General features: G+C 34.6%; 69 protein-coding genes, 3 tRNA genes and 1 pseudogene (2 of these 73 cut by a window edge). 65 read left to right on the forward strand and 8 right to left on the reverse strand.

Annotated elements, in window-relative coordinates:
* From rsmD to holA, 6 genes are all read left to right on the forward strand, one after another.
* Positions 1-159, forward strand: partial view of a 16S rRNA (guanine(966)-N(2))-methyltransferase RsmD gene (gene rsmD, locus HDR40_RS05825; RefSeq protein WP_290627454.1) — the 3' end only. 390 nt of this gene lie to the left of the window's left edge; 159 of the gene's 549 nt are visible here — the last part of the coding sequence; the start codon falls outside the window, past its left edge; its stop codon occupies positions 157-159.
* A 2-nt stretch (positions 160-161) separates the two neighbouring features.
* Positions 162-665 carry a pantetheine-phosphate adenylyltransferase gene (gene coaD / locus HDR40_RS05830; RefSeq protein WP_290627456.1) on the forward strand — a complete coding sequence of 168 codons (504 nt, stop codon included), beginning with the start codon at positions 162-164 and terminating at the stop codon, positions 663-665.
* A complete protein-coding gene (locus tag HDR40_RS05835) occupies positions 649-1680 on the forward strand; it encodes a SepM family pheromone-processing serine protease (RefSeq protein WP_290627458.1) in 1032 nt (343 codons plus the stop codon). Before coaD ends, HDR40_RS05835 begins: the two co-directional genes overlap by 17 nt.
* Positions 1681-1745: 65 nt before the next feature.
* Positions 1746-2441, forward strand: coding sequence for a helix-hairpin-helix domain-containing protein (locus HDR40_RS05840; RefSeq protein ID WP_290627460.1), 696 nt, complete (start codon positions 1746-1748; stop codon positions 2439-2441).
* 238 nt (positions 2442-2679) lie between these two features.
* Entirely contained in the window at positions 2680-4686 is a 2007-nt protein-coding gene (locus HDR40_RS05845) for a DNA internalization-related competence protein ComEC/Rec2 (protein ID WP_290627462.1), read from the forward strand.
* Entirely contained in the window at positions 4686-5675 is a 990-nt protein-coding gene (gene holA, locus HDR40_RS05850) for a DNA polymerase III subunit delta (protein ID WP_290627464.1), read from the forward strand. Before HDR40_RS05845 ends, holA begins: the two co-directional genes overlap by 1 nt.
* A gap of 61 nt (positions 5676-5736) precedes the next feature.
* Here holA and rpsT read toward each other — a convergent pair whose 3' ends face one another.
* Positions 5737-6000, reverse strand: a complete 264-nt coding sequence (gene rpsT / locus HDR40_RS05855; protein WP_290627466.1) for a 30S ribosomal protein S20 — start codon at positions 5998-6000, stop codon at positions 5737-5739.
* A 196-nt stretch (positions 6001-6196) separates the two neighbouring features.
* Here rpsT and rpsO point away from each other — a divergent pair, with 196 nt between their 5' ends.
* From rpsO to HDR40_RS05905, 10 genes are all read left to right on the forward strand, one after another.
* A complete protein-coding gene (gene rpsO, locus HDR40_RS05860) occupies positions 6197-6466 on the forward strand; it encodes a 30S ribosomal protein S15 (protein WP_209686512.1) in 270 nt (89 codons plus the stop codon).
* A 161-nt stretch (positions 6467-6627) separates the two neighbouring features.
* Positions 6628-8424, forward strand: a complete 1797-nt coding sequence (locus HDR40_RS05865) for a ribonuclease J (protein ID WP_290627470.1) — start codon at positions 6628-6630, stop codon at positions 8422-8424.
* On the forward strand, positions 8424-9272 hold the full coding sequence (locus HDR40_RS05870; RefSeq protein ID WP_290627472.1) for a hypothetical protein: 849 nt from the start codon (positions 8424-8426) through the stop codon (positions 9270-9272). The genes HDR40_RS05865 and HDR40_RS05870 overlap by 1 nt, the downstream gene beginning before the upstream one ends.
* A 188-nt stretch (positions 9273-9460) precedes the next feature.
* Positions 9461-10651 carry an elongation factor Tu gene (tuf, locus tag HDR40_RS05875; RefSeq protein WP_290627475.1) on the forward strand — a complete coding sequence of 397 codons (1191 nt, stop codon included), beginning with the start codon at positions 9461-9463 and terminating at the stop codon, positions 10649-10651.
* Positions 10652-10819: 168 nt separating this feature from the next.
* Positions 10820-12154, forward strand: a complete 1335-nt coding sequence (tig, locus tag HDR40_RS05880) for a trigger factor (protein ID WP_290627477.1) — start codon at positions 10820-10822, stop codon at positions 12152-12154.
* Positions 12155-12309: 155 nt separating this feature from the next.
* Entirely contained in the window at positions 12310-13563 is a 1254-nt protein-coding gene (clpX, locus tag HDR40_RS05885) for an ATP-dependent Clp protease ATP-binding subunit ClpX (RefSeq protein ID WP_290627479.1), read from the forward strand.
* Positions 13563-14153, forward strand: coding sequence for a ribosome biogenesis GTP-binding protein YihA/YsxC (gene yihA, locus HDR40_RS05890; RefSeq protein ID WP_290627481.1), 591 nt, complete (start codon positions 13563-13565; stop codon positions 14151-14153). Before clpX ends, yihA begins: the two co-directional genes overlap by 1 nt.
* A gap of 121 nt (positions 14154-14274) precedes the next feature.
* Entirely contained in the window at positions 14275-14793 is a 519-nt protein-coding gene (locus HDR40_RS05895; RefSeq protein WP_290627483.1) for a hypothetical protein, read from the forward strand.
* A 15-nt stretch (positions 14794-14808) separates the two neighbouring features.
* Entirely contained in the window at positions 14809-15567 is a 759-nt protein-coding gene (locus HDR40_RS05900; protein WP_290627485.1) for a hypothetical protein, read from the forward strand.
* 38 nt (positions 15568-15605) lie between these two features.
* A complete protein-coding gene (locus HDR40_RS05905; RefSeq protein WP_290627486.1) occupies positions 15606-16064 on the forward strand; it encodes a low molecular weight protein-tyrosine-phosphatase in 459 nt (152 codons plus the stop codon).
* A gap of 43 nt (positions 16065-16107) precedes the next feature.
* On the opposite strand, the gene HDR40_RS05910 is transcribed toward HDR40_RS05905, so the two are convergent.
* Complete coding sequence (locus HDR40_RS05910; protein WP_290627488.1) at positions 16108-16818, reverse strand: C39 family peptidase; 711 nt, start codon at positions 16816-16818, stop codon at positions 16108-16110.
* Between the two features lie 59 nt (positions 16819-16877).
* Here HDR40_RS05910 and HDR40_RS05915 point away from each other — a divergent pair, with 59 nt between their 5' ends.
* Positions 16878-17879, forward strand: a complete 1002-nt coding sequence (locus HDR40_RS05915; RefSeq protein WP_290627490.1) for an asparaginase — start codon at positions 16878-16880, stop codon at positions 17877-17879.
* A 31-nt stretch (positions 17880-17910) separates the two neighbouring features.
* On the opposite strand, the gene HDR40_RS05920 is transcribed toward HDR40_RS05915, so the two are convergent.
* Together HDR40_RS05920 and HDR40_RS05925 are read right to left on the reverse strand one after the other, a co-directional pair.
* The gene (locus tag HDR40_RS05920) at positions 17911-18393 is read right to left on the reverse strand and encodes a hypothetical protein (protein ID WP_290627492.1); all 483 of its coding nucleotides are present in this window, start codon (positions 18391-18393) and stop codon (positions 17911-17913) included.
* 153 nt (positions 18394-18546) lie between these two features.
* Positions 18547-19425, reverse strand: coding sequence for a LysR family transcriptional regulator (locus HDR40_RS05925; protein WP_290627494.1), 879 nt, complete (start codon positions 19423-19425; stop codon positions 18547-18549).
* A gap of 328 nt (positions 19426-19753) precedes the next feature.
* Between HDR40_RS05925 and cas3 the strand changes: the two genes are divergently transcribed.
* The 8 genes from cas3 (at position 19754) to cas2e (ending at position 29450) form a co-directional block, all read left to right on the forward strand.
* Positions 19754-22507, forward strand: coding sequence for a CRISPR-associated helicase Cas3' (gene cas3 / locus HDR40_RS05930; protein ID WP_290627496.1), 2754 nt, complete (start codon positions 19754-19756; stop codon positions 22505-22507).
* Between the two features lie 202 nt (positions 22508-22709).
* Entirely contained in the window at positions 22710-24401 is a 1692-nt protein-coding gene (locus HDR40_RS05935; protein ID WP_290627498.1) for a type I-E CRISPR-associated protein Cse1/CasA, read from the forward strand.
* Between the two features lie 9 nt (positions 24402-24410).
* Complete coding sequence (gene casB / locus HDR40_RS05940; protein WP_290627500.1) at positions 24411-25064, forward strand: type I-E CRISPR-associated protein Cse2/CasB; 654 nt, start codon at positions 24411-24413, stop codon at positions 25062-25064.
* Positions 25065-25089: 25 nt separating this feature from the next.
* Positions 25090-26199 (forward strand): type I-E CRISPR-associated protein Cas7/Cse4/CasC, encoded by a 1110-nt coding sequence (cas7e, locus tag HDR40_RS05945; RefSeq protein ID WP_290627502.1) that lies wholly within the window; start codon positions 25090-25092, stop codon positions 26197-26199.
* On the forward strand, positions 26180-26902 hold the full coding sequence (gene cas5e / locus HDR40_RS05950) for a type I-E CRISPR-associated protein Cas5/CasD (RefSeq protein WP_290627504.1): 723 nt from the start codon (positions 26180-26182) through the stop codon (positions 26900-26902). Before cas7e ends, cas5e begins: the two co-directional genes overlap by 20 nt.
* 10 nt (positions 26903-26912) lie before the next feature.
* Positions 26913-27620 (forward strand): type I-E CRISPR-associated protein Cas6/Cse3/CasE, encoded by a 708-nt coding sequence (cas6e, locus tag HDR40_RS05955; RefSeq protein ID WP_290627506.1) that lies wholly within the window; start codon positions 26913-26915, stop codon positions 27618-27620.
* A 1-nt stretch (position 27621) separates the two neighbouring features.
* Positions 27622-28569, forward strand: coding sequence for a type I-E CRISPR-associated endonuclease Cas1e (gene cas1e, locus HDR40_RS05960; protein ID WP_290627508.1), 948 nt, complete (start codon positions 27622-27624; stop codon positions 28567-28569).
* Positions 28566-29450, forward strand: coding sequence for a type I-E CRISPR-associated endoribonuclease Cas2e (cas2e, locus tag HDR40_RS05965; RefSeq protein WP_290627509.1), 885 nt, complete (start codon positions 28566-28568; stop codon positions 29448-29450). The genes cas1e and cas2e overlap by 4 nt, the downstream gene beginning before the upstream one ends.
* Before the next feature lie 163 nt (positions 29451-29613).
* On the opposite strand, the gene HDR40_RS05970 is transcribed toward cas2e, so the two are convergent.
* The 4 genes from HDR40_RS05970 to HDR40_RS05985 form a co-directional block, all read right to left on the reverse strand.
* Positions 29614-30777: a tyrosine-type recombinase/integrase gene (locus HDR40_RS05970; protein ID WP_290627511.1), complete on the reverse strand. Its 1164-nt coding sequence runs from the start codon at positions 30775-30777 to the stop codon at positions 29614-29616.
* A gap of 94 nt (positions 30778-30871) precedes the next feature.
* Positions 30872-31582, reverse strand: a complete 711-nt coding sequence (locus HDR40_RS05975; protein ID WP_290627513.1) for a hypothetical protein — start codon at positions 31580-31582, stop codon at positions 30872-30874.
* Between the two features lie 100 nt (positions 31583-31682).
* Entirely contained in the window at positions 31683-31988 is a 306-nt protein-coding gene (locus HDR40_RS05980; protein WP_290627515.1) for a hypothetical protein, read from the reverse strand.
* Between the two features lie 127 nt (positions 31989-32115).
* A complete protein-coding gene (locus HDR40_RS05985; RefSeq protein WP_290627517.1) occupies positions 32116-32496 on the reverse strand; it encodes a helix-turn-helix transcriptional regulator in 381 nt (126 codons plus the stop codon).
* A 172-nt stretch (positions 32497-32668) separates the two neighbouring features.
* Here HDR40_RS05985 and HDR40_RS05990 point away from each other — a divergent pair, with 172 nt between their 5' ends.
* The 40 genes and pseudogenes from HDR40_RS05990 to HDR40_RS06185 all read left to right on the forward strand — a co-directional run.
* Entirely contained in the window at positions 32669-32902 is a 234-nt protein-coding gene (locus HDR40_RS05990; RefSeq protein WP_290627519.1) for a helix-turn-helix domain-containing protein, read from the forward strand.
* A 13-nt stretch (positions 32903-32915) separates the two neighbouring features.
* A complete protein-coding gene (locus tag HDR40_RS05995) occupies positions 32916-33650 on the forward strand; it encodes an ORF6C domain-containing protein (RefSeq protein ID WP_290627521.1) in 735 nt (244 codons plus the stop codon).
* Positions 33650-33799: a hypothetical protein gene (locus tag HDR40_RS06000; protein ID WP_290627523.1), complete on the forward strand. Its 150-nt coding sequence runs from the start codon at positions 33650-33652 to the stop codon at positions 33797-33799. The genes HDR40_RS05995 and HDR40_RS06000 overlap by 1 nt, the downstream gene beginning before the upstream one ends.
* 5 nt (positions 33800-33804) lie before the next feature.
* Positions 33805-34254, forward strand: coding sequence for a hypothetical protein (locus HDR40_RS06005; RefSeq protein WP_290627525.1), 450 nt, complete (start codon positions 33805-33807; stop codon positions 34252-34254).
* Between the two features lie 25 nt (positions 34255-34279).
* The gene (locus tag HDR40_RS06010) at positions 34280-34600 is read left to right on the forward strand and encodes a DUF771 domain-containing protein (RefSeq protein ID WP_290627527.1); all 321 of its coding nucleotides are present in this window, start codon (positions 34280-34282) and stop codon (positions 34598-34600) included.
* 11 nt (positions 34601-34611) lie between these two features.
* Positions 34612-34821, forward strand: coding sequence for a hypothetical protein (locus HDR40_RS06015; protein WP_290627529.1), 210 nt, complete (start codon positions 34612-34614; stop codon positions 34819-34821).
* 13 nt (positions 34822-34834) lie between these two features.
* The gene (locus HDR40_RS06020; protein ID WP_290627530.1) at positions 34835-34978 is read left to right on the forward strand and encodes a hypothetical protein; all 144 of its coding nucleotides are present in this window, start codon (positions 34835-34837) and stop codon (positions 34976-34978) included.
* 65 nt (positions 34979-35043) lie between these two features.
* A complete protein-coding gene (locus HDR40_RS06025; RefSeq protein WP_290627532.1) occupies positions 35044-35922 on the forward strand; it encodes a DUF1351 domain-containing protein in 879 nt (292 codons plus the stop codon).
* Complete coding sequence (locus tag HDR40_RS06030) at positions 35922-36791, forward strand: ERF family protein (protein WP_290627534.1); 870 nt, start codon at positions 35922-35924, stop codon at positions 36789-36791. Before HDR40_RS06025 ends, HDR40_RS06030 begins: the two co-directional genes overlap by 1 nt.
* A gap of 2 nt (positions 36792-36793) precedes the next feature.
* Positions 36794-37693: a hypothetical protein gene (locus tag HDR40_RS06035; RefSeq protein ID WP_290627536.1), complete on the forward strand. Its 900-nt coding sequence runs from the start codon at positions 36794-36796 to the stop codon at positions 37691-37693.
* Between the two features lie 32 nt (positions 37694-37725).
* Positions 37726-38049, forward strand: coding sequence for a hypothetical protein (locus tag HDR40_RS06040; RefSeq protein ID WP_290627538.1), 324 nt, complete (start codon positions 37726-37728; stop codon positions 38047-38049).
* Positions 38050-38161: 112 nt separating this feature from the next.
* Positions 38162-38491 (forward strand): hypothetical protein, encoded by a 330-nt coding sequence (locus HDR40_RS06045; protein ID WP_290627540.1) that lies wholly within the window; start codon positions 38162-38164, stop codon positions 38489-38491.
* A gap of 51 nt (positions 38492-38542) precedes the next feature.
* On the forward strand, positions 38543-38656 hold the full coding sequence (locus HDR40_RS06050; protein ID WP_290627542.1) for a RusA family crossover junction endodeoxyribonuclease: 114 nt from the start codon (positions 38543-38545) through the stop codon (positions 38654-38656).
* Between the two features lie 76 nt (positions 38657-38732).
* Positions 38733-39245, forward strand: coding sequence for a hypothetical protein (locus HDR40_RS06055; protein WP_290627544.1), 513 nt, complete (start codon positions 38733-38735; stop codon positions 39243-39245).
* Positions 39245-39778, forward strand: a complete 534-nt coding sequence (locus HDR40_RS06060; protein WP_290627546.1) for a class I SAM-dependent methyltransferase — start codon at positions 39245-39247, stop codon at positions 39776-39778. Before HDR40_RS06055 ends, HDR40_RS06060 begins: the two co-directional genes overlap by 1 nt.
* Positions 39765-40340, forward strand: coding sequence for a helix-turn-helix transcriptional regulator (locus HDR40_RS06065; protein WP_290627548.1), 576 nt, complete (start codon positions 39765-39767; stop codon positions 40338-40340). Before HDR40_RS06060 ends, HDR40_RS06065 begins: the two co-directional genes overlap by 14 nt.
* Positions 40341-40356: 16 nt before the next feature.
* Positions 40357-40737, forward strand: a complete 381-nt coding sequence (locus HDR40_RS06070) for a hypothetical protein (RefSeq protein WP_290627550.1) — start codon at positions 40357-40359, stop codon at positions 40735-40737.
* 146 nt (positions 40738-40883) lie between these two features.
* Positions 40884-41123 (forward strand): hypothetical protein, encoded by a 240-nt coding sequence (locus tag HDR40_RS06075; RefSeq protein WP_290627552.1) that lies wholly within the window; start codon positions 40884-40886, stop codon positions 41121-41123.
* Entirely contained in the window at positions 41123-41308 is a 186-nt protein-coding gene (locus HDR40_RS06080; RefSeq protein WP_290627554.1) for a hypothetical protein, read from the forward strand. The genes HDR40_RS06075 and HDR40_RS06080 overlap by 1 nt, the downstream gene beginning before the upstream one ends.
* 26 nt (positions 41309-41334) lie before the next feature.
* Positions 41335-41808 (forward strand): ArpU family phage packaging/lysis transcriptional regulator, encoded by a 474-nt coding sequence (locus HDR40_RS06085; RefSeq protein WP_290627621.1) that lies wholly within the window; start codon positions 41335-41337, stop codon positions 41806-41808.
* A gap of 492 nt (positions 41809-42300) precedes the next feature.
* Positions 42301-42396: transfer RNA gene (locus HDR40_RS06090), tRNA-Ser, on the forward strand.
* A gap of 75 nt (positions 42397-42471) precedes the next feature.
* Positions 42472-42540: transfer RNA gene (locus HDR40_RS06095), tRNA-OTHER, on the forward strand.
* A gap of 78 nt (positions 42541-42618) precedes the next feature.
* Positions 42619-42699 (forward strand) — tRNA-Tyr (locus HDR40_RS06100).
* Positions 42700-42758: 59 nt separating this feature from the next.
* A pseudogene (locus HDR40_RS06105) lies at positions 42759-43082 on the forward strand (DNA methyltransferase); the annotation flags it as partial.
* Between the two features lie 47 nt (positions 43083-43129).
* Positions 43130-43624 (forward strand): hypothetical protein, encoded by a 495-nt coding sequence (locus HDR40_RS06110; protein ID WP_290627556.1) that lies wholly within the window; start codon positions 43130-43132, stop codon positions 43622-43624.
* The gene (terL, locus tag HDR40_RS06115) at positions 43605-45074 is read left to right on the forward strand and encodes a phage terminase large subunit (RefSeq protein WP_290627558.1); all 1470 of its coding nucleotides are present in this window, start codon (positions 43605-43607) and stop codon (positions 45072-45074) included. The genes HDR40_RS06110 and terL overlap by 20 nt, the downstream gene beginning before the upstream one ends.
* 8 nt (positions 45075-45082) lie before the next feature.
* Positions 45083-46477: a phage portal protein gene (locus HDR40_RS06120; RefSeq protein ID WP_290627560.1), complete on the forward strand. Its 1395-nt coding sequence runs from the start codon at positions 45083-45085 to the stop codon at positions 46475-46477.
* On the forward strand, positions 46470-47252 hold the full coding sequence (locus tag HDR40_RS06125; RefSeq protein ID WP_290627562.1) for a minor capsid protein: 783 nt from the start codon (positions 46470-46472) through the stop codon (positions 47250-47252). The genes HDR40_RS06120 and HDR40_RS06125 overlap by 8 nt, the downstream gene beginning before the upstream one ends.
* 53 nt (positions 47253-47305) lie before the next feature.
* Positions 47306-47719, forward strand: a complete 414-nt coding sequence (locus HDR40_RS06130; RefSeq protein WP_290627564.1) for a LysM domain-containing protein — start codon at positions 47306-47308, stop codon at positions 47717-47719.
* Positions 47720-47721: 2 nt separating this feature from the next.
* Positions 47722-48849, forward strand: coding sequence for a DUF2213 domain-containing protein (locus HDR40_RS06135; protein WP_290627566.1), 1128 nt, complete (start codon positions 47722-47724; stop codon positions 48847-48849).
* A gap of 15 nt (positions 48850-48864) precedes the next feature.
* The gene (locus HDR40_RS06140) at positions 48865-49401 is read left to right on the forward strand and encodes a hypothetical protein (protein WP_290627568.1); all 537 of its coding nucleotides are present in this window, start codon (positions 48865-48867) and stop codon (positions 49399-49401) included.
* 4 nt (positions 49402-49405) lie between these two features.
* Positions 49406-50332, forward strand: coding sequence for a major capsid family protein (locus HDR40_RS06145; protein ID WP_290627570.1), 927 nt, complete (start codon positions 49406-49408; stop codon positions 50330-50332).
* Positions 50322-50705, forward strand: a complete 384-nt coding sequence (locus HDR40_RS06150) for a DUF4054 domain-containing protein (RefSeq protein WP_290627572.1) — start codon at positions 50322-50324, stop codon at positions 50703-50705. The genes HDR40_RS06145 and HDR40_RS06150 overlap by 11 nt, the downstream gene beginning before the upstream one ends.
* A complete protein-coding gene (locus HDR40_RS06155) occupies positions 50698-51318 on the forward strand; it encodes a hypothetical protein (protein ID WP_290627574.1) in 621 nt (206 codons plus the stop codon). Before HDR40_RS06150 ends, HDR40_RS06155 begins: the two co-directional genes overlap by 8 nt.
* Entirely contained in the window at positions 51315-51671 is a 357-nt protein-coding gene (locus HDR40_RS06160; protein WP_290627576.1) for a hypothetical protein, read from the forward strand. The genes HDR40_RS06155 and HDR40_RS06160 overlap by 4 nt, the downstream gene beginning before the upstream one ends.
* Positions 51661-52164, forward strand: coding sequence for a hypothetical protein (locus HDR40_RS06165; RefSeq protein ID WP_290627578.1), 504 nt, complete (start codon positions 51661-51663; stop codon positions 52162-52164). The genes HDR40_RS06160 and HDR40_RS06165 overlap by 11 nt, the downstream gene beginning before the upstream one ends.
* Entirely contained in the window at positions 52165-53325 is a 1161-nt protein-coding gene (locus tag HDR40_RS06170) for a DUF3383 family protein (RefSeq protein WP_290627580.1), read from the forward strand. It abuts the gene before it with no gap.
* Between the two features lie 17 nt (positions 53326-53342).
* On the forward strand, positions 53343-53783 hold the full coding sequence (locus HDR40_RS06175) for a hypothetical protein (protein WP_290627582.1): 441 nt from the start codon (positions 53343-53345) through the stop codon (positions 53781-53783).
* 80 nt (positions 53784-53863) lie between these two features.
* Positions 53864-54247: a hypothetical protein gene (locus HDR40_RS06180; protein WP_290627584.1), complete on the forward strand. Its 384-nt coding sequence runs from the start codon at positions 53864-53866 to the stop codon at positions 54245-54247.
* Between the two features lie 221 nt (positions 54248-54468).
* Positions 54469-57671 carry the 5' portion of a phage tail tape measure protein gene (locus HDR40_RS06185; RefSeq protein ID WP_290627586.1) on the forward strand. It continues 3148 nt past the right edge of the window, so only the first 3203 of its 6351 coding nucleotides appear in the window; the start codon lies at positions 54469-54471; the stop codon falls past the right edge of the window.

Below are 57671 nucleotides of genomic sequence, written 5' to 3' on the forward strand. Positions count from 1 at the left end.
ATTATGCTCCTTTTACTGAAATATAATTTACTTAATCAGAATGCATGGGTGGTAGCAGAAACTGATGAGCATACTGAATTACCAGATGTAGATGGCTTTACTATAATTAAAGACCATCATTTGGGAAGAACTAAAGTTAAAATTTATGAAAGGAATTAAATATGGTTAAAGCCATCTTTCCAGGGAGCTTTGATCCAATTACTAATGGCCATTTAGAGACAGTAAAAATTGCTACTCAAATGTTTGAAAAAGTATATTTTGTAGTAATGACCAATACTAATAAAAAATACTTATTTTCTGAACATGAACGTTTAACACTGGCAAATGATGTTTTAAAAGATGACTCTAATGTAGAAGTTATTTCCGAACCAGCAGATTTGACCGTTAATGTTGCTCGTAAATTAGGGGCTAGTGCAATTGTACGTGGATTACGTAATGATGCAGATTTTAACTATGAAAGAGAAATTGCTGCAATAAATAAAACATTGGCTCCAGAATTAAATACGGTGTTACTTTTAACAAGCCCTGAAAATAGTTTTATTTCATCTAGTATGATTAAAGAAACTGCTGTGTTTGGGGGAGATATCTCAAAATTGGTGCCAGATGCAGTTGCGAAGGCTTTAAAAGAAAAAATGAAAGAAATAACTAATGAAGAAAAAGAATAATTCGAGATTACAAAAATGGTTGCTTGGTTTAGCAGCTTTTTTTGTAGTAATAGTAATCTGTTTGTGGCCGACTAATTATTATATTGAAGCGCCAGGAAGCGCAGATCAAATAAGCCAATATATTAAATCGCCAGCTAAGAAGGCTAATCGTAACTTTTACTTAGTCACAGTAAGTGAACGGCGAGCGGTAGTAATAGATTACTTGTTAAGTTTTTTTAATAAAAATGAAAGTCGTTACTCTAAAGATGAATTAATGGGTAATCAAACTAACGCTGCTTATAATCAAATGCAGCAGTATTATATGGAAAATAGTCAAAATAATGCTAAGTATTATGCTGCTAAAAAGGCTGGTATCTATCATAAACGAAAGTATTTAGGCGTTTATGTAATGGATATAATGACTAACTCAACTTTTAAAAATAAGCTTAAAATTGGAGATACAGTCACTAAAGTTAATGGCAACAAGTTTGAATCGACTAAGAAGTTAATTTCTTATATTCAAAAACAAAAAGTTAAAAGTAAAATTACTGTTGAAGTTTTACGAAATGGTAAATACTATACTTATAGTGGTAAAGTAGTTAGATTAAAATCAACCAAGAAAAATGGTATAGGAATTCAATTGGTGGATCATACCCAAGTTGTAACTAAACCAAAGATTAAAATTGACGTCGCTGGTATCGGTGGTCCATCAGCTGGATTAATGTTCACTCTTGAAATGTATCAGATTTTTACTAATAAAAATCTAAGTAATAATCAAAAAATTGCTGGTACGGGAACGATTGATGAAAATGGTAAAGTTGGAATGATTGGTGGAGTAGATAAAAAAGTTATAGCCGCAAGTAAACAGGGAATAAAAATTTTCTTTGCACCAACAGATCAACCTGCTGGTGTCAAAAAAAGTGAAACAAACTATGCCGAAGCGGTTAAAACTGCTAAGAGGATTCACACTAAAATGAAGATAGTACCTGTTGCTACTTTTGATGATGCATTGAGATATTTAGAAAATTTAAAATAAGAAAAAACACGATGATTAAAAAATATCATCGTGTTTTTACGTATAAAGAATGTGAGGTGATTAATATGGATTTTAAAAAATTAAAAGAATTTTTAATTGAGAAAAAATTATACATAGGCGTAGCTATTTTACTATGCATTGGTGGAGTTATGTATTTTCAAAACAAAACAGAAAGTAGGGTTGACAATTCAGACTTAGTAACTGAACAAGTTGATCAAAAATACGAAAGTCAAACTTCTAGTAGTGAAAAAAGTAGCACCGCTCATTCTCGTAGTATGCAACAATCTCAACAAGATACAGTAACATGTGATATTTCTGGGGCTGTAAAACATCCTGGTGTATATACCTTAAAAAATGGTGCAAGATTAAATGATTTATTATCAGCAGCTGGAGGAATAATTAAGCAGGCAAATTTGAAAAATATCAATCGAGCATTGTTGCTAAAAGATCAAGATCAAATATACGTCCCTCATAAGGGAGAAAAGGTTCCTGCTATTACAAGCTCATCGACTGGATCTTCAGTTGATTCACCTACTGCATCATCCTCATCAGCTACAAGTTCTTCTGAAGAAAAAGTAAATATTAATACTGCATCAGTTCAAGATTTACAAAAACTTTCTGGAATTGGAGAAAAGCGTGCTGAACAGATTATTAGTTATCGAGAACAAAATGGAAATTTTAAATCTATTGAAGATTTAACTAAGATATCTGGAATTGGGGAAAAAACTCTTGAAAAGCTTAAAGATCAATTGGAATTATAATTATGTTCAACCGGGTTTTATTTTTTTACTTGCTATTGCTTGTACAGTATTATCTTTTTTGCTTTTTCAAGCACAAGAATTTGGACATTACATAATTGGAATAACAATTTTTATTTATTTAGTAAGTTTACTTTTTTATAAATTTTCTAAATTGAGGCTAGAAATACTTGTAGTAATAGCTTTATTTGGACTTATTTCCTATCACCATAAAAATACAGTACTAAAAATCAATTTAAATATGCCATTAAAAATAAATTGTGATCAAGTAAAAATAAATAATTCTTTTTTATCAGGAGAAGCTACTTTAGGAAAACAAAAAGTATTACTTTCAATGAAGGCTGACAAAAGAATTGAAGATTTAATTCAAAATGGTAGAAGTTTTTATCTAATTAAAATAAAAACTGAGGCCGAGGAAATTGAAAGAGCTACTAACCCAGGCCAATTTGATTTTGCCAATTACTATAGGGGTCGGAGAATAAAGTACCGTTTGAAGATTAGTGAATATCAAGTATTTTTAAAAAAGCAGACTATTTTAGATAAGCTTCATTTTTGGCGATTTCAAATTCAAAAATATTTAAGGTCAATGCCGAAGTTAACTTCATTTTTAGCAAGTGAAATGATTTTGGCAGAAAATCCTGATCAAGAGAATAAAACAATTATAAATAATTATCGAGATTTAGGAGTTATTCATTTATTAAGTATTTCAGGATTACACGTATCATTGTACACAACTGCAATTGGGTTAATGGCTACTTATTGTAAGCGTACTCAAAAAGAGATTATTATATATTGTTTAATATTCTTAATATTAGAGATATTTCTTTCAAAATTTCAGCCTGGGTTTGTGAGGGCTAGTTTAAGTTATGCTTATGGTAAATTTTTTAATCAGAAAAAAATTCCGATTACTAATGCCGATAAATTAGGAATGGTAGGATTGACTCATTTATTTATTAATCCTACTTTATTTTTATCACCTGGAGCTATTTTAAGCTATTTATTAGTAACTGGATTAGAGTTAACAAAAAATACTTCGCGATTAAAGCAGGGGTTGCTTTTAAATTTACTAATTCTACCTCTGCTGTTACATTATTTCTATAAAGTAAATATTTTAACTCCATTTTTTAATTTCGTGATTGTACCGATTTTTAATTTTGTTTTATTACCATGTACCTTTTTTGCAGTAATTATTTTTCCATTTTTACCTAAAATAGTAGATGTGATTGAAGTTATTTTTCAAATTATTATGAATTTTATTGATTGGTTAGCTCAAACTGGCTTAGGAAAAATTATTTTTGGGCAAATAAATTGGTGGCAAACTTTATTAGGTATTGTGGTTACTTGTGTTTTTTTAATATATATAAAAAATAAGAAAATTAAGCGTTGGACATTTGGTATATTAGGCTTTTCTTATGTAATATTTTTTGTTTTAATTCATTTTCCTTTATACGGGCAAGTTTCGTTTATTGATGTGGGACAAGGGGATAGTATTTTAATTACAACACCCATAAATCGCAAAGTATATTTAATTGATACAGGTGGAAAATTGAAATTTGGAAATTATAAGCATAGTGAGCCACAACTTAACCAAATTACTATTCCTTTTTTACAAGCACAAGGAATAGAAAAAATTGATGGTGTCTTTTTGTCACATCAAGATGCTGATCATATTGGTGATTTAGCCCCGTTACTAGAACAAATTAAAGTAGATAAGTTATATTTTGCGGAGGGGTTAACAAATAATATTAGTTTTCAAAAACGAATTAAAGATAAAGTAAACTGTACAAAGTTAATACCTCTATTGGCAGGAGATAAAGTTAAAGCTTCAGGAATAACTTTTCATGTGGTATATCCATTTGAACGAGGATTAGGTAAAAATGAAGATTCATTATCCTTATTTTTTGAATTAGCTCATCAAAAATGGTTGATGACTGGTGACTTAGATCAAGCAGGTGAACAAAAAATTTTTGAACACTACCCTTCTTTAAAAGTTGATTATTTTAAGTTAGGACATCATGGGAGTAGAACATCTTCGAATATAGATTTTTTACATGCTATTGAACCTAAAATGGTATTTATTTCTTCTGGTCGCCAAAATAGATTTGGACATCCTCATATTGAAACTTTAACTACTTTAAAAAAGTTGCATCTTCCATATTTAAACACGCAAGATAGTGGTACAATAACTTGGACTTATTCCATTTTTGGCAATCAAAGGATTTATACTTTTTTAAAAAAGGAAAAATAATGACTCTTTTAAAGCTTTTTAAACAAACTCATCCTCAAACAAAAAATATCTTAATTGAGGGTGGGGATGCATTTTTTAATAATTATTTAGCACAAAATTATGCTCAGCAACTACAGTTTAAGGATTTTGAATTTATTACAGTAGATTGTAATGAAGACGGAATTGATGAATTAATAGCTACCTTGACAGAATCTTCATTGTTTGGTGAACGTAAGTTAGTAGTGGTAAAAAATCCTTTTTTTCTAACTCCGAAGGTTGCAGCTAAGTTTAAGAAAAAAATTAAACAGTTAGAAAAAATTATTGATCATTTAAATGAATTAGATGACATTATAATATTTGTTGCTAATTATGATAAATTAGATCGACGCAAAAAAATTACTAAGTGTCTTATTAATCAGGTTAATGTAATAAATACAGCACTAAAACCTTACGAAATAAGTGGGGTGATAAAGGCTATTTCGAAAGAAGAGGGTTTTCAATTCACTAATCGGGCTCTACAAATTTTATTGCAACGTAGTGATCAAGTATTAGACTCGGTTTTAAGTAATTATATTAAATTAAAAAATATTTGTGATACTGATCATCGTATTACTGAAACTTTAGTTGAGCAAAATATTGATCGGTCTTTATCAGAAAATATTTTTGAAATTTTATCGACGGCGTTTAAAGGAAATATTGCTCAAGCAATCCAACGCTTAAATGATCACTTACTTGAGGGAAATAACGTAGTACAATTAATAGCAATTTTTGAAAGTCAAATAGAATTTTTACTATGTGTAAAAACTCTGGAAAATAGAAAATGGAGTAAGGATCAAATTACAAAAGAATTAGGTGCTAATCCTTATCGGGTAAAATTTGCTATGCAAAATAGGGTATCGTTAAGCAAGCTTAAAAAATTGATGACGCAAATTATTGAGTTGGATTTTAACTATAAAATGGGAAATTATCATGGTGATGAATTTTTAAAATTATTTTTATTAAATATATAAGTAGCAAAAAAGACAAGAAACTAAACTGTTTCTTGTCTTTTTAGGTTAATATTTTGCTGAATTAGTTCTTTTTAGCAGCAGTTTTCTTAGCCATACGTGACTTGTCGCGATTAGCCTTGTTCTTAGAAATAAGGTGCTTACTTGCAGCCTTATCTAAAGCACGAGCAGCTTTAACTTCTAAATCGAGGACATCTTTTGCGTCAGCTTCAACAGCTTCGTTGAACTTTCTTACAGCGGTTCTCAATTTACTTAATTCGGAAGCATTACGCTTGTTAGCAACTGCATTGGTCTTAACACGCTTAATTGCTTGTTTAATTTGTGGCATCAAAATTCACCTCGATAAAATCAGATTTACCTGTTAATTATACTTAATAGAAGGTAAAGGTGCAAGTGAAATTACGCTTGCTTTTTCAAAAAAATCCAGGTAATATATATTCTTGTCAGAACCATTAACGCTGTTTCCTCGCTGCCGACGGTTAACGTTGTTAATGGCAATTTAAAGAAAGAAAGGTTTTTTTCGAATGGCTATTACAAAAGAAAAGAAAGATGAATTAATTAAGAAGTTTGCACGCCACGATGGCGATACTGGTTCACCAGAAGTACAAATTGCTTTGCTTACTGATGATATTAACAACTTGAACGCCCACTTAAAGGCTCACAAGCAAGACCACCACTCATACGTTGGTTTGCTTAAGAAGATTGGTCACCGTCGTAACTTACTTCGTTACTTAAAGAACAAGGATATTACTCGTTACCGTGAACTAATCAAGGAATTAGGTTTACGTCGTTAATATTATTACTTTTGCACACACTAAGTCAGTTCAGTTGAACTGGCTTTTTTTGTTTATTTCAAATGTTTTACGTAATATGATAAAATTAATTAGATAAACTTCCGTTTTGATCATTCTGATCCTAATAAAAATGAATATTTAATTTAGAAAGAAGAAAATTTATGTCACAAAAAATAAAATTAATGATTTTGAGCGGAGTACGTGAAAATGGAAAGAATATGTACGCCGTTCAAGTTGATGATGAAATTTTTATCATGGATGCCGGATTAAAGTATCCTGATAGTTCCTTGCTTGGAATCGATGTAGTTATTCCTGATTTAGAGTTCTTTAAAGAATATGGTGATCGTATTGCAGGTATTTTTTTAACGCATGGTCATGCTGATTCTATTGGTGCATTGCCATATATTCTGCGCGATTATGATATTCCAGTATTTGGTTCAAAGTTAACTATTGAATTAGCTAAAATTGCCGTTCAACGTGAAAATAAGCACCGTAAAAATAATTTATTTCATGTAATTGATGCTGATACAGAAATTGACTTTAAAAATGCGACAGTATCATTTTTCCCTACTACTCACTCAGTTCCTGATTCTTTGGGAATTGATATTTCTACTCAAGAAGGAGAAATTGTTTATACTGGTGATTTTAAATTTGATCCTTCAGCTAAAGAGGGTTATCAGACTGACTTTGTGAGGTTATCTGAGATTTCAAAAAAGGGTGTATTAGCTTTATTAGCAGATTCGACTAATGCTGAGGCAGTATTTCCGAATGATCAACAAACATCCATTGAAAAGTACATTTTAGAAACCTTTCAAAATCATGATGGGCGAATTATTGTTGCCTCGAAAGCATCTAATATTAATCGTGTGCAAGAAATTTTTACAGCTGCTCATAAAACTGGTCGTAAAGTATTCTTAACTGGTCGTGATGTAGGTAAAATTGTTTACACCGCTATGAAATTAGGATATTTAGATGTTCCTAAAAATTTATTAGTTCATGGTAAGGATTTGAAGAAGATACCTGCTAATGAATTAGTAATTCTAGAAACTGGTAGAATGGGTGAACCTCTTAAATCACTCCAAAAAATGTCAACTAACCGTCATCGTATGGTTAAAATTAAAAAAGGTGACTTAGTCTTTATAGCTACAACTCCATCGCACTCTGTTGAAACAATGGTTGCTCAAACTAGTGATATGATTTATCGTGCTGGAGGCACGGTTAAGCAATTAGGAATTGATCGTCATACTAGCGGTCATGCAACAGGTCGAGATTTACAGCTTTTAATAGATACTTTGAAGCCTAAATTTTTAGTACCGGTAATTGGCGAATATCGTCTTCTTGAGATACAAGAAAATTTAGCAATTCAGGCTGGCATGAATCGTCATGATATTTTTATCACCAAAAATGGTGATACATTGTCTTTAGAAAAGGGGCGCTTTTATTTAAGTGACCCAGTTCCAGGCGAAGATATTATGATTGATGGATCTGGTGTGGGAGACGTTGGTAATATTGTTTTGCGTGATCGTGAAGTATTATCTGACGACGGTATTTTTATTGCGGCTGTTACAATTGACCGTAAAAAGAAAAAAATTGTTGCTAAACCTTTAGTTTCTACACGGGGCTTTGTATATATCAAGGCTAACCATGCTTTAATGGATGGATCAGTAGAGGTCATCAAAGAGGCCATTAATAATAATTTTGAAAATAAACGCTTTGATTGGACTGAGTTAAAGCAAGATGTTCGCAATGCTGTTGAAAAATACTTATATAAAGAAACAGGTCGGCGGCCAGTAGTTTTGCCAGTAGTAATGGAAGTAAATCAAAATAGACATCGTGCTATGGTAAAAAGAAATGCTGCTAAAGAAAATACTGCGCAAACAAAAGACCAGCATAACAAAAAGAAACCGTCAAATAGAAAAGACGCTAATAAGATGAGTGCAAAGAAGGCCAATGCTTAATGGTGAATAAGAGTCAACGTAATTTGTTGAATTTGGCTGAACAAGCGGTAGAAAATGAAAAATTAGATGAAGCTGTTCAACATTTACTAGAAGCTTTGAGATTGGGACACACTACCGAGATTGTTTATAAATTATGCGAACTTTTTTTGAAGCAGAACAAACCGTATAAGGCCTATACTTTAATTAAAGAAGAACCAGATTTATTTTCAGATAAAAAAATTTATGATTTATATTTAAAAATTTTAAAAGATTTAAATTTCAATATTGAAGCTCTAGAGCTAAGTTATTTAAGTAATCAAAAAATAGATTTAGCTATTTCTCCGATTAGTGAACAAAAGCAACAAGAATTAATGCGAAATTTTAAAACTTTAAAATCGGTTAGTGAAAATGATTATTTAAAGTTATATCAGCTTAGTAAGCCTAACTTTATTCAGCTATCCCAAAGTTTATTAATTGATCCAACATTGGGATTTGCATTACGGTTGTCTTTATGTGAAGATTTAATAAAATTGGGGTATGATAATAGTGTAATAGTTTCAGTTATGGGTGAAAATAAGACATTCATTCCCAAAGAAACTATGCTTTTACAAAAAGATCCAATTTATCGGGAATGTTGTATAAGTTTAGCAGACTATTTGAGACGTGAACCTAGCAAATTACCGATAATGGTTGGCGAACTTAATGTTTGCCTGGGGATGCTTTATCCTAAGCTTCATGATTATATTTCTGATCCAGACCAGTTTACCCATGATTTTCGACGATATCTTGAGAGTAAGCAAGGTGGCGTAAATCAAAAATTACTCAATAAAATTTATGAATATTTAGCTTATGAAAAAGCGATAAATTAATAGTTTTAATCAAGTTTTGAGTAAAAAAGGTTTACTTTTTTGGCGTATTTAGTATAATCAATAAAGGATATTTTCAAAGGGGTACAGGCTATGCATTTGCCTTTGAAAGTAGTATAATAATCAACAGAGAATTATCCGTTACTTACTCAACGGACTTCTTGCAAATATTTACAGGAGGGTCATTTTAAATGGCAGAAAAAGAACATTACGAAAGAACTAAGCCGCACGTTAACATTGGTACTATCGGCCACGTTGACCATGGTAAGACCACTTTAACTGCAGCTATCACTACTGTTTTGGCAGAAGATGGTTTAGCACAAGCTGAAGATTACTCACAAATCGATGCAGCTCCAGAAGAAAAAGAACGTGGTATCACTATCAACACTGCCCACGTTGAATACGAAACTCCAAACCGTCACTACGCACACATGGATGCTCCAGGACACGCAGACTACATCAAGAACATGATTACTGGTGCTGCTCAAATGGATGGTGCTATCTTAGTTGTTGCTGCAACTGATGGTCCTATGCCACAAACTCGTGAACACATCTTGCTTGCTCGTCAAGTTGGTGTTGAATACATCGTTGTATTCTTAAACAAGGTTGACTTAGTTGACGATCCAGAATTGATCGACTTAGTTGAAATGGAAGTTCGTGACTTGTTATCTGAATACGATTACCCTGGTGATGATGTACCAGTTATCCGTGGTTCAGCTTTGAAGGCACTTGAAGGTGACAAGGAACAACAAGACGTTATCAGAAAGTTAATGGAAACTGTTGACGAATACATTCCAACTCCAGAACGTGATACTGATAAGCCATTCTTAATGCCAGTTGAAGACGTATTTACTATCACTGGTCGTGGTACTGTTGCTTCTGGTCGTATCGACCGTGGTACTGTTAAAGTTGGTGACGAAGTTGAAATCGTTGGTTTAACTGATAAAGTTGAAAAGTCAACTGTTACTGGTTTGGAAATGTTCCACAAGACTCTTGACTTGGGTGAAGCCGGCGATAACGTTGGTGTATTGCTTCGTGGTATCGATCGTGACCAAGTTGAACGTGGTCAAGTTTTAGCTGCACCTGGTTCAATTCAAACCCACAAGAACTTCAAGGGTCAAGTATATATCTTGAACAAAGATGAAGGTGGTCGTCACACTCCATTCTTCTCAGATTACCGTCCACAATTCTACTTCCACACTACTGACGTAACTGGTAAGATTGAATTGCCAGAAGGTACTGAAATGGTTATGCCTGGTGATAATGTTGAATTCACTGTTGAATTGATTAAGCCAGTTGCCATTGAAAAGGGTACTAAGTTTACTATCCGTGAAGGTGGTAAAACTGTTGGTGCTGGTCAAGTAACTGAAATTCTTGACTAATCCTTATTTGGATTAAAAAAGACATGTTGTATGACATGTCTTTTTTTATTTGTATTTATTTTTGGAAATTTTTATAAAAATTTACTGTAAATTTGTGTTTTGGCGGCGTTTAAGGTAAGATAGTTGAGTGTGCAAGAGCAACCCAAATTTGACATCGGAGGTATATTAATGTCTGCAAAATGGAAAAAGACCGGAAAAACAACCGGCGAATTAACTTTTGAAATTTCACAAGATCAAGTAAAAAAAGCTTTAGACCAAGCTTTTAAACGTGTAAAGAAGAATTTACGTGTTCCTGGATTCCGTAAGGGTCATGTGTCACGTATTATTTTTGATCAATACTATGGTGAAGAAGCCCTTTATGAAGATGCATTAAACATTGTTTTACCAGAAGCTTATAGTGCAGCTGTTAAGGAAACTGGTATTGATCCAGTTGGTCAACCACAAATTGTTCCTGAATCCATGGATGCAGGTAAAGATTGGGTTATGAAAGCTACTGTTAGCGTTAAGCCTGAAGTTAAATTAGGTGATTACAAGGGCGTTGAAGTTCCTAAACAAAGTACTCGTGTCTTAGTAAAGGACGTTGATGCTGAATTAGACAAACGTCGCCAACAAAACGCTGAGTTAGTTTTGAAGGACAGTAAGTCTGCTAAGGGTGATACTGTAACCATTGATTACAAGGGTACTATTGATGATAAGCCATTTGATGGTGGTAGTGCACAAAACTACTCCTTAGAATTAGGTTCTGGTACTTTCATTCCTGGTTTTGAAGACCAACTTATTGGTCACAAGGCTGGCGATGATGTTGACGTTGTTGTAACCTTCCCAAAAGATTACGGTGCTGAAGATTTAGCTGGTAAGGAAGCTCACTTTGCTACTAAGATTCACGAAGTTAAGTCAAAGGAATTACCTAAGCTAGATGATGAATTCGCTAAGGATGTTGATGATACTGTTGAATCACTTGACGAATTAAAGGATAAGATTAAGAAAGACTTGAAGAAGCAAAAGGAAGACAGCGCTAAGGACGCAATTCAAGATGCTGCTATTCGCGGTGCAGTTGCAAACGCTGAAATTGAAGAAATTCCAGATGCAATGATTCAAGATGACATTAATACTCAAATGAATCAATACTTAGGTAATATGCAACGTCAAGGTATTGATCCACAAACTTACTTCAAATTAACTGGTACTACTGAAGCTCAATTGCGTGAACAATTAGCTAAAGATGCAGCTGAACGTGTTAAGACTAACCTTGTTTTGGAAGCTATCGTTGCTGCAGAAAAACTTGATGCAACTGAAGAAGAAATTGAACAAGAAATTAAGGATTTAGCACATGACTATAACATGGATGAAAAAGTTGTACGTCGTACTTTAACTGATGATATGCTTAAGCATGATATAGCTGTAAGAAAGGCAATTGATTTAGTTACTGATAAAGCTAAGCAAGTTCCTAAGAAGAGAAAGACTTCAACTAAAAAGGCTTCAACTAAGAAAGAAGATAAATAATTAATTCTTCGAAGAATCGAAGTTAAATAAAAGGGCGGCTCAATAGTCGCCCTTTTATAATGAAAAATTAAAGCTTGAAGTCTATTTTTTTACCTTATTGTGAAAAAATGATAAACTATCTTTTAGTTAGTTGAGTAAGAAAGGGGTCATATAATTTGACTAATGATGTCACTCAACCGGAAGAAGTAAGATGTTCTTTTTGCGGTAAATCACAATCACAAGTAAGAAAAATTGTAGCGGGAAATGGAGTATATATTTGTAATGAATGTATTGAAGTTTCTCAAAAAATTATTGATGATGAATTACGTGCGGATTCTTTAAAAGAAACTAAAGCTCTTCCTAAGCCAATGGAAATTAAGGAAAAATTGGATGAATATGTAATTGGGCAAGACCGGGCTAAGCGTGTGTTATCAGTTGCTGTTTATAATCACTATAAACGAATTAGCCAAATGGATATCGATGATGGAACTGAATTACAAAAGTCTAATATTGCTTTAATTGGACCTACTGGATCTGGTAAAACATATCTTGCGCAGACTTTGGCACGTATTTTAAATGTACCATTTGCAATTGCTGATGCAACCACTTTAACCGAAGCGGGTTATGTTGGTGAAGATGTAGAAAATATTTTGCTTAAATTGTTGCAAAATGCAGATTACGACCTTGAACGTGCTCAAAGAGGGATTATCTATATTGATGAAATTGATAAAATTTCAAAGAAGGCAGAGAATGTCTCAATTACACGTGATGTATCAGGTGAAGGTGTTCAACAATCACTTTTAAAAATCTTAGAAGGTACTATTGCATCAGTTCCTCCACAAGGTGGGAGAAAACATCCGCAACAACAAATGATTAGAATGGATACTTCTAATATTTTATTTATTGTTGGTGGGGCCTTTGATGGTATTGAAAATATAGTTAAGAATCGCTTGGGTAAAAAGACTATTGGTTTTGGTGCTGAAAATGAAATGAATCAAGTTGATTCTAGTGAATGGCAAAAATATCTCACTACTGGAGATTTAGTTAAATTTGGATTAATTCCTGAATTTATTGGACGTATTCCTATTATCTCTACTTTGGATAAACTTGATTCAGAATCTTTGATAAGAATTTTGACTGAACCAAAAAATGCATTGATTAAGCAATATAAGCGTTTGATGGGCTTGGATGGTGTTAATTTAGAATTCACTGAAGATGCTTTAGAAGCTATTGCAGATTTAGCTTTAAGTCGTCATATGGGAGCAAGGGGCTTACGATCAATTATCGAAAATTCAATGATGGATATCATGTATAAGGCTCCTAGTGATGATACAATTGATACAGTAATCATTACTAAAGATGTAATCCTTGATCACGCGGAACCCAAAGTTACCTATAAAAAAGATCTTGAAGAACAGGCGGCAAAATAATGAAAGTTACAGATAGTGAATTTATTATTAGCGCAGTTTCTGAGAAGCAGTATCCAGATGATGATTTACCAGAGTTTGCATTAGCTGGTCGCTCGAATGTAGGTAAATCAAGCTTAATTAATACTATTGTTAATCGTAGAAAGCTTGCTAGAACTTCACAACAGCCTGGTAAAACACAAACTTTGAATTTTTATAAAGTAAACAATGAACTTTATTTGGTTGATGTTCCAGGTTATGGCTATGCTAAAGTTTCTAAAAAGCAACGTGAAAAATTTGGTGAAATGATTCAAGATTATCTTGAATTACGCGCAGATCTTAAAGGATTAGTTCTTTTAGTGGATGCTCGTCATGATCCGACTAAAGATGATATTAGCATGTTTGAGTATGCTCAATATTTAGATATTCCAATCTTAGTTGTTGCAACTAAGATGGATAAGCTTAAAAAGATGGAAGCAAGTCAAATTAAACAAAAAATTGGTAAGAGCTTAGATTTAGAAAAAGAAAATGTCTCATTTTTACCATTTTCTAGTGTAGATAAACTTAATGTAGATAAATTCTGGGAGTGGGTAGAAACTCACGAAAAGGATTAGCAGAAAAATACTGTTTAACTTTAGATTTATTCATCTAAGATTATGCAGTATTTTTTTGTTTGCTCTTAAGAAATATAATAAAACCAAGTATAATTAAAAATAGGTAGAAAAGAGGGAGTATATGACGCAAGTATGGCCGATATTTTTAGGCTTACTAATTATTTTAGGTATTATTACCTTGTTTAAGGATAAAAATCATTTTTATTTTATAAAAGCCCTAATTTTATTTGCGGGTTTATTAATTATGAGTACAATAAATTTTCTGATTTTCTTTGTATTAGCATTTTTATTTATTCATACAGATAAGAGTTTGCAGTTAGGAAATTTATTTATTTTATTAGGAATTTTAGTAGTTATTTCGGGAATTTTGCTTTATTGGGGATTGAAGGCCTTTAATCACTTTTTCCCACTTTCCACAACTACTTTAACATTGATTGAATATTATATTCAGTGGACTTTAATTTATGTTACAGTCTATCAAGCAATTTTTTCCAATATTAAGAAGATAACCAAGGTGGCGCACTATATTACTGTGGGAAATTTTTTAGATCCAAATTTGTTTGTGGTGATAGTCCTGCCTTCATTTATATCTGCTTGGATTGGATTAATTTTATTAAAAAAACATATTCATGCAATTTAGGGGCGAGTAAATTAAATGTTAAGAAAATTAAATAGTTGGGTTATCAAAGTAATTGCTGTAGTTGGTGTACTGATTGCCGGTTTATTAACTATTAACGGAACAGTTACTATGTCCTCTTCTACATCTGGTCTAGTAAATTCGGTTTTAAATAAAGCTGCTGCACAGTCGGGAAATAGTAATGTTGAAACTGGTGTACAATTATTTCAAGCACTTGGTTTAGATAATGCTGTCTTAAACCAATTACCAAAGAAAATTGAAATAAAGACTTCCTTGAGTAGTTTTAATGATACTACAAAATCTTTTCAACAAACGGGGCAGATTGAGACTAGTGACTTAGGGTTAAAAAATAATACTGACCAAGAAAAAACGATTAATGATTTATTGATAAAGTTAATTAATAATCAATTAGCCCAGAATAAAAAACAAATAAGTCAATATGCTCAATACTATCGAATGGCTTATTATGCTATTTTACTGCTGTATATTGTTACTATTATTCTAATTTTAACTAATAGTCGTGGAGCCATTATTCCCTTGCTAATTGCATCTGTAGGTTCCTATGAGTTACTACAATCTGGTTCTATACAAGCAATGGATATTTTGCACCAATCAATTTATTCTGGCATCAAAATCACTTTAGGTGGAGAATTTATAACTAGTATAACTATTGCAATTATTATTTCTATTTTATGGTTATTTTTAGCAAAAATTGGTAAAAAGAAAAAGACTAAGATTCAACCATCATCTAAGAAGAAATATAAGCATGCTGCCTAAGGGTAACTAATTATAGATAGAAAGTTTAGAGGTAAATAATGACTAAAAATATTATTTTTGTCTGTCATGGAAATATTTGTCGGTCGCCAATGGCAGAATTTATTATGAAGGATATTGTAAATAAGGCTGCTAAGGGAGACCAATATAAAATTGACTCTGCTGCTGCAACTCAGGATGCAATTGGGCATAATATTGATTCTCGTGCACAACGTGTCCTTAATGAGCATAATATTCCTTTTTCTAATCACTTTGCTCGGCAACTTACCCGTGAAGATTATCAAAAATATGATTATTTAATTGCGCTAGATGAAGAAAACTTTTTTGATATTAATCGTATTTGTGGTGGGGATTTAGAACATAAGGAATATAAGTTACTTAATTTTGCTGGATCTTATGATGATGTAGATGATCCATGGTATACTGGTGATTTTGAGAAAGCATATCAAGATATTTATCGAGGATGCCAAGCATTATTTGAAAAGATTGAAAAACAGTAGGTTTAATTGATTTAAAAAAGCATCCCAGTAAAGGGATGCTTTTTTATTGTATGTATATAGATTGTTTTCCTTGCTGATTATAGCTCGCCTCTAGATTATTCCAGCTAATTTTTTTGTTTTTTGTGCCAAAGGGATCGTTAACATATACAAGTTTCTTTTTCTTATTATAACCAGTGATTACACAAGCATGTGAAGAAGGAGTTACGTTAACTTTACCTTCATTTGTCTGCCAAGTCTGCATATCAGATACTTTATTAAATTTAGTAGTTGTAATAATTAAAACCGGATGCCCCTTTGAAACTAATTTCATTACTTGTAAGAAGCTATGTCCTGTATAATTTCTAACTTTCTTAGTATATTTTCTAGCGACATTGTATAATGGTTTGTTATAAACACACCAGCCAGCATTAGCAATATTCATATATCCTACAAAACCTTCATTAGGATTACCACGATATTTTCCATTATTAGTAAATGAATCAACATGTGCAATTTCACTAGCAAGTTTGTCCTTATTGGTCTTATAACCATAATAATTAAGAAGCATAGAAAGAGACGTGACTTCACAGCCATTTGGAAGGTCAGGGTATTGATTTTCGAGTGGAACATTTAATTCTTGCTGTGGTCTTAAAGTTAACCAATCCCAGTTACTTGCTAATTTTTGAATACTAAAGAATGCTAAGATAATAAAAATTAATAATATTAATAAACTTTCAATCAGATGTTTTTTTAAAAATTGTTTTTTATTTTCCATAGTTAATATTTAACCATATTTTTGTATAATTGAGAAAAAACATAAATTGGAGAATGATTATGAGTAGAAAAAAGATACTTTTATTATCTACTGGTGGTACAATTGCTTCAGTAGTTTCTGAGGATGGTTTAGTTCCTAAACAATCAGGGGAAGAATTAATTCAGTTACTTGGTGATTTACCTTATGATATTGATGTAAAAGATATTTTACAGTTAGATTCATCAAATATTCAACCAGAGGAATGGCAAATTATTGCTAAAAATATTTATAAATATCGCAATGACTATGATGGAATTGTGTTATCTCATGGAACCGATACAATGGCTTACACAGCTTCAATGTTGTCTTTTATGATTCAAGATTTGAATTTACCAGTAGTTTTAACTGGGAGTCAGGTTCCTATCAATGTTATGTGGAGTGATGCACCAGATAATTTACGTTTAGCTTTAGCAGCTTCAATTCGTTGTAAGCCAGGTGTTTATTTAGCTTTTGATAGAAAAGTAATGCTTGGCTGTCGAAGTGTGAAGGTACGGACTATTAATTTTAATGCTTTTGAAAGTGTAAATGTTCCACCTGTTGCAACCGTAACCTCTGATGGGCTAGTTTTTAATAAAGATTTATCATATATTCCGCAAAGTAATTTAGCATGTAAATTAAATACAGATATTAATACTAACGTTTCGTTGGTTAAATTATTTCCTGGTTTTGATACTAAGTTGTTATTTGCATTAGCTGATAGTGGATGTAAGGGTATTGTAATTGAGGCTTATGGTTTAGGAGGTATGACAAATATTAGAAGGAACATGGTTGCAGCGGTAGGAGAATTGATCAAGCGTGGTATTCCCGTAATTGCTAGCAGTCAATGTCTATATGAAAGAAGTGATTTGACAAAGTATGAAGTAGGACGGAGAGCCTTACTTGAAGGTGCTATTAGTGCCCGTGATATGACTTCAGAAAGTGCAATTACTAAGTTAATGTGGGGGTTAGGTCAGGGGATGGATATTCGTCAAATTACTAAATTTTTTGATACTAATATTGTTGGTGAAGTTACTTTAGAATAAAAACAGGATTCCAGTTGGAATCCTGTTTTTATTAATTTTTTGTTGTTTTTTTATCAATTTTAGTATGAATTAAGAATAAAATTTTTCTAGCAATTGGTTGAGCAATTAATGTTTCAATTACTAAAGCTATCCCAAAATTTCGTGGCCAAATGATGAAAAATTTATGTAGAGTTTCTACAGGTAAGTGTTTTTGACCAATCCAGCTACCAAGAATAGTCATTAAAGCAGAAATAATAATTACATTACAGAGAATATTAATAGTAATTTGAGTATTAAAACTATCATTTTTATCGGTAATTTTTTCTTGCAAATAAGTTGCTGGTTTTTCTGCAATTAAAACGGTGATAACTACTGCCACCCAAATAAAAGGTAAGACTGGTAACACACTTAAGTAATTATTCCAGCTGAAGCCTATCTCACACATAGAAATAATAGGACCGATAATATTAACCGAGATTAAAGATACGATTAGCATAAAAAGTAATTTTTCTTTTAAATTTCGGGGTAATTTCATATAAAAATCCATAAGGTATATCTTTCTCCTTAATTTTTAGCAAACAAAAATGGCTCAGCAAAATATGGGTGTTTTGCTGAACCATTATACGCGAAAACTTTTAATAATTAGTATATCAAGTCTAACATATATTTATAACAATTTCATGCGATTTTAGTTAACTTTTTTAAATAAAAGTTGTATAAATTTTTGAGCTGCTGGTGAAAGATATGTATTCTTTTTCCATGCTGCAATATGTCCTGCTTGAGTGAAGGGCTTGAAAGGAATAAAAGTTAAATCGTGAGTATTGTAGATATCTAATATCCCTTTAATACTTATCATTGAAAAAATTCCATCTTTTACTAGCAATAGAGTATTTCCTGCTAAGTTATGAGTTGATCGTAAGTCTAATTTGTTAGCATCGAGTTTTAATACATCAATTAATTCATTACGCACAATATTACGTTTAGAAATAGCAAGTGGTATGCGGTAAAGATCATCGGCAGTAACATAATCTTTTTTAGCGAGGTAACTGTTGGTTTTAACGATTAATCCCCACTGGTCTTTAATAGAAAGTTGAAGATGATGATATTTAGCCGTTTCAATTGGTTCAATGAGAATAATTAAATCTAAGAAACCTTGATCAAGTTTTTCTTTTAAATCATTTCCATTACCAGTATAAATATCAAATTTTACATTGAGATATTTTTCTTGCATCTTTTTTACCATTTTCATGGCAAAGTAAGATACTGAGCTTTCAACACATCCTAGTCGAATTGTTCCAGATAAATCATTAGTTTGATTTTGTAATTCAGATTGAGTTTGTGACATAAAATTAAGAATCATCTGTGCGCGTTGTTGAAATAAGGCACCAGCTTTGGTTAGAATTAACCGATGGTTAGTGCGATCAAAAAGATCAACGCCTATTTCTTTTTCTAATTCATTTATTTGACGAGATAAGGTGGGTTGGGTAATGTGAAGTTGTTCGGCGGCTTTAGTAACGTTGCCTAAGTTTGCCACAGTAATAAAATATTTGAGTACTCGAGTTTCCATAAAAATACCTCTACTTATACAAGTTAAGCATTAAAAATAAATTGATATAAGTATTTTACATTAAATTAGTTCGTCAGCACAATTATGGAACTAAAGTGATCGTGTGGTAAGCTTATAGATATACTACAGAATAGAGGAAAAATAAAAAGTAGAAAGAAAATGTTGGTAAAAAATATTGTAACAGTAAGATATTAGTGTGGTTGTACAGTATCTGTACTATGGCTTTTTATTTATCAAAAAATTATAGAATAAAAGCGTAAATATTAATAGATACTTGAAAATACTAATTTCTAAATAATTTTGTTATAAGTGTATAAGGAGAATTAGGATGGAACAAATAACCTTATCTAAACAAGCATTATCTTTATGGGGTAAGAAAAAAGTTAATCATAATAACGAAAAACAATGGTTGCCATTAGTTGCGCACTTAGTTGATACCAAGAATGTTATTGGCTGGTTATACAATCACTGGCTTGATACTGGACAAAGAAATATTTTGAACAAAATTTTTGATAATAGTGATGATATTCAAAATCTGGTTGCATTTTTAGGCTATATTCATGATATTGGAAAGGCTACCCCAGCTTTTCAAACTAAGGAATCCTTTGTACATAATAAAGATTTAGACCAAGAGTTATTAGAAAAACTTATAAGGAACGGTTTTACTGGATTAGATGACTTAAATTTACAGGAGCCACGTAAGTCACTTCATGCTGTAGCAGGGGAGACAATTTTAGAAAATGCAGGTTTATGTGAAAGTGTCGGCGCCATTATTGGTGGACACCATGGTAAACCTCAAGAAGAATATTTTGATTATGAAGATCAATTAGATAATTACACTGCTAATTATTATCAGTCTGATATGTATAAAGAAAATCCTACCCGTGAAAAATGGGAAAGAGTACAAAATGAGTTAATTAATTACGGATTATCATTATGTAATTTAAATAGTCTTGAAGATATTCCAGAAATAACTCAACCACAGGCGGTTATCTTGGAAGGCTTAGTCATTATGGCTGACTGGTTGGCTTCAAGTGAGTTTATTATAAAAGATGAACAAAAAATACCTCTATTTCCATTAATTTCTGTTGATCAAGGTTTTACAGATATTGATGAAACTCAAAGATACCATCAAGGGATTATGAATTGGCTTAATACAGATTCATGGACTCCTCAACCAATCCTTCAACCTGAAAAGCAATATCAGAAACGTTGGAATTTTAATCCCAGAGCTGTACAACAAGAAATGTCTAAAATAATAGGTGACAGCGTTGATCCGGGAATGATAATCATTGAAGCACCAATGGGTATTGGTAAAACAGAAATTGCTTTAATGGCTGTAGAGCAACTAGCTGCTAAAACTGGGAGAAATGGTCTTTTCTTTGGCTTGCCTACTCAAGCAACTTCGAATGCTATGTTTGAAAGAGTTGATAAATGGCTTAATGAAATTGCAGAAGAGGAAGATATTAAAATCCCAATTAAATTAATGCATGGGAAAGCTCAATTTAATAAAAAATATCGCAAAATTCCTAAGGCAGAGAACATTGAATCAGATGAAGGCTCAGTTGTAGTTAATGAGTGGTTCAATGGAAAAAAGTCAATTTTAACTGACTTTGTAATTGGAACTATTGATCAATTACTTTTAATGGGATTAAAGCAGAAACATTTAGCTTTGCGACATTTGGGACTAAGTGGCAAAGTTGTAGTTATTGATGAAGTCCACGCTTATGATACTTATATGGATTCCTATTTAGAAAAAGCAATTGAATGGTTGGGAGCGTATAATGTTTCTGTGATTGCTTTATCTGCTACTTTGCCTGTAGCTAAAAGAAATAGTTTGTTAAAAGCATATGCTAAGGGAAAATACGGTAGTAAAAAATTTAAAACTAAGGATGATAGTTGGCAATCATGTCAAGCATATCCATTACTTAGCATGTTAGATGGGCGAAAATTAATACAAACAACAGAATTTGAAGCACCTAAGACACCAACTCATGTCGCAGTAACTCGCTTAAATGTTGAAGATGATAAAGTAATTAAGCAAGTCAATAATAAGATAAAAAATGGTGGGGTAGCTGGTGTTATTGTCAATACTGTTAAGAGAGCGCAGATGTTAGCACAAATTGCGAAAGAAAAAGTAGATAATGATACACAAGTTTTACTCTTACATTCAGCGTTTTTAGCTACAGATAGAAGTAAACGCGAAGATGATCTTCAAGACTTAATTGGCAAGGGAAAACAAAGACCTCAAAAATTAATTGTTATTGGTACTCAAGTTTTAGAACAATCTCTAGATATTGACTTTGATGTAATGTTTACAGATATTGCACCAATAGACTTGATTTTACAAAGAGCAGGCCGTCTACATCGTCACCAAATTGATAGACCACAAGGTTTAGAAAATCCACGGCTTTATGTAATGGGTATTAAGAGTTTGGGGGACTACGATGAAGGAACTGAAGCTATTTATGAACAGTATCTTTTAATGAAGACAGATTACTTTTTGAAAGATGAAATTGATTTACCTAGCGATATTTCTCCACTGGTTCAAGACGTATATTCTGAGGATACTGATTCTGAGGTTGAAAATATTGCAGAAGCTAAGGCAAAATTAGATGTTGATCAACATGAAGCTAAAAGGAAAGCTAGAGGATATCAAATTATGCCACCTGAGGATGACGAAACTTTGCATGGTTGGCTAGATAATTCAAACAAGGCTTCTGAACTTAGTGACATTAAAGCTGAAGCTGCAGTGAGAGATACCCAAGAAAGTATTGAAGTTATTTTACTTCGTAAGAAAGATAATGATTATTACTTGCTGAGCGGAGAAAATATCAAAGATGTGTCTGATGATATTGTGGCGCAACAAATAATTCGTTTGCCACATGCATTGACAATGGATATAGAGAAGTCCATCGAAACTTTAGAAAGTATTACCCAAACTAATTTTCCAGGATGGAAAGATAGTGTATGGCTTCGTGGAGCAATAGCTTTAGTATTAGATGAAAATAATGAAGTTGAATTTGGAAATTATAAAGTTAAGTATTCTTCTGATTTTGGATTAAGTTATGAAAAAGTGTAAAATGTAAGGGTGATCCTCATGTAGGTGAGGGTGATCCTGTTAGTTATATTTCTAAAGAGTAATCCTCATTTTATGAGGCGGCGATATCAATTAAGTGATGTTGCCTTTTTATTTTTTATAAAACACTTGTAAATGACTTTGTTAAGATGTATTTTTTAAATATAAATGTTAGATATATATCTATAAAAAGGAGTGATAATGAGTGAATAGTAAATTGCGTTTTAATTTGGTAACAGATCCATGGATCAAAGTAATCAGTAAAGATGATTATGCTGAAAAAGAGATCTCCCTAACTGAATTATTTCAAAATATTGGTAAATATTATCAACTTACTGGTGATACCCGCGCTCAAGATTTAGCGATACTGCGTTTTTTATTATCGATACTTTTAACTGTCTATACTCGTTTTGATGCTGATGATGAACAGTATGAGTGGTTAAAATTAGATGATAAATGGCGAGTGGTTGAGATAGATGATGATATCGATAAGTTGAATAAGATATTATTGAAAACTTGGAAGCAAATTTATAAACAGCAGGGTTTCACTGATAAAGTAGTAGAGTATTTAAATAAGTACAAGAATAAATTTGATTTATTTGGCGATACTCCCTTTTATCAGGTTACTAGAGAAGTATATGATCAAAATGTTGATGCTAAAAAGCAAGTTTCTAAAGGAAAAGGTACAGTAGCCGTTAAGCAGATAAATCGCAGAATCTCTGAAAGCAATAACACACCGTCTATATTCTCTCCTAAATCCGAAGAGGAGAAAAATAAAACGAACTTTGCTGAATTAACGAGATGGTTGATTACCTATCAGAATTTTTCTGGAGTTACTGATAAAACTAAGGTATCCTCAAAAGAAAAATTTTCAGTATCCAAGGGATGGCTATATTCGATTTCTCCTGTTTTTGTTAAGGGCAATGACTTATTTGAAACATTAATGTTCAATTTAACATTGATAAATGATAAAGATGAAGACCTAAGAGTACTTAAGCAAAAACCAGTTTGGGAATATGAAGATATTAATGAATATATTCAGCGTCGATTGACTGCGAAGTTTCCTGACAATTTGGCAGAATTATATACACTCTGGAGTAGGATGCTCCATATTGAGTGGGATGAGGATAAACCAACTATTTTTACTGCTGGATTACCAAAAGTTGATAGTGATGGAATCTTTTTAGAACCAATGACTACCTGGCGTAAAGATAAAAAAGGTGTAGAAAGTCCAGCGACTAAGAATAGAAATAATTTAAATATTGCTATGTGGCGTAATTTTGGTCAATATGTACCAGTTGCTGTGAAAAAAAATGATGATGACCCACGTACTCCAATAATGGTAAATTGGATTCGGAATCTTAAAAATAAGGGGTTTATTCCTAAACTTAGAAGTATAAACTTAGTTTCTGTAGCGATGATTAGTGATGGAAATACCTCGCAATCTCCATATGCAGAAGTAGTCAATAATATGGAAGCTGAAGCTGGGGTATTATTTGACGATGATCATGAATTTGCTAAAAGATGGCCTGTAAAAATTGAATCTGTAGTTATAGATACGCAAAAAATTGCAAGTTATTTCTACTGGTTTGCAAAAGAATTTTCTGAACTTCGAGGCATAAAAGATAATAGCTGGGCCAATAAAGCAACAGCACGGTTTTATGATCAGTTGAATATACCGTTTTATGCATGGCTTTCGAGTTTAACGAATGATGACGATCGTGAGGTTAAAGTCAAAGAATGGCGAAAAATTTTAACCCAAATCGTTACTCAGCAAGCTAGAGAAATCTTTACATTATCAGCTTCACAGGAAATAATTGGTAGAGATAAGCAGAATGTCTTTACTATCTATAATAAATTAAGAAGAAATATACATGTATATTTCAAATCAAAGTAAGGGGATAGTATGAGTAACAAAAAGAATACTATTCGTTCTATAACAGCACGAATAATTTATCAACTATATAATAATGGAGAAATTAATAAAGGCGTTTTGGCTACATTAAGAAGAACTACTTCTATGGCTGATAAAGGAGCTGAAAAAGTTTGGCCATTTATTTTTGATAATATAGCAACTGATAATAAAAATGCGCAGATTAATATTTTGAGTACAAATGGTAATCCTACTAGACAGGAAAATGCTATTTATACGGCATTACATTGTTATGCAATGTTTCAACAAGGAATTGACCAAACATGTGTATACGCTGCTTCCACTACTAGAAAAGATGAAGAAGGGTCCGAAGAAAAAGGTCTTACGCTTTTTAGCGCCTTAAGAATGGTGAAAAATAGTGATTCTAAAGTTGCAGAAGCTTTAGATAGACGAGTAACAGTACTGTTAGCGACAACAAACATAAATAGTGCTATTAAATCAATCACTCATTTGGTAAGTATGCTTAAAGGCAAAAAACTAGGATTCAAAATTGATTTTGCCCAATTAGCCAGTGACTTAAATGTGTTTCAGATTAGCCCCAAGACAGCTAGAGAAATTGCTTTAAAGTGGGGAAGAGATTATTACTGGAATACCTATGCACTAAAAAATCAAAATGAAGAAAATTAATCATGATTCAAGGAGAAAGAATAAAATGAAGAATATGTATTTAGATATTAATTTATTACAAACTGTGCCATCCTCAAATATTAACCGTGATGATACTGGTTCCCCTAAAACTGCAATTTACGGTGGTGTGCCTCGTTCAAGAGTTTCATCTCAAAGTTGGAAGAGAGCAATGCGGTTAGCATTTGAGGAAGAAACTAAGGATGCAGAGTGGCTGGAGAGCTATCGTACATTGAAAGCACCAACTATTTTGGCTAAAAAATTACAAAAACTTGATAATGAATTAAGTGATAAAGATGCAAATGAGAAAGCAGAGAAAATTTTTAAAGCTGCTGGAATAAAGGGTCTTGATAAGAATAAAGATACGGGAGAGTATTCAACTAAAGCATTGCTCTTGGTTAGTGACGGTCAGTTGGAAAAAATTGCTAAATTTACTTTAGAGATTGATAAATTAGATAAAGATGCAGCAAAAGAAATCAAAAATATTTTAATGGGTAATCAATCATTAGACTTAGCTCTTTTTGGTAGAATGGTGGCTGATAATCCCGAATTGAATGTTGATGCGTCTAGTCAAGTAGCTCATGCTGTTTCTACTCATGAAGTTACACCAGAATTTGATTTTTATACTGCAGTAGATGATGTTAAAGAAGATAATGAATCTGGGTCAGCTATGTTGGGAACACTTGAATATAATTCTTCAACTTTGTATAGATATGCAAATGTGAATGTTAGAGACTTAATGCATAATTTAGGTAGTAAGGACTTAACTTTAGAAGGTTTGAAGTTATTTATCAAAGATTTCATCATGACAATGCCAACGGGTAAGGAAAATAGCTATGCTAACAAGACTTTGCCACAATACGTGCTGATTAATGTACGTGATGATACACCAGTTAACTTAGTATCTGCTTTTGAAACGCCGGTTAACTCAAATGGAGGATATGTAAATGCTTCAATTAAGCGATTAGAAGCGGAAAATAAGAATAGCTTAAAATTTGTTGATCAGCCAATATTTAGTATTGCTTTAACAAGTAAAGAATCTAAGATTGATAATGAAGCCCAAAATATTGATGATTTGATTAATCAAACTACTGAGTTTATTGGTCAGGAGTTAAAAGATGAAGACAGCAACGATTAGATTAACTGCGCCCTTGCAGTCGTACGGAAATCAGGCTGATTTTAATCAGAGAACGACGAATTATTATCCAACAAAGAGTGCAATTATTGGTATGGTTGCTGCAGCATTGGGTTATCAAAGGGATAATTCTAGAATTGAAGAATTAAATAAATTACTAGTAGCCGTTCGGATTGAACAACCGAGTAAAATGATGACTGAATTTCAAACGGTAGAATATCATAAAAGTTCAACTAAAACTGCTCGTAAGTTAACTTATCGTCAGTTTTTGCAAGATGCTGTTTTTGTGGTAGCAATTGGCAGTAATGATAATCAAGCAATTGATCAATTAATTAACGCTTTGAAACATCCTAAATTTCAACTTTATTTAGGAAGAAGATCTAATCCACCTGCAGGACCGCTGAAAGTTGATGATTTTCAAGATAAAAATCCAATCCAAGTTTTAGAAGATTTACCTTGGCAAGCTTCTAAATGGTACCAGAAAAAATTCCCTAAAAAAGAATTCACAGCTAAAATAATCGCAGATGCTGTCCTTATTCCTGATGGTAAAGTGATTTTTACCAAGGATAAGGTAGGTTCGTTTAATCAAAAAGATAGATATCATAAATATCGCGCAATAACAGAAAAGAAAGTTCAACTTGAAAACCTTGAATATGAGCAAGAAAAACATTTTCGTAGTGATTTAGATTATTGGTCAGCTATTTAGGAGGATAATTATGTATCTATCGAGAGTTAAAATTGATACTAAGAATCGTCAAAAAATAAGTGATTTATCTCATTTGGGCGCTTATCATAATTGGATTGAGCAAAGTTTTCCTGATGAAATTAAAAATAAAGAAAGATTACGTCATTTATGGAGAATTGACTCAGTTGGTAATAAAAACTACCTTTTAGTATTAAGTAAAGAAAAGCCTGATTTAGATAAATTAGAAAAGTATGGCGTTGAAGGCACTGCTGCAACTAAAGATTATGATCAATTTCTTAATAATTTGATTGAAGGAAAAAGATATCGCTTTAGACTAACTGCCAATCCTACGCACCGCATTACTAATGCTACAACGGGTAAGTCAAGGGTGGTACCACACATCACGATTTTGCAACAAATAAACTGGCTTTTAGACCGGATGGATAAGCATGGCTTTGAAGTAGTTAAGTATAAGAATCTACATCCTTATCAAATAATTAAAAACAGAGAAGTATTAGATCAAAAAGAATACATCTATAAATTAGATGTTACTTCACGTGATTGGCCATTACTTCGTCGAAAAGGAAATAGTCGAGGAATGAAACTGAGCCGCGTAACCTTTGAAGGAGTTTTAGAGATTACTGACTTAGAAAAGTTTAAAGAGGCTCTTATTAATGGTATCGGTAGAGAGAAAGCATATGGCATGGGATTATTAACAGTAATTCCATTGGAAGATTAAAATGGAGAAAAATTTTGGAGCGAAAAAACCAGAGCTACAAGAGCTAGGTAGAGTTTCTGATAGAATAAGTTTTTTGTATTTAGAACACGCTCGAATTAATAGGCAAGATAGTGCGATTCAAGTTTCTGATAGTCAGGGAATTGTTAATATTCCGGTAGCGCTGTTAAGTGTTTTGTTGTTAGGGCCAGGTGTAGATGTTACCCATCGAGCTATGGAATTGATGGGAGATTCTGGGCTTGCAGTTGTGTGGGTAGGAGAATGGGGGGTTCGTCAGTATGCACATGGTTGTGCGCTTAATCATTCTTCACAATTACTCGAAGTGCAGGCAAAGCTAGTTTCTAATCGTAGAAGCCGCTTAGCTGTGGCAAGAAAAATGTATGAAATACGTTTTCCAGGTGAGGATTTTACTCATTTAACTATGCAACAGCTTCGAGGTAAAGAAGGTTCGCGGGTTAGAAAGATTTATCGAGAGCAATCTAAATTGACAGGTGTAGCCTGGACAAAGCGAGAATATAAGGTTGATAATTTTGAAGATGGTACAGCTATTAATAAAGCACTAACAGCAGCTCATCAGGCACTTTATGGATTAAGTTATAGTGTAATTGCTGCTTTGGGTGTTTCGCCAGGATTAGGATTTATTCATACAGGTCATGATTTATCCTTTGTGTATGATTTTGCGGATTTATACAAAGCAGATTATTCAATTCCAATTGCTTTTAAGACGACCGCTAAATATGGAGACCATGATATTGCGACTCACACTAGAATTGCGATGAGAGATGCATTTCGTAGTGGTAAATTACTTACTCAGATGGTTAAAGATTTAAAAAGTATTTTATTAGGGGATGCTGCTAAAGATAGTGAAGTAGTTCAAGTTTCTATGAGCTTATGGGATGATAGAGAAGGGTTGCAGAAGTTCGGCGTTCAGTATCATGAGGTAGAGTCATGATAGTTATTACCCTTACTAAAGTTCCAAAATCTTTGCGTGGAGATTTGACAAAATGGTGTCAAGAAGTTCAGAGTGGGGTCTATGTTGGAAACTTCAATGCACGAATTCGCGATTTATTGTGGGAGAGAATCCTATCTAACATAGGTAAAGGTGAGGCTACTTTAATTTATAGTACTAATAATGAATTAGGATATACCTTTAAAACTACACGAAAAGATAAAGAGATCATTGATTTTGATGGTATACCTTTGTTGAAGCAACTAAAAATGCAGCCGATTGCTCATGAATACGGTTTTAGTAAAGTGTCTCAGTATCATCAAGCTAGAAAATATAGAAAAAATGTAAGAATAGATAATATTTTTTCTTCGGTAGTATCAATTGATATAGAAACTACGGGATTAGATTTTTCAAAAGATGCCATACTATCTATTGGTGCAGTTAAGTATAGTCAGAAGAATAAAGATTATAAAAAATTTTATCGAATAATAAAATCAAATTGTAAGATTCCTAATGAAATTTCTAAACTAACTGGATTAACTCAAGCACTATTAGTTAGTGAAGGAGTTGGGATAGGGGATGCTTTAACTGATTTGAGAAAATTTATTGGAGATAAGTTAGTAATAGGATATAATCTATCTTTTGACTATAATTTTTTGGTTCGTGAATATAAAAAGTTGCATCGAAAAATTTTTATGAATGAGCTAAAAGATTTATTGCCGATAGTTAAAAAATCAAATATATTTTTAGATAATTATAAATTAAGTACAGTGTTAAGAGAATATAATATAACTAATCAGCATCCTCATCATGCGTTGTTTGATGCACGTGCTGTATTAGACTTATTGAAAAAACTAATTGAAAAGGGTAGAATCAACATTTAGGAAGGTTATAACAACGGGCTTTAATTACTGTATTCCCCACGAATGTGGTGTTTTTTATTATTTTTAGTGATTATTAGCGATTATAAACGTTGATATATAAGCATTTTGATAATTGATAATCGTTAATAATTATAAAGTCGTTGCACGTTTCGTTGCACGGCTTTTATTTTTTCATAAAGTTGTTTAAATATGATTCAAATTTATCATCACTATCTTTTTTGTCTTCATCTGCAAGATATGCATAGATACTTAAAGTGGTCTGTAAATTTTTGTGACCAAGTCTATGACTGATTGAGTACCAATCAACAGGTAAATTGTTTTGTTTAAAAAGGTGATGAAGTAAGGCTACATGGCAGTGACGTAAGCTGTGAAAGTGGAAATCACCTAAATCTATTTTTAATTGACTAAGATACTCTCTTAGAAGCTCATTAAGACCTTTTGAGGCAGGAACGTAGGGCGGCTGTTTAGGATAACCGAAAACTAAATTTAAATCATTTTTATTAGGTTTTAATTCTTTCAAGATATTTAGTAACTCATCATTTACTCTTATAGTTCGATATGAACTGTCATTTTTAAGACCTTTAAGCAATTCTGGAGTTTTCTTAATGCGGTGATAGTTAAAGGCTTTATCAATTTTGATTGTTTTATGAGTAAAATCTATTTTATTCCATCTTAATCCTGCAATTTCACCTACACGCATTCCAGTAGCAATTGCTGTGATAATCATATAATTTTCAGGTTGGGTAGGATTTCTAGTTTCAGTAACTAGTTTAAGAAGAGCTTGAATTTGTGAGACGCTGGGATAGATAATTTTCATTTTTCTATCTTTATTACCTTTAGCATAAATTCCAGCCGTGAAATCTTTATATATGACACCATCTTGAATTGCTGCGTTTACACATGATCTTGTAATAGATAGGTAGTGGTTGACTGATTGCTGTGCATGATTAGCTGCAAATTTATTTAAAGCCTCTTGATACCTCATTCTAGTGATTTTATCCATGGTAAGGATGCCAAATTCTTTTTGTATTTGTTTATGTAAGGCGTAATATCTTTCGGCAGATCTAGGCTCTATTTTAGGAATTTTATAAGTCTCAGCCCATTTTATAAAGTAATCGGCAAACTTGGGTGTCTTAGGCTGTTGGATTAATCCACGGGTTCCTTTTAACTCATACTCAGTACCCCAAGCTTTAGCTTCGCGTTTGGTTTTAAAGCCTTGCTTACTTTTTTGCTTTTTAATAGGCTTTCCATTTTCATCTAAGTCATAGGGATCTCTCCAAGTTGCGCGTGCAAGCCAACCGCCATTTCTTTGTGTTATGTAAACCATAAAATCTCCTTTGTTTTTATATGAGGAAAATAAAAGCCTACCCTCAGCAGGGCAGGCATAAGTTAAAATTAGCCTGTTAAGGCTGAATTTTGTATTATTCGTTTAAGTTGATAGTCATGTCATATGTGTGGTCATAGTCAGATAAGCTATCATCATCACTATCATCAGTATCTTGTAATTGACAATCAAACTTAAATCTAAATGATTTAATGTCGTTAACATTCTTTAAGTTATATACAGGAATATATACAGTACCAGTTTTTGACATACCTTTATCTAGATCGCCCCAATCGTCTTTAACGCTGACATCAGATTGTTCATTGATGCTTGGGATGCTGATAGTACCGATATTCATTAAAACTTGTATATCCTTAATTGCTTTAACTGAGACAGTAACAGCTAAAATACCCTGAACAGTTTTTCTGTTCTTCTTTGTCCCATACGTATATCCATCTTTTACTTTATAAACAGTGGCAGAATCGACGGTTGCAGTTGCGTTTTTCCAAGAAGTATCGGTGCTATTAACTTTAAAGTCCTTGGATTGGGTATAGTAAATATCTTCACCATCTAAAGTAACGTAACCTTTATTCTTACTACTACTGGATTGGGTAGTTGAGGTAGTATTACTACTACTTGAATCAGATGAATCATCATCACTACCACCACTAGCAGCCATAATAAATACAAAAATTACTACGATAGCAATAATCAACCAAACCCACCAGCGCTTATACCAAGGCTTTTTAGGCTTCTTTTCATTTACTACATAGGTTTTTCCATCTTCACCTTTAATCTCTTTTGCCAAAATAATTCCTCCAAAATAAATCTACCTTAGGTTTATAGTCACTGGCGTTGTGGACTTTGATATAATATATAACCTTTCCAGCACCCTCAGGGGTGCTTTTTTAATATGTAAGATATTTGCTACGCCCATCTGCTTCAAAAAGCTTTTTAGCTAGTCCTAGCATACGAAAGGGGATGCCGTAAACTTGCATGAAGCGTATCGGTTCATAGAAGTAGTGTCCATGAGATTTAGCATACTCATAGAGCATCTTTAAGGCGTAAGCATCTGCTTGTATTTCTTCACTGATAGAGCCTGAATACCCTGTATAATACATGACACCTTGTTCTCCCAATTCTAAGTGTCCAATTTCATGACTAATAATGAAAGGAATCTCGTTAATATCATGCCAACCGGTATTGATAACCATATAATTAAACCTTTTGACTGACACAGAAGGGTCGTGTGGTTCAGCTTTGATTAAGCGATAAGAATAGCCGTGATCGAAGGCATAATTTAAAAGGTAGCGTATCAGTTCCTCACGATTACGGTCATTTTCATTCATGCCTAGTAACCTTACCTTCTTTAATATCTTCTTCCATAAGACCCTTAATCATGTTCATGTACTTATCAGGGATATTGTAACCGCGGTAAGAGTAGGCGTGGAAGTTATCCAAGTCTACATTTGATTGATCAGCTTCTTCATTATTAGAAGACTTTGAAGGTTTGGATGGGTCATCAGTATTTCCAGTTAAATAATCAATAGAAGTTTCATAAGCCGTAGCAATTGTTTTAAGAGTATCTATATCAGGCTCTCTATATCCTTGTTCATATCCAGAATAAGTGGAGTAAGGTATGTGTAATTCTGATACAGCACGTTTCCTAGTCCAGTGCATTTTTTCTCTTTGTTCAATCAACCTATTACTAAGTAAAGTCATTACATTCACTCCTTTATTTATTACTCCTTTTGCGTTAATTTTAGTTCTTTTTACGCAAAATGAAAACATTTTTATACAAAATGCGTAAAAATATATTGACAATTACGCACAATGCGGTATTATATATTTGTAAGTTGATTACGCAATATGAATAAAAAGAAAGAGGGACAAAATGCCAACAGTTGTAAAAAATGATGCTGGTGAAGTTCTTCAAAATTATTTGAAGAGTCACGGCATCAAGCAAACATGGCTTGCTGACAAGCTCGGCCTGTCACCTAGTCAACTAGGAGACAGATTACATGGCCGATTAAAGTTCAATGCAGACTTTGCCATTCAAGTAGCAAGTGTATTAGGAATATCCGCGGATATTTTTTTAAAAGAAAATTACGCGAAACGAGTAAAATAAAAAGGAGAACAAAATGAATACATTAATTCCAGTTCAAGTAAAGAACAACCAGCAATTAGTTTCAGCAAGAGACTTATACCAAGGATTAGAAATTAAAAGAAGATTTTCAGCTTGGTGGGAACAAAATTCAAAAGACTTTGAAAAAGGCACAGATTTTCAACCTGTACTTAGAAGTACACCTAGAGAAAATCGTGGAAGCATTGAACTTCAAGATTACGTATTGACTATGGACACTGCAAAAGAAATTTGCATGATGAGTCACACGGAAAAAGGCAAAGAAGTAAGAAGATACTTCATTGAAGTTGAAAAGAAATTCAGACAACAGCAAGTGGCATTGCAGCTCCCACAAACGCCTGAAGAACAGTTAGCACTTACGATGAAAGTGATGACTAGAACAACTAAGCGTGTGGATAACTTGGAAAAAGATGTCACTTTTTTGAAAGATAATTCTGAAATTGAGGAAGATAAGAAGTTTCAATTAGAACTTCATAGAAATCGTAGAGTTGTTAAATTGTGTGGCGGTAAAGAAAGCAATTTCTACAAAACAAAAAATGCACCACGTAAGTTGTATTCTCAAATGTTTCAATACTTCAAGCGCCATTTCGGAGTTACTAAGTATGGAACTTTGAAGAAAAAAGATTTCAAAGCTGCAATTGATTTTATTGATAACTGGTCTCCGGATTATGAATTGAGACAAGAAATTAAGTCAGTTAACGCTCAATTGCAGTTGTTAGATGGTGGCAAGTAATGAGCAAGTACAAAATATCGCTAACTATGGAGCTTGAAGATTTAGATAGTTTGCTAGCTTATACAGTTGGTCATATCAGCAAAATCTATTCACAAGACCTCAAAGATAATGAAAGCGTAGATATTAAGATTTCAAAAATAAAGGAGTAAACATTATGAAGTTTGACAGCGTTAGAGAAGCATTAAATGTGTTGATGGCCTTAGCTAATCCACAATCCAGACCTAAAGCAAGACCGGATAACGAAACGGATTGGCACGATATGAATTTTAAGGAATTGCAGCAGGATGTATACGAAATCGGGGCTAACATTTGCGACTTGCTAGGCATGAGTGATGTATATGTGCCTGAAGCTATTCCAAAAGCTGAACAAGCATCAAAAGAAGAGGGAGAATTCACAAAATACGATCAAGTAGAAGGCTTGCTTACAGAAGCGCAAGAGAATTTAAATAAAAATGAGGTAGACGAAGCAAGGTACAACATCAAATGTGCGCTTGGATTGGTTCGGGATATGAAAAAAGCTGACTTCGAAGAGAGAAAGCAAACAAAAAAAGAGCTAATTTCAAAAGAAATAAAGCCCTTCATAAATGACTGGATTAATAGTTAGTCTCAAGAGAAAAGAAGTGATAAAGATGCAACTAATCTTAGATGACAAAGATATTGATGTAAAAATTGATGCCGCTGTTAAAAGAAGATTAGCTCAAAAAAAGTTAATTGGTAGAACACTTACTATTGATGAATTCCGCAAAGAGTACTGCGGTGGCAAGGCTAAAGAGTGGGTACGACAAAAGATTTTTGATCGTTATCCAGAAGTAGACTTTGACAATGGTGGCTGGGTGGTTAATCCACGTGCTAGCCCTAAGGGACGTAAGACTATCATCTTTGCTAAAGAAGCAAGTGAATGGATGCAAGAACATCAGCATTACATTGACTGGAATGAAAGAGTAATTTAAGGAGAAAAAATATGTCATCAGAAAATAAAACTACACAAATCGAAGAAAAAGACACAGTTTTGGTTGAAGATGCATTTGGACAAAGTCCAAGTGAACGCTTGAAACGCGCTCAAGACCAGCAAGCCGCAATTGAAGAGGCGCAGCACAAACAAGATTTAAAGATGATTGGCTGGGTGTTGGTTGCCGCATTTATTGGGCTTTTAGCAGGTCTAGCACTTTAAGGAGGTGATGAAAATGAGTGAAGAAACAACGAAAAAATTAGTTATAGCATCAAATGCCATAGGTGGTGAAGAATTGTTAGAACAGCTTTCTTTCAATTTTTGCACAAAAAAAGCGCCGACTTACGGACGTCAGCGCTCAGAGAAAACTGTTAACTAAAACTTTCAATGTCTACATTATAGCACATTGAAGGTCAGGGTCAAAATAAGTTAGAGAGGTTAACCATGGAGAAAAGTTTAATTGCATTTGAAAATCAAGACTACCCAATTAGTATCCAAGCCGCAGAAATTGATTTCCCCGGTTATGAAGAGTTAAAGAAGCGAGTTGATAAATTAACCAATGATTGGAAAGGGTACGTTGTAACGGCTGAAAGCATTGATGCAGACAAGAGAACCAAGAGGGAATTAAATCGCCTTGCTAAGTCCTTAAATCAACGTAGAATCCAAATCAATCGTGAAGCTTCGAAGCCAATCGACGAATTTAAAAAGCAAATTGATGGGTTAGTTAAAGAGATTAAAGATGTTTCTGATCAGATGAACAAAGGTATCAAATTCTATGATGAGAAGCTTCGTGAAGATAAAAAGAAGCATAACTTAGAGCGTCTATCTAAAATTGCTACCGGCTATGGGCTAGATATTTCCGAGATTGAGTATGACGACAAATGGAGTAATAAGTCTACTGGGTGGACTTATATTGAAAATAGCGCCCGTGAACGTATGGAAAATGTTGTTCAAACTAAAAAACAGCGTCAAGAGATTGAGGATACTATCAGAGTTAAAGCCGATGAGCTTAATCAAATTGCTGATAGATACATTGAAATGCTTGATAAACATTCTCTTGCCGATGTTTTACATCAGATGAATGTGGACCATCAAATTGTAGTTGAGACTGCTAAGAGACAGGCTGAAACAAAAAAGAAAGAACAGGCTTCTTTGGCTAGTCATGGTAATAAAGCAATTAATCCTGAAACGGGAGAAATTGTTGATGACATAAAGATTGCTTTGTTGAAAATTCAAGGTACTACTACACAAATGAAAGCACTAGCTAGTTTCATGAAGGATTGGGGTATTAAGGTTTTAGGAAGTAAAGAGGTGAGTAAATAATGTTACCAACGACTGATCCTTTACAAGGACTTGTGATTGAAGTAGTTGATAAAAAAATGGAAGCTGCAGACCAAGTTAAAGCAAAAATCGAATTATTATCAACATTTGCCCAAGTTCAGCATGCTATTACTCCGCCTAAAAAAGATGCAGAGGCAGGTAATGGAGGTAAATTTTCTTATAAGTATGCCACTTTAGATGCTGTACTGAAATCAATCATTGATGCTTCTAAAGATTTAGACATAGGTTTTTGGCAAAAACCTGTTAGATACGGTAATGCAATCGGGGTTATCAACTACATTTTTAATGGAGCAGGAGCAATCATTAACTTTGGTGCATTCTTGCTGCCAGCAGGTAGAACACCACAAGATGCAGGTGCAGCCCTCACTTACTCTAAGAGATATTCAATTAGTTCAATTTTTGGAGTTGCCAGTGAAGAAGATGATGATGGACGTCAAACCGAATCAAATCAGAAAGTATACACCTTTTCCCCTCAACAGTTAGAACAATATGAGGTTCTATACAACGGCAAAAAGTCTAAATTATCAGATATTTACGATGAAGCGGTTAAGGGTGTTGAAGAAGCTCAAAAATGGATTCGTAAGAGAAAACACAATTATCGAACAACTAGTGCTATTAAGCAACTTGATGAGAAGTATATGAAGAGAGAAGCTGACCGTAAAGCTAAAGAGAAGGCAGAAAAGGAAGCCGCAGAGGCCGCTACAATTGCCAAAAAAGAAGAAAAAAAGAAAGCGCTAGATAGGATTAAATCAACTCCGAAAAAAGAGGATGAGTTAGTAGATCCTTTTCCTGAATCTAAAGTTGATATTAAAGATGACATAACTGATTTATTTAAAACTGAGGTGAAGTAGCTATGGCACAGAGAAGAATGTTTAGCAAATTAGTTGTTGATACTGATAATTTCATGGATTTACCAGCTAGTGCTAAAGTTTTGTATTTCTATTTAAATATATACGCTGATGATGATGGGTTTGTTAGCAATCCCAAAACCATTAAGCGCATGATTAACGCAAGCGATGATGATTTAAAAATTCTGATTGCTAAGCAATATCTTTTAGCTTTTGAAGATGGAGCAATGGTTATTAGACATTGGCGCATTCATAACTACATTCGAAAAGACAGATATAACGGAACAGCCTTTCAAGAAGATAAGTCCCAATTACTTACTGGTGAGAACGGAGAATATTTACTAGCCAAAGATGTTACACCCGAAAAAATTAGTCACGAAACATCGGTGAAAGTCGCAAAAAAACAACGGGTTACCGATGGTATACCAGTGGTATCCAAACGGTTGCCTCAGGTTAGGTCAGGTCAGGTTAGGTCAGGTCAGGTTAGAGAATCTCTCTCTAGCGAGAGAGAGGAGAGAGATTTTATTAATCCAGTAGTAAAAGAAAATCTTGATTTAATTATTGATACATTCAGCAAAGCTAATAAATCTTTATCTAAAACCGATAAGTCTAAGTTAGTTAAAACACTTGATAAGTTAGATCTAGTTGAAAATAGCGATATAAATTTAAAGATACAAAAAGTTACTCAAATTGCACTTAAAAGGGGTGATTACCCATTTGCCTACTTGCTAAAGTGCTTGCAAGACCTAGATAGTATCAATCTTGAGACGAATAAAATGCAACCACAGCAAATTACTAAAAGCATTGATTGGAATAATTATCATCCAAAATCGGAAAGTGACGAACCTGATTTATCTAAAGAAAAAATTGCTGAGATTTTCCGAAAGTATGGAGCTAGTAAATGAGGCCCTTAAGATAAAAGTTATAGGAGAAACTAATGGAAACTGAAATGACAAAGAAAATGAAGCGAGCGCTCGCTTATTACATGATAAAGCAAGGCATAGAAGATAGCCCAGATACACTGTTGCAACTCGAGACAAAGCAGCAAAAGAATTGTCCGTATTGTCATGGAGATATATTACCCGTAAGCGTTTGGGGACATAGTGTAATGGCTTTAGTAAATTTGGAGGGGAATTATGTCATTTGCGCTGATTTAAAAGATCCAACTGCAGATAGATGGATTACACAATACACAATTTTTGTTAAGTATTGTCCAATGTGCGGGAGGAAGCTAGAAAAAGGCAAGAAACAGGAGGACTAGCAATGGTTTTATCTATCGAAGAATTTAAAGCTAAACTACAAGATACCAAAGTAAGTGAAGCTGAAAAGAAAATTGAAAATAGTATCGATGAAATATTAAAGGAGATTAAGCCGTGAATAGCACAGAAAAAGAAATAGATAGAATTAACAAATTAAGAAGTGCCGGTTTTTTCAAAGCTGAGTACATTAGCAATGCTCATCATCAAGCTTTGCAGATAGCGTATAAGTTGGGTTACTCAACTCATAAGAGTTTTTACATCAGTGCCAAGTCTCCATTTGAAACAATTGAAAAAATGTTAGGACCCTGGTTTGTTCCAATCATTCGCACGGGGATTTGTGCCACTACTCGTAGAACAAACCTCCTGTGCGAAGACATGATTGAGCAATTTGAAAAAGGCAAAGCAGATAAGCATGGAGATAGGAGATTAAGCCGTGACGATTAAATCTTTTTCCTTTGTAATTCCTGGTGATCCAAAGGGCAAAAGAAGCGCAGAATGACGATTTTAGACGGTGTTTATAAAGATGACAGTCAAGTAACCGCATGTTCAATTAAAAAGCGGTACGGAGCTAGCCCAGAGGTTAGAGTAAAGGTTAGCTGGCATGAGTGAAGAAGAGAAGGAAAGAATTGGTTGGTATTAATAGCATGAGGCTATGTACTTGCTAGAAAATTCATAGAGAAGATTAATGACGAAAGATATAGATCAATTAACAAGTGATTTTTGGAATGTGGTAGATGAAAGTGACTTTACTCAAGGTTTGAAGTTACTTAATGAGATTGCTGAATATAACAAAGAATCAATTTACGATGAAGCGAGTCATATGCTGGGAATAGCAATTGCTGAAGGTAGTACTTTGGTAATGATGAGCATCGTATTCGGAGCGGATGCACAATTTACAGAACAAGATGCAAGAGAGATAGCGTCAAAAAGAGTTAAGTTCTGCTTCGGTCTCTATGACAAGGTATGTCCAAGGGATGAACTAATAGATGAAAATGCTCAGGCCGGAAATAAATTCATCATAGCTGCTTATGAGAATAATAAGGTTGATGGCTTACTTGCTGCAAACAGAATAGCTGAGTTGCATTTAGGTAGTTTGAATAAAGAATTAGCTGTTCTTACGGAGTGGGGATTGTATCTCAATAGTAGTTTGATTGCTAATTTTGCTAATAACTTGAGCAAGGAACTGGAGGAAAATTGATGAAAATCTTAGACGCATGTTGTGGCTCTAAGATGTTCTGGTACGAAAAACATGAGTCACATACCACTTTTATTGATATAAGAAGAGAAGTTAAGGAAGTCAGGGACCGCGATTATGTACGCAAAGTGAAGGTAGAGCCAGATTTAATTGCTGATTTTCGTCATTTACCCTTTACTTCATATCAATTTGATTTGGTAGTATTTGATCCACCTCATCTACTTAAAGCGGGTAAAACAAGTTGGTTAGCTGCAAAGTATGGGGTTTTAAATAAAAATAATTGGAAAGCTGATTTGAAAGCCGGCTTTGATGAATGCATGAGAGTATTGCGACTTGATGGAATATTACTGTTTAAGTGGAGTGATACTGATATCCCACACAGTAAAGTTTTAGAAACTGTAGGACAGCAACCAATTCTGGGAGATAAACGTGGTCACACTAGATGGAGCGTTTTTATAAAGCCTAATGAAGACAATACACCGTCTCCATCGTTTACAACGGACTATATAAAGGAGCATCAACATGATAAAGCTTAATTTGCATACCGACAACCATCCCGGTAATCCTAGAACAAAAGATGTGCATGTTGAAGACTATATGCTAGTCCAAAATGCTGCCGTGGTTCTTACTTCAGGGAAAATTATTTATACAACTACACATCAGGAAGATGTTTTGAAAGAAGTGAGTGAAAAAGGCTACTTAATAACGTGTGATTTTAAAGATTTTGGTATTTGGGAGCCTACTAAGCTGGACCTAAAGGATATCAAAGAAGTTACAAGCATTGATGAGATTGAAAAACTTGAAAAGAAAAAGGAAGAGGAAAAAATACTCTACGATACTGAACGGTGTCGCCAGAAATTTGAAATAGAGCATGCTGAATGGGTTAGAACCTTGGGTAAGGTATTTAAGCAGATGCGACTTAGTAAAGGCTGGAGCGTTAAAGAATTAGCGCATAGAACACCATTCAGCACATCTGATATCGAGCTGTATGAAAGTGGAGAGCGTGAAATTGGAGACTTGCGTCTGAAAACTTATGCCAAAACTTTCGACACTACAGTTAGTGAAATACTAGAAGCCGTTAAGTGGCATAAAAAATAATCGGAGAAAATTTACTATGACAAGAAAAAATGAAGAGTATAAGTCAACTGACAACGAAAAATGGATGCGAGAATTTTCAAGAATAGCTTGGACAGTCAAAGATGGAAAAGCAGAGCCTCCTAAATTCGATTTTCCTAAGGAAGTTAAGGATCGTTTAGATTGGGTTATTAAAAATACCAATCCTGAAGTATGCGGAGTGTCTGTATCTTTCTGGGGTCAGGTGCAATTCTTGTTTGAAGATACACCAAAGATAAGACATGAGTGGGAAATGTTTTCCACTGTGCCGTGGATGCCTATAACTAAGAAGTTTGAAGACTGGGCTTTTCCCTTCTTCTTTTCCCATCCTAGACAGTTATCAATGATTTTGTATCTAGCTTACGGAAATACCAAGGAATGAAAACAGTAGCATTATTACTCGGATACTTTGGCTTGATTGTCTTAGTTATCTGGATAGTTGAGAGAATATAGGAGAAAAATTAATGATGCTAAATGGAACTTTCGAAAGATATAAAGTATTTTCATGAGATTTAAAGGGGTTTAGATATGTTGAAGTCAACTGACCGGTTTACGGTTGAATATGTAATCAAGAAGTATCTGGAGTCGGTACATTGCTACCAACTGGCAGGATTAGTTGAAAATAATTCACGTCTATTATGTGAAATTATGGCAATAGGTGGATTTAAAGAAATCAACAAGGGTTTCTCAGAATTTATTGATGAGAATGGCTTAGTTGATGTTATTAGAATGGTATTGAAGGAGGTGCCTAAATCACATGATGACTAATGATGAAAGAAGACGCCGTCTGGGGGGCGTTAGGACCTTATAGAAAGCTTTCAATTATTAGTAAGTTTGACACTGCTACATTGACAGTAAAAGACTTGTATGAGCTGGAACAAGCAGCATATAGAAGGGGTTATATTGACTCAATCGCAAGACATGATTTTGAAAGATACGGAATAGAGCATTAAATGATTTTCTTGGAGGGATGCAATTGATGAAGCAAATGGAATTTAAAGGAGTAGAAATTGATAGACAAGCTACAGCAGCTTTAACAAAATATTTTTTAAAGTATGAGGTTGATCACTATAGAAGAGTTGCCGGGGTGATTAAAATCGACTTGTCTAGCCCTACTTTGGGAGTTGCATCCTCCCATTCAGGTAGTAATAGTTCTGAGAAGAGTATGATGAGAGCTTTCCAAAAAATGGAATATGCACAGAATGTGTTAAGGGCAGTAGGCTTGGCATATCGTAGCTGTGATATGACTAGTCAAATTATCCTTAAGTACAGTTGCTTTGAGAATTACTCGGATATTCAACTACTACAAAAAGTACCATACCAGTCTCGAAGCATTACCAAGCTTAAACAACGTGCATTTTGCCAATTTGCTGAAGCGATGATACCCGCAAAAGTAAAATTTAATTGTGAAGGTCTACATGATTTGTTGATAGAAAAAAAAAGTGCGGATTGAGTGCGATTTGACTGCAATTTCTTTGCCAAAGTAGTGCGTATTAAGTGTCTTGAAAGATGTTTAAATATGTATCGTAGGGTTTTTAGGTAGGAGCCCTACAGCGGATGCGCAATGAAAATGACTGATTACTTTTTGAATTTTTCTTCAAATAGGAATGATCCTCTAGTGGATTTTTTGAGTTGCCATGAGTAATGCCTTGTAAGGTAGGAACTCCATAGGTCGGTTCGACTCCGGCTATGGCAATAAGGCCACGTGTTAAACGGCTCTAACTTGGCACGCTGCTTGCAAAAAGACACCTCCAAAATGTTTAACATAATATTATTCATTGTCAGCAACTGGGGTTGGACTCCCCGGCAAGTTTTAGCTAGTACATAGTTGTACTAGTATGTCAATAAAAACAAAAGCGATGACCCCTACAAAATAGGGCGAGCGAGCCAGCATGTCAATTAAGATTTATATCTGAAATTGGTTATCATTGCCCGCTGGCTTTTTGGAGTTATACCCAAGTGGTTTAAGGGGCGGTCTTGCTAAGACTGTAGACGATGCAGTTAATGTTATCGTGCGAAGGTTCAAATCCTTCTGGCTCCGTTGCTACTGAAAAGTAGCATTAGAGATATATCCAATAATTTAACTACTATCTACCGGGCACAACACCCGGGTTATGTGGAAGTAGCTCAAAAGGTAGTAGCACCTAGGTCCCAGGTTATGCCGGTTCGAGTCCGGCCTTTCGCATTATCGTCCGTATCTTATAAAGAAGGGAGGATACTTCCTTCTTAAAGCAATAAATTCAACATAGCACGGACGATTTAAGGCAGTGTAGCAAAGCGGCAAACGCAGCAGACTGTAAATCTGTTCTCATCGAGTTCGTTGGTTCGAGTCCAACCACTGCCATACCCTCGTAAGAGGGGTTTGATATTTTCATTAATATATCCTCTTGATTAATCAATAGTTTGTATGGCTGGGCGGAAGATGGATCACATTCATGGTATTCAGACAGAAAACAAACTACAATACTGCACTTTGATAAACCACTAAGAAGTGATCTTCACCCAACTATGAAGCCGATTCCTTTATTTGACTATCAAATTAAAAATAGCAGTAAATCGGGAGACATTGTTCTCGACTTATTTGGCGGTTCGGGAACTACATTAATGGCTTGCGAACAAAATGGACGCAATGCTTATTTAATGGAATATGATCCAAAATATGTAGATGTAATTATTGATCGTTGGGAGAAATTTACAGGACAAAAGGCTGAATTTATAGAAGACTAGCAACAACTAGTCTTTTTATTTTGCAAAAAAGGTGGTGAATTTTAGGCGTGACAAGTAAGAAAAATGAGGCAGGAAGACCCCCGAAAATTACTGACAAAATAGTTAATGAAATGAAGCAGTATATGGTCGCCGGTTTATCGCTCAAAGACGCTTGCACACTGCTTGAAATTGGATACAACACCTGGAATGACTATGAAAGAAACCACCCGGATATTCGGGCAAAAAGAAAAGCATGGCAAAACATGCTTAAAGCACAGGCACAAGCCAACATTGCTAAGCAAGTTTTGAGTGTAAAAGACCCTAGCTGGTCAAGCTATATATTAGACCGTGAATTGAAGCTTGAAGAAAAGAGAGCCAATAGTTCGCTCATAAGAGCCAGAGCTAAACGAGAAAGAATACAGGCTACGTTGCTACAGAAGCAGGTAGAACAGACAGACCAAGTAGCAGGCAAGGCATTAGATAAGATGCAAGATTTAACTACTGAACAGCTTATCTCTTTAACACATTTAGCAGATGAGGACGATGAAGAAGATGAAACTTAATCTTTTAGAAAGACAAGGCATTGTTCAAGCAGCAAAGATGGAACTAGCCAGACGAAGCTATGCCGATTACTTTTTACTTGCTAATCCAACAGCTAAGATGTACCCACACATAAAAGTTATTTGTGATGCATTGCAAAAAATTATAGATGGTGAGCAGCATTTTTACATTATCGAGATGCCGCCCAGACATGGTAAGTCTTTAGCTATTACCAAAACCTTTGCTAGTTACTACATGATGAAATACCCCGAACGTGAAGTTATGATTACAGCTTATTCAAAAAAGTTATATAAGCAGTTTTCAGGGGATGAGCGTAGAAAATTTAAAGAGTGGGCACCTAGACTGTATGGATTAACAACAAGTGTTGATTCAGCGGATGAATTCCAGATTGCAGGACATCAAGGTAAATTTCATGCTACTTCTATGACTGGTGGTGCAACAGGTATGGGTGCTGATCTCTTGATTATTGATGATCCAGTGAAAAATGCAATTGAGGCTAGTTCGCCAACTATAAAAGACCGTATTTGGAATGAATGGACTGATACATTTTCTACCCGTGTGCAAGGTAAAAAATCATCTGTGATTGTAATCATGACTAGATGGCAAACAGATGATTTAGCAGGTAAATTGCTTCAAGAAAAGGCTTTTCCATGGGAAGAAATAAAATTTCCTGCAATTGCAGAAAATATTCCACTAGGTGAAACCGATGAGTTAGGCAGAGTTAATGGTGACCCGCTTTCTGAAGAGCGTATGTCTTTAAAGGCATTGCTAAGACAAAAGAAAAATATGGGTACACAGCGGTTTAATGCACTGTATCAGCAAAGTCCAACTATTGAGGGTGGTAATATCTTCAAGCGTGAGTGGGTCAAGTACTATGTACCTGATAAAGAAACCATGGCTAAGCTGGGACTAACAGAAAAGGAAGTAGCAATTTTACCAAGACACTTAGATAAAGTAGCACAGTCATGGGATGCAACTTTTAAGAGTGGGGAAAATGATGACTTTGTTGCGGGGCAAGTATGGGCTAGACGTGAGGCTAATTACTATCTTATGCCGGGTGATGTGCATAAACGTATGACCTTTACAGAAACCCTTGCAGCTATCAGAGAAATGACAGCACGTTATCCACAGGCAAATGCCAAGTACATCGAAGATAAGGCTAATGGATCAGCAATTATTGATACATTAAAAGATGAAATTGGTGGAATTATACCGGTTGAACCCGAGGGAGGTAAGGAAGTTCGTGCTAATGCTGTATCTCCTTTATGGGAAGCAGGAAACGTTTATGTTCCGCATCCCTTATGGCGACCAGAAATAGAGGACTGGCTACAAGAAATATTTCAGTTCCCTAATGGTCCACATGATGACCGTGTAGACTCGATGACCCAAGCACTCAATAACATTAAAGTACGGCAGAGTGAAGATATATTCTCTAACTTTTATGGTATATAGGGGGAAGTATGGTTAATTTTTTTACTAAGATGTTTAAAAATGACTCAATAGAAGAAAAAACAGACGCCTTAGAGTACATAAATAATTCTTACGGTGTTGCACATAGTACGCCAAGATTAGATACTACCGATTACTATAAGTTGTCTGAAAGCTACCATACTAACGGAATTGCAAGAAAACTGGTAGCTAAGCCAGCAGAAGATGCTACAAGAAATGGCTGGCGTTTAGTGATAAATGGGGATGAGAAAAAGCAGAAAGTATATCAGCAGGCGCTTAGTGCCCTTAATTTAAGAGCTGCTTTCTCACAAGAAATTATTTATCAGCGATTATATGGTGATGGTTATATAACTTTTGGTATTGATGAGATAAGTAAAACGAGGACTGACATCCCTTTGATGGCAGATAATATAAAAAATGTTAAATATGTTAATGCTTTTTCTCCAATTAATGTGGTTCAGACTAGGGTAAATGATAATCCTATGAGTGAGGATTACGGTAATGAGTCGGCTGTAGTCGTGAATATCACTAGTAACGGTGAATCAGTAGATAAAGACGGTAATATTAAGTTTGAACCATTGACTACTGAAAAAATAGTGATTGATAAAAGCAGATACTTCCATGTTTCGTTAGATAAGATGGAAGATGACGAAACTGGGAACTCCATTCTCGTTAGATGTCAAGACCAAGTGGATGCTTTAGACAGCGCTATTAAGTCAACTAATGAATTTTTAGAAACTTATAATACGAGGGCTTATTTCAGTTCAAATGTGACAAATTTGGAAGCTGGTAAAAAAAGAAAGCTAATGGAGCTTTTTGAAAAAGGTTTACGGAATCAATCTTTTTTACTTGCTGGTGATAAAGATAGGTTTGAAAATATATCTCCTACCTTAAGTGGTATCAACGATTTATTTACTCACTCATGGGAGCAATTAACTGCTGTGAGTGAAATTCCTAAGTCTATTATGATTGGTCAGCAAGCAGGTACATTAGCCGGGGCGAGTGTTGATGTACAAAATTACTACATGATGGTTAAAAGCTTGCAGGAAGAAGTAATTAAGCCTCAGCTAGTAAAAATTGTTGAGATGCTGATGTGGTCTAGTGACATTGGTGGTATAAGTGAAGATCCAACAAGCTTAGATTGGAAAATTGAGTTTAATCCTTTATATTCTGATGATAATAAGACACAAGCTGAAACCTTTCGGATTTATGCTAATACTTTATCAACTCTTGTAACTACTGGAATTATTGGGCTTGATGAAGCTGCAAGTATGCTGGAAAGTCAAGATAATAATTCCGTTCATATGATGCAGATGAGTAAAAACGACTCACTAGAAGAACCAGAGTATAGTAAAGAAGAGTTAGATAAGTACAAAAAGATATTAGAAGATATAAACAATGAGTAAAGAAATTAAAATTCCTCCTACTCGGTATCCAATCAAGATTGAAGACTGGTATTTTAAGACTCTTCAGAGCTTTATAAAAGGCTGGAAGAGGGATGCAGAATATTATCTAAAGAACTATATAAATCCTTATATCAAAGGTGGTAGTACTTTTAAATTAGATGCTGATGGCGATATTTTAGATAGAATACTTGAGTCTCTAAAGTTGTTGGATACAGCTATTGAAACAGCTCAGAGTGATCATGTTCTTGAGATAACGATTGAACAATTTATAAAGGCTGTGGATAACTTTAGTTACAACAATTCACTTATCCAGATGAAAATCATAGGATTAAACCCAATTGAAAAAAATTCCAAGTTAGATAACTACTTTAAAACTAAGATTCATGAAAATGTCCAACTCATCAAAGGCTTTCGTGATGATTATTCTAAAAGGCTAGAAGGTGATATTTATCGCAGTATTACTGATGGTGGTGGTGTAACTAGCATTACTGAAAATCTTACTAAGCGTACAAATATGGCGGTCAAACGAGCTAAATTAATTGCTGTTGACCAAACAGGCACGATTATCAGCCAAGTAAATGCTTATCGTGCAAAAAGTGCAGGTGCGGAAAAGTATAGATGGCAGTCAATGGAAGACCAAAGAGTTAGACCAAAGCACCGTGAGTTAGATGGCAAGGTTTTTGCATATGATGACCCACATGGTGGAGATGATGGGAAGCTACCCGGCGAACCTATAAGGTGTCGTTGCGTAGCTGACCCAGTATTTGAAGATTAATAGACGCTTAAGTATAGCGTCTTTTTTTGTACCCAAAATTAGGAGGAAAAATTATGGTAGATGTAAAAAGCGGAGCAAGTAATCAAAGTAGCAGTTCTAGTGAAATTAAGGCTAGTGCAACAAGTTCTGTGGCAAGTGTGGCCAAAGTATCTAGCACTTATAGTGTAAGTCCTCAGGTAGCCCCTAAGGCTACTAAACCCATTGAAACAAGAATCAATATGAAAGGAGGTGAGAAGCCTATGGCAACTAAGAAAGCAGCAGTAGATCCAACTGGTGAGTTTGATTATTCAAAGGCTGTAGCATATCAAGTACAAGAAGGCGATACTTTATTTTCAGTTGCTCAAAAGTTCTTAGTAGCAATGCAACAGTTACGCTACTTTAACCACATTAGACCGGGTAGAAACTTAAGAGTTGGTAAAACTATCTACATCCCTAAAGAACCAATCAATGTGCCTGTAGGTAAGTAAAAATGCTTCGATATGATAGCGCACCTATAAAGAATAAAAAATTTTATAAGGATCCAACTTCCGGATACTTAACTTTTAAAGATGTACCAATTGCACGCGTGGGAGTTTTCCCATATCGCAATGCAGACGGTAGCTATCACATGGAGGCAAAGTTACCAGAAGATTTATTAAATCCTGATACAGTCAACTCAGCTAATAATAAAGCTTTGACGGATGACCACCCCGGAGAAAGTGTAAATACTGAAAATTCTACGCAATACCTTAAGGGCTTCACTTCTGGGAATGCCCATGTAGAAGATGGAAAGATTAAGGTTGATGTCACTTTAACGGACAGCGCCTTGATTGAGGAAGTAGAATACGGGAAAGAGGAGCTTTCTATTGGCTTTGCTACTGATACTTTTCCAAAATCAGGAGAATTTAAAGGTACAAAATACGATACGGTTCAAAAACATATCCGTATAAATCATTTGGCTGTAGTCAAGCGTGGACGTGCTGGCCATACGGTGCGGTTAACGGGGGATTCTGCTGAGTTGGTAATGGATAAGTTAGATAGTAAAAAGAAAGAGAGTAAGCAGATGGAATATACAACTGTAAGACTTGATGGTAAAGATATTACCGTAGCTAAAGAAGATGCAGCTATTGTTACTGGCGCAAATGATGCTGGGAAGGATAAAGATGCACAAATTACAGCTTTAAAGAAAAAGATTAAAGATCTTGAAGGTGATTCTGAAAAGACTAGTGACCAAGCTAAAAAGGATAAGCAAAAAGCTGACTCGCTAGAAGAAGAAAATAAAACTCTCAAAGAAAAGCTTGAAGAGTTTAAAGGGGATGCACTTGATGAAAAGATTGAAGCCGCTGTAGAGTTACGCAATAAAGCTAACAAGTTTTTAGGCGATTCTTATGACTTTTCAGGTAAAAGCGAAAGAGAAATTAAAGTTGCAGCAATTAAGACCGTTGATGACTCATTTAATCCGGAAGGAAAAGATGAAAGCTATATCAGCGGTCTTTTTGATGGGCTTAAACCTACTGAAAGTACTTCTGGTGTGGTTGGTTTCAAATCTAATCGTGCAGATAGTCTATCAGATGAAGCGGCGGTAATTGAAGCTCGTAAAAAGAGATATGGATTTTAAAAAGGAGGTAGTAAAGTGGGAATTCCAGATGCAGTGATGTATCACGATGGTAATTTAGGCGCTGGTACTGTAGCTACTACTGAACCATCAACAGTTAATGGAGAAATTGCAGGGAGCGATATTTTATTTGGCTCAGCAGTCACTATTGAAGATGGAAAAGTGGTTCAAGCTAAGGGTGGCAAGATGTTTGGTGTGTCTTTAAAGCGCACATATTCTATGACTGATGACTTTATTAGTGATCACGTTGCAGAAGACCATTGGTATACTGGTGAAACACTTGGAGTTTTAAGAGATGGAACTATTTCAGTCTTAATCAGTTCAGATGTAGATGTTAATGATTTTGCTGCAGTAGATGCAGATGGAAAGTTTAAAGTTGCAGAATCAGGTGATGATGTAGTAGGTGTCTTCCTAAGTTCAGGTAATGCAGGCTCAACTGCTAACTTACAAACTAGAATTCAATTTAATAACTCTACTTCGGCTAATGCTACTGCTACCCAAGCCGATAATAAATCATCTGTTAAGCAAGATACTCAAGGAAAGGACGGTCAATAATTAAATGCCAATTCCAGATAATACAACCATTCTAAATAAGCGTACTTTAACTTATTTAGATAACAAATTGTATACAGCAAATGACGTTCCCTTAATCGGACGTTCTCTTTTTGGCCATATGCAGGTTGGTGCATGGGACGAGTTTGTTAAGTACTACGTAGTAGAAACAACTGGTCAAGCTATTAAGTACACTAACCGGATGACAAACATTCCTACTGGTGATGAAAACATTACTGAGCATGCAGCTTACATCACTAGTTCTGTTTTTGCCACCACTTACTCAAATGAAGAGTTAGCTAAGGCTCAAAAGTCAAATATTAGCTTACTTGACTATAAGCAAAAGGAAACCGCACGTGCTTTTGCTGAACGTGAAGACAAGATCATTTTTAACGGTGAATCTAATTCAAATTCAGCATTGAATATCTATGGGTTAACTTCTAATGCTGAAAAAGTTGGATACCAATCAGAAGATATGCCAGCCGACTTATCAACGATTGAAACTGATAAATTCGTTAATTGGTTTAATGAGATGTTAGATAAGATTACACTTGACGGCTATGAAAATATGAAGCCTACATTGGTTTTACCAAAGAGAGCTAAGCATTACTTAAAGCGTATCTATAATGACTACAATCCAGACAAAACTTTATACACCATGATAAAAGATGACATTGCTGACATTAAGTTTACTGATGCACTTAAGGGCAAAAATATTGGTAAAAATAAGAGTAGCATGGGGTTGCTGATGTTTACCGATTCTACGACTGGTCAAATTGTTGATGCAATGGCACCAACACGTCAGCCGGTAGAATACTCAAATATGGTTACTAAAATCCCTTATTTGCAACGCTTAGGTGGCGTGATTATCCGTAAACCTAACGCAATTATGCAATTAAATAACATTTTGCCTAAAGAAAATGATGAACAATAATTTAAGCCTTACTACTGTGGATAAAGTACGTGCTACTTCTAGTGATTTAACTGATGGAATTAGTGATGATACTTTAAAGCTTTTAATTGAAGATGCTTCAATTCAAGTTATTGCTGATGATTTTCCTAAGACAGTTAATAATGTTCCCATTCAGGAATTAGCTGCTAGGTATTTAGCACTACACTTGATTACAACTCAAAGTGTAGCTTCAAGTGAAAGCGTCATCTCTGAAAAGGTGGATGTTATTGAAAAACACTACTCAGATAAGAGCCGACTAGATTGGCTTAAATTATCTCCATATGGGCGTATGTATTTACGTTTATACAATCGCTATGCAGGTGATTTAGGACTAATGGTAATTGAGTATGAGTAATCAAGTAGAGCATTGGAAAAAGGCTATACAAGAGCTTAAAAAACTGAACAATTATCAAGTAGCTATCGGCTTTTTTGGTGAAAGAGATAGCAGATTACTTACTATAGTCAGAGCTAACGAGTATGGGGCACATATAAGGCCGAAAAATGGTCAGTGGCTTACTATACCTACTAAGGAAGCAGAAGATGGGGATAATGGCTTACCTAGAAGCGCCAAAGAAATAAAAGGACTTTTTAGACCGAAAGGTAAAAATATTTTATGTGTGAACAGGGATGGAAAGCTGGTAGTGATGTACTACTTGGTTAAATCTGTTGATATTCCTGCACGCCCTTTTATCCGTACGGCGTGGATAGAAAATAAAGGTAAGTATGCATCCCTTATTAAATCTGGTATTGAGAGTATTTGCTTTGAAAACGGAACTGCAGAGAAGCTGTTAAAAAAATTAGGCGAAACTGCGGCTAGTGATATACGCAAGGCATCAATAAAGCTTTCTAAACCATCTAATGCTCCTGTTACTGTCGAAAGAAAAGGCTCAAATAACCCACTGGTAGATACTGGTGAGTTACAAAAAAGGGTTACTTATAAGATCATTCCAACTGGAGGCAAGTTATGAAGCTAGATGTTTTAGATATGCTGAATGAATATGGCGTTGACTTGAAAGTTCAGCCTTTCCACAAGGAATATGATGATTTTGGTGTTAAAGTTTCAGACTCACTAGATAAGTGGGAAAGCAGGCACGAACCTGTTTATCCTGCCAATGGTGGTTCACTGGCGAATATCATTAGTGGTGGCACAATCGTTTCTGATAGCCTTATTTGGCTTTCAAGTAAGGATTACAAGATTGGCACAGTAGTAGATGTTCATGGTCAAAAATACCGAGTTAAAAGTAAATCTAATTATTTGGACTATGCAACACTAGTGAAATACGAACTAGAGGGGGATAGTCAAAGTAAAGATGGATACTAAATTACTAAGTGACCATAAATTAATTATTTATATACTGGGACAGATGATTAAAAGGCTTTGCAACTGTCCCTTAATTTATGAAAGCCAAACATTAAATCAAGAAAAATATCCGTTTTTTACATACAACTTTATTAGCTTAGAAGAAGACCTAACATTCGACTGGCAAAAAGAACATCAACCATATAAAGCTCAATTCCAAGTGGATGCATATTCTGATAACCCGCTTGATGCAGAAGAATTGATATTAAAGTTATGGGAAGGTTTAAAATCCAGTCAATACAGAATATTTTTCACACAAGCTGATATAACACCTCAAACACTAGGAAACACTAGTAATAGAACAGCATTAGTAACTGGAAACTATCAATATCGTTTTGGGTTTGATGTTACTTTTTCACTATTAAGAGGGGTTGCAAAAGACGTAAATCAATTAAACTTCGATGGACAAGACTTAACCATCGAATCCATTTCAACGAAAGAAGAGGAAGATTAAATGACAGGAATTGCACCATTTTCTAAAACTTCAGATGTTGATGTTGTTTTAACTATTTTAAAGCCACGTCCAGTTATTGGGCTTGGCAATATGTTAATTTTGAATGAATTAGCACCTGTTCAAACAACACCAACCAGTTCAGCAGATTCAAATGCTGATAGTTCAGCAACTCAACCAGCTACTAATACTCCATCAGGGGCAACAAAAGTAGCTGGTCTTTTAATGGACAAAACTGATTCAGTTAGTGGCGCTGTATATCGTGAATATGCTAACGCAGACGCTGTTTTAGATGATTATGATGAAGATTATGACAACCCAGTATATGCCAAGGCAGCAAGCTATTTTGCGCAAACTAACCCAAGTGATCGTGTGGCTGTATTGAGTTACCCACAAGGCAAGTTACAAGATGCTTTAAAGGCATTTTGGTTTAATAACTGGACATTTGCAGTTACTACTTCAACTAATGAAGATGATCTTCAATTAGCTTCTAATATCTTTGAAACCAATAAAGATCACTTCTTACTAATTCAACGAAATGATATTAATGCATTTGAAAAGTTTGTTGGCCAAAACTATACCATCGGTATTAAGCATGATGAAAGTGAAGCAATGGATGCCGCATTAATTGGTTCTACTGCTTCTCTAACAGTTGGTTCGGTTAACTGGAAGTTCCGTGAATTAGAAGGCATTACCCCTGATGAGTTGACTAGTGGTGAGCTTTCACAAATTAGAACAGCCCACTTGATTGCTTATATCACTATTAATGGTCAAGGTGAAACTACTGATGGCACTGTTATGTCTGGTGACTATATTGATAGTTTGCATGGTGATATTTGGGTTAAGACTAATATTGAAAGCGAATTGCAAAGCTTATTACAGTCTTATGACAAGATTCCATATGACTCTACAGGAATTAATTTAATTTCAGCAAAAGTTACTAGTGTACTCCAAAAAGCTTATGAACAAGGCATTATCTTGGAGGATGAAACCACTAATAAGGGTTCCTACACAGTTACTGCAACTCCAAGAAGTGCCCAACCACAAGCTGATTTATCTAAGCGTCACTATGGTGGTGTTTCATTTACTTACCACCGCAGCGGTGCAATTGATACTGTAAAGGTTGCTGGTACTATCGAAAGCGACACTTTAACCAATAACTAGAAAGGAATTAATAAATAATGGCAAACTTTAACAATCCAAAAACAGGTTACATTGACCCTCCTTATGACTCTGGCGACCTTAGCTTAGTAATTAACGGCGTGTTGATGTTTGATTTTGCGTCAGGCTCAACCGCAGTTGAATATGCTGATGATAATGCAGTTGCTTCTTCAACTGTTGACTTACAAGGTGCAGCTAATATTTCAATTAACCACAAGGGGACTGGTAAGTTAACAGTTAACTTATCTCAAATGTCACCATGTAATAAAGTATTGACTGATTTATTAGATCAAAGAAAGATTTTCTCAATTGATTACCGCAATAGTGATTCTCACGTATATAGTGAACACTGCTACATTGAAAAGCACCCTAATGTTACTACTGCTGAAACAGCAGGAACTTCAGCATGGTTAATCGTGGTACTAGACAGAACTATTGAAAGTTTATTAGGCGACTCATAATCGCCTTTTTTTACACTTAAAAGTTTCAAAGCTTTTAAGTGCATTTTAGATTATTTATTTTTACAAAGGAGAAATGAACAATGGCAGCAACTAAGAACAACAAATCAACCAAGATGGCAGAAAAGGTATTGAAGCAGCGCAAGAACGCAGCAGAACTTGCCAAGGAAAGTGAAATTCCAACTCTTCAAGGTCAAACTGAGACCGTCACTATTCGTCCAGAAGGATCTAGTCCTTATGAATTAACGCTTAGATTTCCCGGAGTAGCCCAAGCTTGGAGAGTATTAGAATCTGATACAAAAGATAGTGTAGGAAATATTGTGGGGCCAGCAGTATTAGAAAATGCCCTTAATGCGGGAATCATCGTGTATCCAAAAATTAACAGTATTGATTTCTGGAATGTTCACCGCGGATTTTATGAATCTGCAGCGGAAGTAGTTAAATTTCTTACAGCACGGCTTAACTAAACGCAAATCTAATAAAGAAATAGATGAAGAAGCTGATATATTACAACGTCAACTGCGTTTAATTCTTCATGGCTTTCCTAAAGACATTGTTAATGTTGCCACAGTAGATGATTTGCGAGTTTTAGAAGAAATTGATAAGCGAAATGTCGAAGAAAAAATAGAAGTAGATTCAGTATCTGTAGCAAAAGGTATAGCAATGTTATTTGAAGGAGGTAAGTAGAATGGAGCAAGAAGGCTTCAATATATTAGCTAAAGTTGATGTTGGAGAAATTGAAAAGGCAAATAAATTAATTGAGAGCTTTGAAGGTAAGATAAAGACCATTCAAAGCTCTTTTTCTAGCCTCAAAATGCCCAACGGTGTTCTAAATGGTATTCAAAGCTTAGATAATGCTACCCAGTCATATATGAAGCGGTTGGAATCAACTGCTCGCTTGTATGCACAAGATGGTAACAGTGCCAAAGCTTACGAAACCTCAATTCAAGCTTTAAATGTTAAAACCATTTCCTACAAGGACACTATAGGCGAGTTAACTCGTAAATCTAAGGAACAAATAAATCAGCTTGAATTTCTTGGAAAGACTCAAGGAACTACTAGTAAAGCTTATCAAGATCAGAAAGCTAAGCTTGATGAAACGATTACCAGCTTAAATAACTACAAAATAGCTTTACGTCAAACTGAAAACCTGCTTAAAGATATGCCTGATGCTGGTTTTCATAAAATGCAACTCTCTGTTGAGGAAAATGTTTCTGCTATCAAGCGTTTAGAAGCAGAAACTAAACTTTATACAATTGAGGGGAACAAAGTTAAAGCTAATGCTACTGCTTGGCAAGCTAATAAACTCAGAGTTGAAGAATACCAACGTGAGATTAAACGTACTCAATCTGAGGAATCAAAGCTTAGAAGCGAACTGTCAAAGCTTGATCAAGGTAGTGAAGCTTATACTCGTACCAAGACTAAAATTAATGAAGTTAAAGCTAAAGAGATTGAGTTAAATTCTGCAATCAAAAAGACGCAAAGTGCAATAGAAAAAATTAGACCTACTGGATTTAATAGATTAGTTAGTGCGGCTGATAAATCTATTAGTAGAGTAGGAAGACTAAAATCACTACTAAAAAGCGGCTTTGATACTGTAAAAGCTCCTGCTATGGCAGCCGTAGGTACAGCTAGTGCAGTTGGCGCATTTTCTATAAAAGGTGCAGAAGAATACGGAGACTTAGAGCAACGATATAAAGAAATTAATAACTTAGCTACCCTTGGTGGTGAAAAGCAAGTCGAAGTAACTAAATCTTTAAAAGATATGCAGTCTCAAGGACGTGATATGTCTTTACAGTACGGCAAGTCACAAAAAGAAATTGCAGAAGGCTATGAAGATTTAGTAAAAAGAGGCTATACCTCGCAACAAGCTTTAGGGTCTTTAAAGAGCGAAGTTCAAGCATCTGTAGCATCAGGGGATGATTTTGCAGATGTGACTAAAGTTTCATCACAAGCGCTAGAGTCCTTTGGCTTAAAAGCTAAAAGTACTGAAGGGATGCTAAAAAACACTAAAAAAGTTGTTAATGAGTTAGCTTATGCGGCAGATGCAACTTCAACTGGATTTAGTGATTTAGGGGTTGGATTATCTTATGTTGGTGCCACAGCTCATCAAAATCATTTACAACTTGGTGAAACTGCATCCGCTATGGGAGTACTTTCAAATGCAGGACTTGAAAGTGATAAGGCTGGTACAGGACTACGAAATGTTATCAATAATTTAGTTACTCAAACTAATAACATTGGTAGCAAAAATTCTATTTTTAGCCAATTAGGCATAAAAAAAGAAGAAATGCTTGATAGCCAAGGCAATTTAAAAAGCTTGGCAGATGCAATGGATGTTGTATACGCCCATATTAAGGCTCATAGTAAGAACTCAGTAGAAGAAAGTGGCTTTTTTAAGTCTATTTTCGGAACTACGGGTCAACAAGCTGGGCAAATTTTAGCTACTAATACTAAAGAATTAAGGGAACTTACTGGTCAAACTGATAAGGCTGGTAAAAGTGGTACGTATGCAGCCGAATTAGCTAAGAAAAACTCAAGTACGGCTAAAATGTCCATTCAACAATCTAAGATGGCTATGCAAGATTTACAAATGCAAATGGGTAAAGCTTTACTGCCTGCATTAGGTGAAGCATCCCAAAGAATGAGTAAATTTCTTAGATCAAAAGATGGCCAAGAGTTTGAAAAAGGTGTAGTAGGTGCAATTAAGAAGGTATCTACTGCTGTAATAGACTTGGTAGACTATGGCGTAAACCATAAAACCCAAGTAAAGTGGATTGCGGGAGGTTTTTTAGCTGCTTACTCAGTAAGTAAGGGACTTAAATTTATTAAATTTCTTGGGGATGTAAAAACTGCAATTACTGACTTAAAAGGCGGTAGCAGTATCTTACAAGAAATTGGCGGCGGAATTGGTAAATTATTTGGTCATAGTGTAGAGAACAAAATTGGTTCTACAGCTATTGATACCGCAGCTGATGTAGCGACGAGTAGTAAAGGCGGAATATTTAAGAAAATCTTCCGTCGAGGTGGTTCTAAAGTAGCTACAGATGTTGTTGAAGAAGGCGCAGATGTTGCTACTAGCATCCCTAAAAAATGGTATAGCGCACCATTAGAAACTTTAAGACATTCTAATAAAGTAGCTGGAACAAGTGGTCTTGTATCAGGATTTAAAAACTTATCCACAGTCGGTAAAGTGGCTCATGTAGCTTCTGTGGCAGGGATTGCCTTAGATGCGGGATCAGATATATTTAGTGCTATTCAGCACAAAGATAATGCTACTCAAAGAAGTAAAGATATTGGTGGCGCTAGCGGTGCAGCTATTGGTGGAGCATTAGGTTTATTTGGTGGTCCACTAGGTTCAATGGTTGGTGGCTATGTTGGCGAAAAAGTCGGGCAGTATGCTGGTGGTGCAGCCGATAAAGCAACTAAAGGGTGGCAATCTTATCAAAAAGATAGTACCGCCCCTACCAATAAATGGTCTTGGAATAATGTTGGTTGGTCTACTGCTAATACGGTTAATAAAATTAGTAACTGGAGTAGTCAACAAGGTTCTAACTTTAATAAATGGACTAATAATACTGGTAAATCCATAAGTCAAAACTGGAATGGCACAGTCAAAAATGTTCAAAATTTTGGTAAAATTACCGAAAAAATGTGGGACGGTGCCAAGAAGAGTACAACTACTTTCTTTAAGGATCTCCCTAAAAACTTTGATAGTGCTAAGCAAAATGTAGGTAAATTTGCTAACAGTATTGGTCAAAATATCCATAAAGGTTGGAACACGGCCGCTGATGCTGGTCACAACTTCTTTAAAAATTTACCTAGCAATATAAATAAAACTAAAAAGAATGTAACTCGCTGGGCTGATGATACTGGTAAGTCTATTAAAAA

This window comes from Lactobacillus sp., from assembly GCF_014803895.1.

Coding starts and splice junctions, on each gene's coding strand:
- HDR40_RS06175 (WP_290627582.1), top strand. CDS start 53,343: ATGGCAAACTTTAACAATCCAAAAACAGGTTACATTGACCCTCCTTAT.
- HDR40_RS06180 (WP_290627584.1), top strand. CDS start 53,864: ATGGCAGCAACTAAGAACAACAAATCAACCAAGATGGCAGAAAAGGTA.
- HDR40_RS05925 (WP_290627494.1), bottom strand. CDS start 19,425: ATGGAAACTCGAGTACTCAAATATTTTATTACTGTGGCAAACTTAGGC.
- HDR40_RS06080 (WP_290627554.1), top strand. CDS start 41,123: ATGATGAAAGAAGACGCCGTCTGGGGGGCGTTAGGACCTTATAGAAAG.
- HDR40_RS06010 (WP_290627527.1), top strand. CDS start 34,280: ATGCAACTAATCTTAGATGACAAAGATATTGATGTAAAAATTGATGCC.
- HDR40_RS06075 (WP_290627552.1), top strand. CDS start 40,884: ATGTTGAAGTCAACTGACCGGTTTACGGTTGAATATGTAATCAAGAAG.
- HDR40_RS05980 (WP_290627515.1), bottom strand. CDS start 31,988: ATGGTTATCAATACCGGTTGGCATGATATTAACGAGATTCCTTTCATT.
- HDR40_RS05840 (WP_290627460.1), top strand. CDS start 1,746: ATGGATTTTAAAAAATTAAAAGAATTTTTAATTGAGAAAAAATTATAC.
- rpsO (WP_209686512.1), top strand. CDS start 6,197: ATGGCTATTACAAAAGAAAAGAAAGATGAATTAATTAAGAAGTTTGCA.
- cas5e (WP_290627504.1), top strand. CDS start 26,180: ATGAAGACAGCAACGATTAGATTAACTGCGCCCTTGCAGTCGTACGGA.
- cas2e (WP_290627509.1), top strand. CDS start 28,566: ATGATAGTTATTACCCTTACTAAAGTTCCAAAATCTTTGCGTGGAGAT.
- HDR40_RS05985 (WP_290627517.1), bottom strand. CDS start 32,496: ATGACTTTACTTAGTAATAGGTTGATTGAACAAAGAGAAAAAATGCAC.
- holA (WP_290627464.1), top strand. CDS start 4,686: ATGACTCTTTTAAAGCTTTTTAAACAAACTCATCCTCAAACAAAAAAT.
- HDR40_RS06125 (WP_290627562.1), top strand. CDS start 46,470: ATGAGTAAAGAAATTAAAATTCCTCCTACTCGGTATCCAATCAAGATT.
- HDR40_RS06065 (WP_290627548.1), top strand. CDS start 39,765: ATGATAAAGCTTAATTTGCATACCGACAACCATCCCGGTAATCCTAGA.
- terL (WP_290627558.1), top strand. CDS start 43,605: ATGAAGAAGATGAAACTTAATCTTTTAGAAAGACAAGGCATTGTTCAA.
- coaD (WP_290627456.1), top strand. CDS start 162: ATGGTTAAAGCCATCTTTCCAGGGAGCTTTGATCCAATTACTAATGGC.
- HDR40_RS06025 (WP_290627532.1), top strand. CDS start 35,044: ATGGAGAAAAGTTTAATTGCATTTGAAAATCAAGACTACCCAATTAGT.
- HDR40_RS06155 (WP_290627574.1), top strand. CDS start 50,698: ATGAGTAATCAAGTAGAGCATTGGAAAAAGGCTATACAAGAGCTTAAA.
- HDR40_RS05865 (WP_290627470.1), top strand. CDS start 6,628: ATGTCACAAAAAATAAAATTAATGATTTTGAGCGGAGTACGTGAAAAT.
- HDR40_RS06145 (WP_290627570.1), top strand. CDS start 49,406: ATGCCAATTCCAGATAATACAACCATTCTAAATAAGCGTACTTTAACT.
- HDR40_RS06085 (WP_290627621.1), top strand. CDS start 41,335: ATGAAGCAAATGGAATTTAAAGGAGTAGAAATTGATAGACAAGCTACA.
- HDR40_RS05970 (WP_290627511.1), bottom strand. CDS start 30,777: ATGGTTTACATAACACAAAGAAATGGCGGTTGGCTTGCACGCGCAACT.
- HDR40_RS05910 (WP_290627488.1), bottom strand. CDS start 16,818: ATGGAAAATAAAAAACAATTTTTAAAAAAACATCTGATTGAAAGTTTA.
- HDR40_RS06000 (WP_290627523.1), top strand. CDS start 33,650: ATGAGCAAGTACAAAATATCGCTAACTATGGAGCTTGAAGATTTAGAT.
- yihA (WP_290627481.1), top strand. CDS start 13,563: ATGAAAGTTACAGATAGTGAATTTATTATTAGCGCAGTTTCTGAGAAG.
- HDR40_RS06035 (WP_290627536.1), top strand. CDS start 36,794: ATGGCACAGAGAAGAATGTTTAGCAAATTAGTTGTTGATACTGATAAT.
- cas6e (WP_290627506.1), top strand. CDS start 26,913: ATGTATCTATCGAGAGTTAAAATTGATACTAAGAATCGTCAAAAAATA.
- casB (WP_290627500.1), top strand. CDS start 24,411: ATGAGTAACAAAAAGAATACTATTCGTTCTATAACAGCACGAATAATT.
- HDR40_RS06120 (WP_290627560.1), top strand. CDS start 45,083: ATGGTTAATTTTTTTACTAAGATGTTTAAAAATGACTCAATAGAAGAA.
- HDR40_RS06040 (WP_290627538.1), top strand. CDS start 37,726: ATGGAAACTGAAATGACAAAGAAAATGAAGCGAGCGCTCGCTTATTAC.
- HDR40_RS06005 (WP_290627525.1), top strand. CDS start 33,805: ATGAAGTTTGACAGCGTTAGAGAAGCATTAAATGTGTTGATGGCCTTA.
- HDR40_RS06150 (WP_290627572.1), top strand. CDS start 50,322: ATGAACAATAATTTAAGCCTTACTACTGTGGATAAAGTACGTGCTACT.
- HDR40_RS05900 (WP_290627485.1), top strand. CDS start 14,809: ATGTTAAGAAAATTAAATAGTTGGGTTATCAAAGTAATTGCTGTAGTT.
- HDR40_RS06160 (WP_290627576.1), top strand. CDS start 51,315: ATGAAGCTAGATGTTTTAGATATGCTGAATGAATATGGCGTTGACTTG.
- HDR40_RS06060 (WP_290627546.1), top strand. CDS start 39,245: ATGAAAATCTTAGACGCATGTTGTGGCTCTAAGATGTTCTGGTACGAA.
- HDR40_RS06050 (WP_290627542.1), top strand. CDS start 38,543: ATGACGATTTTAGACGGTGTTTATAAAGATGACAGTCAAGTAACCGCA.
- HDR40_RS05845 (WP_290627462.1), top strand. CDS start 2,680: ATGCCATTAAAAATAAATTGTGATCAAGTAAAAATAAATAATTCTTTT.
- cas7e (WP_290627502.1), top strand. CDS start 25,090: ATGAAGAATATGTATTTAGATATTAATTTATTACAAACTGTGCCATCC.
- tig (WP_290627477.1), top strand. CDS start 10,820: ATGTCTGCAAAATGGAAAAAGACCGGAAAAACAACCGGCGAATTAACT.
- HDR40_RS05990 (WP_290627519.1), top strand. CDS start 32,669: ATGCCAACAGTTGTAAAAAATGATGCTGGTGAAGTTCTTCAAAATTAT.
- HDR40_RS06070 (WP_290627550.1), top strand. CDS start 40,357: ATGACAAGAAAAAATGAAGAGTATAAGTCAACTGACAACGAAAAATGG.
- HDR40_RS06130 (WP_290627564.1), top strand. CDS start 47,306: ATGGTAGATGTAAAAAGCGGAGCAAGTAATCAAAGTAGCAGTTCTAGT.
- tuf (WP_290627475.1), top strand. CDS start 9,461: ATGGCAGAAAAAGAACATTACGAAAGAACTAAGCCGCACGTTAACATT.
- cas1e (WP_290627508.1), top strand. CDS start 27,622: ATGGAGAAAAATTTTGGAGCGAAAAAACCAGAGCTACAAGAGCTAGGT.
- HDR40_RS06015 (WP_290627529.1), top strand. CDS start 34,612: ATGTCATCAGAAAATAAAACTACACAAATCGAAGAAAAAGACACAGTT.
- HDR40_RS06170 (WP_290627580.1), top strand. CDS start 52,165: ATGACAGGAATTGCACCATTTTCTAAAACTTCAGATGTTGATGTTGTT.
- HDR40_RS06055 (WP_290627544.1), top strand. CDS start 38,733: ATGACGAAAGATATAGATCAATTAACAAGTGATTTTTGGAATGTGGTA.
- HDR40_RS06135 (WP_290627566.1), top strand. CDS start 47,722: ATGCTTCGATATGATAGCGCACCTATAAAGAATAAAAAATTTTATAAG.
- HDR40_RS05920 (WP_290627492.1), bottom strand. CDS start 18,393: ATGAAATTACCCCGAAATTTAAAAGAAAAATTACTTTTTATGCTAATC.
- HDR40_RS06020 (WP_290627530.1), top strand. CDS start 34,835: ATGAGTGAAGAAACAACGAAAAAATTAGTTATAGCATCAAATGCCATA.
- HDR40_RS05905 (WP_290627486.1), top strand. CDS start 15,606: ATGACTAAAAATATTATTTTTGTCTGTCATGGAAATATTTGTCGGTCG.
- HDR40_RS06030 (WP_290627534.1), top strand. CDS start 35,922: ATGTTACCAACGACTGATCCTTTACAAGGACTTGTGATTGAAGTAGTT.
- HDR40_RS05835 (WP_290627458.1), top strand. CDS start 649: ATGAAGAAAAAGAATAATTCGAGATTACAAAAATGGTTGCTTGGTTTA.
- cas3 (WP_290627496.1), top strand. CDS start 19,754: ATGGAACAAATAACCTTATCTAAACAAGCATTATCTTTATGGGGTAAG.
- HDR40_RS05895 (WP_290627483.1), top strand. CDS start 14,275: ATGACGCAAGTATGGCCGATATTTTTAGGCTTACTAATTATTTTAGGT.
- HDR40_RS05995 (WP_290627521.1), top strand. CDS start 32,916: ATGAATACATTAATTCCAGTTCAAGTAAAGAACAACCAGCAATTAGTT.
- HDR40_RS05870 (WP_290627472.1), top strand. CDS start 8,424: ATGGTGAATAAGAGTCAACGTAATTTGTTGAATTTGGCTGAACAAGCG.
- rpsT (WP_290627466.1), bottom strand. CDS start 6,000: ATGCCACAAATTAAACAAGCAATTAAGCGTGTTAAGACCAATGCAGTT.
- HDR40_RS05915 (WP_290627490.1), top strand. CDS start 16,878: ATGAGTAGAAAAAAGATACTTTTATTATCTACTGGTGGTACAATTGCT.
- HDR40_RS06165 (WP_290627578.1), top strand. CDS start 51,661: ATGGATACTAAATTACTAAGTGACCATAAATTAATTATTTATATACTG.